Below are 54561 nucleotides of genomic sequence, written 5' to 3' on the forward strand. Positions count from 1 at the left end.
GGCTACCGCTTTTTGGAAGCCTGCCCCACCTACAACGAGGAACGGGGCGAATGGCGGCTGTACATAAAGCTGCGGAGAAAGCGCAGATAGATCGTTTTACCCGCCGCCCGGCGGATAAATAATAAAACCAAATACGAGGTGCATACGATGACAAACCAAGAAAGAATTGCGGCGGCCGTTGCCGCCCAGACCCAAAAACTGAAGCCCGGCAGTCGACTGCACTACATTGCCGAGGATATCCTGCTTTTTGCCGAGGGGCTGCCCGATGCCGCCGCCGGCATTGTGGCGGATGATCTGGAAGCCGGCACCCACACGCTGAAAACCTGCGAAAGGTGCATTGCCGACTATGCCGGCAAGCACAGGGACGGCAATGTGGGCGTATGCCCGCCCAAGGTGGTGCCGGAGCTGTTTCGGGAGCATTTCGGGCTGGGCGAGGTTGCCGACACCCCCGCGCCGATGCCGAAAAAGAAAATCAACATACTGGATATGCTGTAAGGGGGCGGTGGGATGATACCGGAAGAAAAATACCGGGGCATTTTGACCCAACAGCCCCCGGCGGATCTGCAGAGCTTTGCCGCCAGCCGTATGGCGCTGCGGGAATACCTGACCTATAAGTGCATCAGCCGCGCCGATGCCGACGCTTACAGCAATATGGTTTTGCCGCAAAATGATTTCCGCAGCGGGTCCTGCGCCAGAACCGTATACCTGTGGTGCAGCGCCTGCGATGAGGTGGGGCTTGCCGAGTACCTGCCCGCCTTCCCCGACCGCCATCACGGCGCAAGCGGTGTGCGGCTGTGGCGTGAGGGCGAGGTGGCGGAATACCGCGATGATGAAGGCATCACCTGCCCGATGTGCGGCGCCAAGGTGCAGCTTTGCAGCCGGGGCGGTATGCGATACGGGCGCAGTCAGGAGCTGTGGGTCACCGTGCCGAGCCTGCAAAACGGTATGCTGGCGCTGACCGAGTATTTTTGCCGCCGCACCGTTTGGGCGAGTGAAAGCGCGTGGAGCTTCGCCCCGGCGTGGTGCTATGTGGCGGATGGAAGAAAAATCGTAAAAATCAGCCGCTACCGGCGCGGTATGAGCGGGGCGCTGTACTGCTTGGGAGAATGGCAGCAGCAAAAACGTCTGTGCGATACGATGGGGCAGGTCACCCTGTATGACCGCGACCTACCCGACTTGGAGGGAACGAGCCTGGAAAACAGCCGCCTGTGGGAGTATGCCCGCAAGACATCGGCGGATTTTTTGCCGGTGAGTTATATCCGGCTGTACTGGCAGCATCCTAACGCGGAGAACCTGATTGCCAACGGCGCGGCGCGCCTTGTGGGCGAGGGACTGCGCACAGAGGGCAGTGCCGCAAGCTATTATAACGCCACGGCAGTATACACGACGCCCCGCCTTGGCTGGGTGGACTGGCAGCAGAACCGCCCCGCCCAGATGCTGGGGCTGACCAAGGATCAGCTGCGCACCGTGCTGCAGCTGGGCTGGAAGCTACGCGAGCTGAAGCTCTGGCACAGGGCGCGGCAGACGTACACCTTTGGCGAGGTGTGCGAGATGCTGCAGCTGGCAAGCGTCAACGAAATAGATGCCGCCCTTGCCCTGACGGAACACCCCTTGCGCCTGCTGCGGTACTGTAAGGCACAAAAGCGCGATGTGTATTTTTACAAGGATTACTGCCATATGGCGGAAGAAGCGGGCTTTGCGATGGACGATGCCGCGGTGCTTTGGCCCAAGGATCTGCAGACCGCCCACGACCGCGCTATGGCGGCAAGCCGATACGCCAAAACCGCCAAGTATGCCGAGGCGTTTGCCGCTATGACCTGGCGCTGCCGCGGGCTGAACTGGGTGCAGGGAGATATTTGCATCCGCGTTGCCGAAACGCCCGCCGAGCTGGTGGACGAGGGTGCGACCCTGCACCACTGCGTGGGCGGCTACGCCCGAGCGCACGCCGCAGGGAACATAATTTTGTTTATCCGCCACACCCGCCGCCCGGAGCGCAGCTGGTTCACCCTGAATGTGGACGTGAAAGCCAAGAAGATTTTGCAGAATCACGGTTACGGCAACGAGTTTGCCCACGGCAAGGTGCTACATATACCCCAGGCGGTGCAGGATTTTGTGAAGGACTGGAAAAAGCAGGTGCTGGACAACTGGCAGCTGCCGCCCGAAAAGAAACCCAACCCAAAAGCCCCGGCGGGACGTCCGGCGGCATAAAACGGAGGAAACGACCATGACATACGACACTGCGCAACTGACCTTTGTGGGGGCGTGCCGCACGCCCGAGGAAACCGCTGCCCTCTCCCTGCATTATGAGATTATGGCAGCCGCCCAGACTGCTGCCGCCGGGCTGTTGGAACTGGCGCGCAAGATCAAGCGGATGCGCGACACCGGCGGCTACAAGGCGCTGGGCTTTGACACGCTGGAGGCCTACACCGCCGCCACGATGGGTATGAAGCAGCGGCAGGCGTACAACTACATAGCCATTGCCGAAAAGCTGCCCGCCCAGCTGATTGAGCAAAACGCCGCGGCAGGTGTGACCAAGCTGGCACTGCTGGCACAGCTGAGCGGCGCGGAACAGCAGCAGATCACCGCCGAAACCGACCTTGCCGACACCACGGTGGCGGACCTGAAGCAGCAGATCAAGGAGCTGCAGGACAAGAACAGCGGCTATGCCCAGCAGTTGAGCCTTTTGCAGTCAAGTGCAGAGGATGACCGGGATAAGGCGCGCCGGGAGGGACAGGACACCGCCCGCGCCGAGCTGGAACAGGCAGTGAAGCGCCAGAAGCGGGCGGAAAAAGCCGCCGAGTCCGCCCAGGCGGCGCTGAAAACCGCCCGCGAGGAATTGGAAACCGAAAAGCGGCACCGCGCCGATGCCGTGCAGAAGGCAGTGACCGATGCAGAAGCCAAGCTGAAAGCCGAAGCCAAGCAGGCCGCCGAAAAAGAAAACGCCGCCAAGCTGGAAGCGCTGGCAGCCGAACAGGCCGCCGCCGAAAAACGGGCGGAACAGCTTGCCAAGCAGTTGGAGGTGACCGGCGACGAAGGCACCGTGCGGTTCAGTGTGCTGTTTGATGAGCTGCAATACACCGCCGGGCTGCTGGATGAGCTGGTGCGCGGGATGCCGCCCGCCAAGGCGGACAAGTTCCGCGCCGCGCTGCGCAAAGCCCTGCAGGCGCTGGCTGACCAGATGGAGGGCGGAGCATGATCCTGCTGAAAGCGCTGACCGCCGGCATCACGCTGGGGCTTGCCTGCGCCGGGGCGCTGATCGGCGCGTTTTCCATTGCCGTGCTGGTCAGCGCACTGGTCGCCGCGGCAGAGAAAATCGCACACTGGTTTTTGCGTAGAAAGTGAGCCGGCATTATGCCTGCACAAATACCCCGTTTGGCAAAAGGAGGAATGGAAAAATGAGTACGCCCCGCTATGATTGGTGGTCGTATGTGAAGGGTATGATCCGCAGATACCCGGAATTATGCGCCAAACAGACAGAATTGCGGCAGACACCGCTATCCATCGCCATGACCGGAATGCCGCATCAGCGGGGAAAGACCTCTGACCCAGTGGCGGATGCGGTTATGCGGGAATTGCCAAGTGTCAACCGCCGGGAGCTGGAAGCCGTGCAGAAAGCCATTGAGGAAACCCGTGCCTTGAGAAACGGGGCTGAGCGACTGGAGATGGTTCGACTGGTTTTTTGGGCAAGGACGCATACACTGGAAGGGGCGGCAATGAAGCTGCACTGGAGTGAACGAACGGTTGCTTCATGGCACAGAGAATTTATACGATGCGTAGCGAAATATTTTGGCTTTTTTTCGTGACATCGGCGTTGACTTTTCTGAATTGTGAGGTATAATATATTTGCAACTATATTTTAGTTGCAAATATATTATGTAAAGGGCGATTGCACTGGATTATGAGTAAAGTAGAAAATCTAATAGCGAAACTGTGTTCCACTCCTACACCCGCAGATTTTCGCTATTCGGATGTGAAAAAGATTATGGCATACTATGGCTATGTGGAAAGCAATAAAGGTGCCACATCTGGATCGCGAGTAAAATTCTATAGTCCTAAAACCGGTGCAATAATATCGTTGCATAAGCCCCATCCCGGCGACCAAATGGTACGAGGAGCAGTAAGAGATGTTGTGGAATTTCTGAGGAAACAGGGACACATTGAATGACATCACTTGCCGAAACAATGCAATAAAAAGGAGAATATGTTATGGGAAACGGTGTTTTGCGTTACAAAGGTTATTACGCAAAGCCTGCGTATGACCCAGAGGATCAAATCATCTATGGTAAAATCCTTGGAATTGATGATTTGGTTAATTTCTATTCGGAAACTGCCAAGGATGTTGAGGAGGAGTTTCACAAGGCAGTCGATGATTATATAGAATTTTGTAAGGAAATTGGAAAACCACCGCAAAAGGCTTACAGCGGAACATTTAATGTTCGTGTTTCGGAGGAATTGCATCGAGAGGCGTCGCTTTGTGCGCAGACGAAAGGGATGACCTTGAATTCTTATGTTGAGCAAGCCATCAAAATGTCGGTTGAACAAGAAGATATTGTTGACAAGGCATTTAAGACAGCAGCAATTATTGTTTCTGCCAACTTTAGTGGGTGGAACGCTCAGCCTAACGTGTGTTGTCAGAACGAAAATATCGACGTTATGGGTGCAGTAAACAAAGCATGGAAACCGGCTCTAGCAAATGCTGAAAAAGAAGCAAGACAGAGCAATCGGAGGAATTAGTTATGATCAAGGAAAAACTTACCGGTCGGGCAATGACAAATTTACAAAAGGTTGAACTGAACGAAGTTCCTTCTGAAGCTGGAAAACCAATACCGGGTGCGGAATTAAACTATATGGATCAAATCTCATGGGAAGTTTTTGCGAAAAAATTGCGTGTAAAACTGACGCGTACTGTGAAGTTTGAACCAGAAACATTGTTTTCAATTGTAGTGTCCTACTATGTGGATCACGAATTACAGGAAGAAAATTCCTTGGCGAATATTCCGATGGAAGATTTCAAGCAGGAAATATGTAATGATTTATCATATTATCTTTGCGAACAGGATGGTACTATGTCCAGAGTATCGCTAATTATCGCAAACTTGACATCATCCTTTGGTGGGTTACCAGTAGTACTGCCACCGTCTTTGCCAGAGGCAGAACAATTGCATTAAAAAGCCAAAAATCCATGCTATAATACTACCATCAAAAACCGTAAGGAACCAAACGTCCTTACGGTTTTTGTATTTATCCCCCACCCTTTCAGCCCGGAGAAGCTCACACATTTGTTTTTGTTTCTTCCGTCCGCGTGCTGAGGGGGTGGGTTTTATTTTACTGACCAGGGAGGGGTACGCATGAAAAACACCCCTGCCATAAACAATCCCCGCTATGCCAACGGCAATCTGCGCCGCAAACATCGCGCAAGGCTTAAGGCGATGGGCTGCGCGTGCGGTATCTGCCATGGACGCCTTGGTCCCATACACTATGACGAACCCAGCGATGCGGCGCATCCGCTGAGCTTTGTGGTGGATGAGATACGCCCTATCTCCAAATGGCAGCAGTTTGGTTACACGTCGGCGCGGGCAGCGGCTGAGGATTGGGACAACCTGCAGGCGGCGCATTACTACTGCAACGCCCAGAAAGGAAACAAAACCACAGAATTTGCGCTGAATAGCGGCAAAAGGCTGACAAAAGCGCCCAAAATCCACGACGGAAATTGGTGACCGCACCCACCCGGGGAGGTACCCCCACCCACCCGGACAGCGCTCCTGCTGCTGTCCAGCGCCGATTTACACACAGGGGATTTTTATGAAGATGGCAAGAGTGCGGGGCGGCAGGCTGGAGGAGCTGAAAGCCCTGAAGAAAGTGCTGGCGGCAGCCATCGATGGGTGCGATGACCCCAAAAGCCTGCCCCAGCTTGCAAAACAGTATCGGGACACCATCCGGGAAATTGAGGAAATAGAAGGGGCGGCAGACAATGGCGACGAAATCAAGGAAATCATCACGCAGCGAACTGCTGATGGGAAGCCAGGAGCCGTCCGAAAGAATCGTGCCTGATTACCGGACCAGCGATGGTCTGGATGCTGCCAGACTGGTACAGATCGGCGGCACCATGCTGGATCCCTGGCAGGCAGATATACTGGATGACTGGATGGGTCGTACCCCGGCGGGAAAATGGGCGGCACCCACGGCCGGCGGCAGCGTACCGCGACAAAACGGCAAGAGCCTGCTGATCCAGGCGCGCAGCGAGTCGGGTATGCTGATGTTCAACGAACAGGTCATCTACACCGCGCATCTTCAAAAAACGGCAACCGAAACGTTTGAGGAGATGCGCGATTTTTTTGAGGGTCCCAAGCTGCGCCGCCATGTGGCAGAGATCAAGACCGCCATCGGGCGCGAACAAATCATCCTGAAAAGCGGCGCCCGCATTAAGTTTCTGGCACGCACGCGCAACGGCGGACGCGGACAGCATGGGGATCTTTTGATTTTTGATGAGGCACAGGAGCTGGACGCGACCCAACAAGCATCCTTTCTGCCGGCGCTGTCGGCAAGTCTGAACCCGCAGACGCTGTATCTGGGAACGCCCCCGGATGAAAACGCCGTGGGGGTCGTGTTTCGGGGAATCCGCAGCGGTGCTATGGACGGCAAGACCAAGCGCACGGCGTGGTTTGAATTTTCCGTGCCGGAAATCGGTGATATTCATGACCAGACCCGTTGGGTTGCTGCCAATCCGGCCTTGGGACGGCGCATCCAGCTTTCGACCATCGAGGCGGAGGCCGAGCAGCTTCCGCCCGATACCTTTGCCAGAGAACGCTTGGGCTGGTGGAGTCCTGTGGCGACAGAACGAATTGACCTTGCACTGAACCGGCAAGCGTGGGAGCGCTGCGCCAGCGATGCAGAAAAGCCGGAGGGTAAAACTGCCTACGGCATCAAGTTTGCGGCGGATGGGTCGGCTGTCTGCCTGTGCGGGGCGGTTATTCCCAAGGACGGTCCGGCGCGCATCTCGCTGCTGGAGATGCAGCCTACCGGTCGGGGGCTGGGCTGGCTGGCAGATTGGCTGAACGAACGCTACGACCGCGCCGGCTGCGTTGTCATTGACGGGCGCAACGGTGTGGACGTGCTGGTGGAGCGCATCAAGGGAACGTGGAAGGCAAAAAACGCCGTTATTCGCCCGCGGGTAAATGATTTGATTGCCGCCGTAAGCGGGCTGACAGACCGTGTAAACGAGGGTACCCTGACGTGGTACCGACCGCAGGCGGTTTTGAATGAGAGCGCCGTGACCAGCACAAAGCGCCCCTTAGGCGGCGGTTACGGTTTCGGCGGCGAAAACAGCCTGCCCATCGAAGCCTGCGCACTGGCGTTGTGGGGCGCCAAAACCTGCAAGCGTGACCCCACGCGCAGGATGCGCATCGGATAAAGGAGAACCCTATGACACAACTGAATTTCGGCATTGTACCCGGTCTGAGCAAAACCGAGCAGATCTCCCTTTTGGCGCTGAGCGATGTGTTCAACGCCCATCAAAGCGGCAACCGCACAAAGGAGCGCTACTATGAGGGGCATATCACACTGAACGATGTGAATTTGGGCATTGCCCTGCCGCAGGGGTTAAAACGTCTGGAGGTCGGCTGCAGCTGGGGACAAAAAACGGTGGATGTACTGGCGGCAAGAAGTATGTTCGACGGCTTTATGGGGCGGGATAACGAAGCCCTGACCAAGCTGGTGGCGGACAACCGACTGATTGCCGAATATGCCAAGGCGTGCCGGGATGAGCTGAAATACGGCTGTGTGTTCGCCACCCTGTCTGCCGATGATGCCATCGGCTGCCGCATCCGTTTTCACAGCCCTGCTACCGCTGCCGCCCTGTGGAACGGCGACAAGGGGCGCATTGACTGCGGGCTGGCCATCATTGATACGGTGCCGGACGAACAGCTGAAGGATCGTTGGGTGCCGGGGCTTGTGAACCTGTACACCGATGAGGAGGTGGTGGTTCTGCGGCGGGCAGACGGCACATGGACAGCCGAACGGCATACCCACCGTATGGGACGCCCACTGATGGAGCCGATGATTTGGAACGCCACCAGCGACAAACCGTTTGGACGAAGCCGCCTGAAGAAATCCGTCCGCGCCCTGATCGATGATTATATCCGCACTGCTGCCAATGCCGCCGTGGCGTTGGAGTTTGACACGACACCCCAAAAATATCTGCTGGGCGTAACGGATGAGCAGTATGACGCGGTGGTTTCCAGCAAGTTCAAAACCTATATGGGCAGTCTGCTGGCAGCTACCAGCAACCCGGAAACCGGTGAAAACCCGGTTTTTGGGCAGTTGGCACAGGGAAGCCTGACACCCCATGTGGAAAAGATGCGGATGACCGCCACCCAATTTGCGGCAGCCACCGGCTTGACGGTGACCGATGTGGGCGTGGTGAATGACGCCAACCCAACATCGAGCGATGCCATTTTGGCACAGAGCCAGACACTGGTATTGATGGCACAGCAGCTTAATACCGGGAACGGTGATGCACTGCGGACCATCGCCCGGATGGCGCAGGCAGTTGCGCGCAGCGTGACCCTGCAGGAACTGACAGAGCAGGAAAGCGACATTGTGGCGCATTTTAAAAACCCTGCCATGCCGAGCGTGGCCGTGACAGCGGATGCCGCCATAAAAATTGCTTCCGCCAGACCGGAATTTTCCAGCACGGATACCTTTTTGGAGATGATCGGTTTTGATCAGGCGGACATCCTGCGCATCAAGGCGCAGGAACAGCGGGTGCGCGGGCAGCAGGTGCTGTTAGAGGTTGAAAATGAGAATATCGGAGAAAACATGGGAAGCGTACATCAAGCGGCTGGCGGGGCTGAATAAAAAAGCCGGGCAGCAAATGGCAGACTACATCGCTGCCCACGGTACCGATGATACGAAGGCACTGATTGCCTACGCGAACGCATTGGTAACCAAATACGGCGAGGGCAGCGCCGAGCTTGCCTGCCAGATGTATGATGCCATGGCGGAATTGCAGCACGCCGCTGTGCCGGCTGCTGTACCCGCAGAGCCTGCCGGGTACAGCGAGGTGGCACAGATGGTGCAAGCCACAAAGGCAAGCCCGCCGCAGCTGCAGCAGGGCGTGTGCAGGCTGGTGAAACAGGCAGGAGCCGATACGACCCTGCAAAATGCCCGGCGGGATCACGCCGAATTTGCGTGGATACCCCACGGGGACAGCTGCCCGTTTTGCATTATGCTTGCTTCCAACGGCTGGCAGAGAGCCAGTAAAGCGACAGGAAAGGGCGGACACGCCGAACACATTCATGCCAACTGTGACTGTGAGTTTGCGGTGCGGTTCAACAGCAGCGCCGATGTGGCGGGCTACGACCCGGAAAAGTACCTGCGCCGATATCGTGAGGCGGACGGCGACATCAATGCCATGCGCCGCATAGACTACGCCAAGAACCGTGAGCGCATCAACGCCCAGAAACGGGCGGCGTATGCGCTGCGGCAGAAGAACCGCGGAAAGAAAGTTGCCATTACAGACATTGCCATACAGAAAGTGCCGTTGGTTACTCCAAATGGAGTAGATGACCAAACGGCATTTTTTATACAGGAAACCCACAAGGAACTGCTGCAGTTTGCCCAGAAGCAGAACGACAGCAACGAGGTTGCTTGTCTGATCGATTTGACAACCAAAGAAAAACTGGATTTTGTAAAGGGTGACCAGGTTTCTGTCAGTGTAGAGGCAGATGCGGCATCGTACCACTGGTTGCGAAGCAAGCCCAAAAAAAGCATTATGTTGTGCCATAACCACCCGGGACAGAGCTATTTCTCGCTGCAAGACGTTGCAATGTTCTTGACGAACCCTCCAATACGAACAATGTCTATTGTGACAAATCAAGGTAAGGTTTGGACAATCACAAAAAACGAGAGATTCGACTTCGACAAAGCCTTTGCAGAATTGACAAAATATTGCGGTGCAACGGATACAAAATTGGATGGTGCTATTGACAGCTTTTTGAAAAACGGCTATACTTACGGTATAGAAAGGAGCTGATAGAATATGTTGGATGGCGAGGAGCTTTCTAGGGAGGAAGGTTTGGCCTATATCGAAAAAATGTTCGAGGAAGCAAAAAAGAGATATTCTGAATCGGCTCAAAACGATAGTGACAACTAATTAACAGACCCTTTTAACCACGATGCAAACGCACCGTGGTTTTTTTATGCCCACCTTCGGCCGCATGAAGCCGGGGCGGGCAATTTTTATACCCAAAATTTGCCCGGCACGGCGTAAAACTGTACAGCCAGAGCGGATGCGACCCGTGTCAACAAAGCGCAGGCAGAAAGGACTTTTATGAAACGTGAGGATGTAAAAGCAAAGATCCCCGGCATTACCGATGACCAGCTTGACTGGCTGATGGGCGAAAACGGCAGGGACGTCACCGCCGAAAAGACCAAAGCCGCCACGCTGCAGACAAAGGTCACCGAGCTGACCGGTCAGCTGAACACCGCCCAGGAAGGGCTGAAAGCCTTTGAGGGGGTGGATGTTGCGGACCTGAAGGGACAAATCACCCAGCTGCAGAACAAGCTGGCAGTTCAAGCGGATGATTTTGCCTTTGACAGCGCGCTGGATGGTGCCATCCGCGATGCCAAGGGCAGGGATGTACAAGCCATCCGCGGGATGCTGGATGTGCCGGCGCTGAAAGCCAGCAAGGACCGTACCGCCGATATTAAGGCAGCGGTAGAGGGACTTGCGAAGGAAAAGGCATGGGCGTTTGACGCTGCCGCAGCAGGCTATCCCAACGTAAAAGACGGCGGCGAACCCGCCAACAAACCCACCGGCTCCACCCGTGACCTGTTTGCGGCATGGGCGGGGCAGATGTTCCAGTAAAGGAGAGTTTAAGTATGTCTGTTATCGAAATGAATCGTTCCACTTCTATTTCCCTGCCGGGTGCGGTGTCCTCCGAAATCTGGCAGAAAACGCAGGAATCCAGCGCGGTTATGGGGCTGGCAAGAGCCATTCCCCTGCCCGGTCTTGGCGTAACCATCCCGGTGATTCTGGGTGACCCCGAAGCCAACTGGACGGGTGAAACCGCCAAGAGTCCCGTCAAGCGCGCCAAGCTGAGCAAAAAGACGATGATCCCCTACAACCTCAGCGTCATCGTGCCGTTCTCCAACGAGTTCAAGCGCGATCTGCCTACCCTGTACGATGCCATTGTGCAGCGTATGCCCGGCGCTCTGGCAAAAAAGTTTGACCAGACGGTTTTCGGCGGTGCGGAGGCACCCGGTGCCGACTTTGACACCCTGAAAGCCTGCACTGCGCAGGAGATCGGCACCAATGCGTACAGTGGTCTGGTGGCGGCAGACGCCGACGTTGCCGACCACGACGGCATTCTGAACGGATGGGCGCTGTCCCCCAAGGGCAAGGCGGTGCTGCTGAATGCGGTGGATGACACCAAGCGTCCGCTGTTTATCAACTCGGTTGCGGAGGGCGCAATTCCTATGGTTCTGGGGGCGCCGGTGCGCCAGAGCAAGGGCGCCTTTGTGGCAGGCACTCCCAATGTGGTCGGCTTCGGCGGTGACTGGACGCAGGCGGTGTACGGCACCGTGGAGGGTGTCAAGATCAGCCTTTCCGATCAGGCAACGCTGACCGATGGCGACACGACCATCAACCTGTTTGAGCAGGGTATGTTTGCCGTGCGTGCCGAAATTGCGGTGGGATTCCGCTGCGATACCGACAGCTTCAACAAGCTGACGAAAGCGTGAGCGCTATGGTAAAGATGATCCATGCGCTGACCGGGACGGTTATGTATGTGGACGAGAGGCGCTGCGAGGAGTACCTGACGGCAGGGCATCATCTGGCGGAAAAACCTGCGCCCGTGCAGGAAAAGGCAGAAGAACCCACGCCTGCGCAGGAAAAGGCGGAGGAACCCCCGCAGGCGGCACCCTCCCCTGCCGGCAAGCCTGCCCAGCCGGCAAAACCGGCGGCAAGGACTGCCGCAAAAAAGACGGCGCCTGCCAAAAAGCGCTGAGGAGGGCTGACCTATGGGATATGCCACTGTACAGGAGGTGGCAGACGGGTTCCGCCGCCTGAGCGATGAGGAACGGGAACGCTGCGCCGCCATGCTGGAGGAGGCAGCAATCCTGATCGATGCCTGCCGCGCCGATGCTGAAAACGAGCGCAAGCGGCTGGTGTCCTGCCGTATGGTGCGCCGCGTGCTGGGGGACGGTATGGGCGAGAGCGCACCGCTGTACCCCATGGGCGCAACCCAAGGGTCTGCATCGGCGCTGGGGTATAGCCAAAGCTGGACCCTGAGCGGCGGCAGCAGCGGTGAGCTGTATCTTTCCAAGACCGAAAAACGGCTGTTGGGTGCAGGTGATCGCATCGGGGCAGGCAGCTTTCTGGAGGTGCAGCAGTATGATCCGTGGCGTTGAAGTGACCCTGTATGAAAAGCGCAAAGTCGGGCAGGATGCCTTTCATGCCCCTGTATACGAGGAAACGCCGGTCACTGTGCCGGACGTTCTGGTGGGCGAGCCGGACGCAGCGCAGATCGTGACAGAGCTGCAGCTGAACGGCAGACATCTGGTCTATGTTCTGGGAATTCCAAAAGGCGACGACCACAATTGGGACAATGCCGAGGTGGAGTTTTTCGGGCAGCGGTTCCGCACCTATGGCGGGGTGATCCAAGGCATGGAGGCTATGCTGCCGCTGCGTTGGAACAAAAAAGTGATGGTGGAACGATATGAGTAAGATCGTGAAAATCAAGCTGAACCGCGCCGGTGTGCGCAGTCTGCTGAAAAGCGGTGAAATGCAGGAGCTGCTGACAGCGCGCGCCCAAGAAATTGCCGACCGCTGCGGTGCCGGGTACGAAACCGACAGTTATGTAGGTCAGAACCGCGTAAACGCCAGAGTCTGGCCCGAAACGGCTAAGGCGCGGCGGGATAACCACCGCAACAATACACTGGAGAAAGCACTGGGATGATTGAGGATGCCGTACTGGAATTTTTGGACAGCCGCCTGAATGTTGCCACTGCCATGGAAGTGCCGAGCAAACCGCCCGGCACTTTTCTTGTGGTGGAAAAAACAGGCTCCGGCTGCAGCAACTATATCCGAAAAGCCAACATTGCCGTGCAGAGTTACGGCAGCAGCCTGCTGCAGGCTGCCCAACTGAACGAGAAAGTGGTGCAGGCAATGGCTGCTCTGCCGGAATTGGACGGCATAGGTGCCTGCAAATTGCTGCGCGACTACAATTTTACCGATACCGCCGCAAAACGCTACCGCTATCAGGCAGTGTTTGAGGTGACGTATTACTGAAAGCGAGGTTTTTTCTATGGCAGATGCAAAATTGGTTACGGTCAGCAAGCCCAAGGTGGGCGGTGCGGTATACCGTGCGCCGTTGGGTACCGTGCTGCCCACCGATGCTACCGCCGAGCTGAACGAGGCGTTCAAGGCGCTTGGCTATATCAGCGAGGAGGGGCTGACGAACTCTAACTCCCCGGAAAGCGACAAAATCAAGGCGTGGGGCGGTGACACCGTACACAATTATCAGACTGAAAAGGACGATACCTTCCAGTTCGCGCTGATCGAGGCGCTGAATCCCGAGGTGCTGAAAACCGTCTACGGCGATGACAATGTGACCGGCACGCTGGACACCGGCATTACCGTAAAGGCAAACAGCGAGGAGCAGAAGGACTGCGCTTGGATCGTAGAAACGATTCTGAACGGGGATACGGTCAAGCGCGTGGTCATTCCCTGTGCCAAAATCACGGAGATCGAGGACATCGTTTACAAGGACGATGAGGCACTGGGGTACGGCATTACCATCAGCGCAACGGCCGATGCCGCGGGCAACACCCATTATGAGTACATCAAGAAAGGCGGCAAGTGATGCTGACAGGCAAAACAAAAAGCGGGTTTGTTTACTGCATCCCGGAAAGCCGTCTTGACAACATGGAGCTGCTGGATGCGCTGGTGGGCATCGACAAGGGGGACGGAACCCAACTGCCGCGCGCGGTGGACCTGCTGCTGGGCAGTGAGATGAAACAAAAGCTGTATGACCATCTGCGCACGGAACAGGGCAACGTGCCGGTGAAGGAAACAGCTGCCGAATTGCTGGAAATCATGCAGGGCGGGCAGCGGGCAAAAAACTCCTGACCCTCGCCCGGTATGCTGCAAGGGTGCCGGATGCGCTTATATGCGATATGGCGGAAACCTACCATGTGCTGGACTGGCGTGCGCTGGGGTTGCCCTTGGCGGCAACCCTTGCTGCCGGGCTGCGCGATAACAGCCGCGCCGCCATGGCACTGAGCGGAGCTGTGACCACGGTGGACACGATCCTGCGAGGTGCCATGACGGATGCCCTGCAGCTGTTGGTGTGGCTGAAAACCAAGGACAGTCAGTATGGGCGAAACCGCCCGAATTCGGTTTTGCAGACTCTGCTTGGCAATGTACCTGCGCGGCAGACCACGGCCTTTGCGGACGGAGCCGCCTACGAGGCAGCGCGGGCGAGGATTTTGAAGGAGGATACGCTATGAGCAAGGCAGAGCTTGCCGGCGCTTATGTACAAATCATTCCCTCTGCTGAGGGGATAAGCGGGAAAATCAGCGAGGCGCTGGGCGGCGAAGCCACAGCAGCCGGGCATAGCTCCGGACAATCGCTGGGGCGTGCGTTGGTTGGCACGCTGGGCAAGGTCCTTGCGGCTGCCGGTGTCGGCAAGATGCTGCAATCGGCATTTACCGGTGGCAGTGAGTTTGAAACCGCAGTGGCAAAAGTGGGCACCATTGCCGACACGGCAGCCGTGCCGCTGGAAAGCCTGCGCGGTCAGATTTTGGATGTGTCAGGCAGTATGGGCATTGCCGCCGGTGACATCGCCGAGGCTGCCTACCAAGCGATCAGCGCCGGTCAGGACACCGGGAATGCGGTTGCCTTTGCGGGGCAAGCGGCTATGCTGGCACAGGCGGGCTTTACGTCCAGCGCATCGGCGGTTGATATCCTGACCACTGCATTGAATGCCTACGGGCTGGAGGCAGACCAGGCCGACCACATCTCGGATGTACTGCTGACGACCCAGAACTTGGGCAAGACCAGTGTAAACGAGCTGGCGTCCAGTATGGGCAGAGTGATACCGCTGGCGGCAGCCTACAACGTCAGCATGGAAAACCTGTCCGGCGGGCTTGCGGTATTAACAGCCAACGGTATTGCTACCGCAGAAGCAACGACCTACACCAAATCCATGCTGAACGAGCTGGGAAGCACCGGTTCTACCGTCGGCAAAATTCTGCAGGCGCAAACAGGGCAGAGCTTTGCCGAACTGAATGCAAGCGGCAAAAGTCTGGGCGATGTGCTGCAGGTGCTGTACGACAGCGTGGGCGGTGACGCCACACAGTTTGCAGCCCTGTGGTCCAGCGTGGAGGCGGGTACCGGCGCTTTGAGTATTGCAAACTCCGGCGCGGACAAGTTCAATGAAGTGTTGGCGCAGATGCAGGCGGATTCCCACGCAACGCAAACCGCCTACGAAACGATGACAAACACCATGGCGCACAAGATGGAGCTTGTGAAAACCAACGCGCAGAATCTGGGTACAGCACTGTATGAGAGCGTCAGCGACCGTCTGGGGCTGGCAGTGGACAAGGCGGGCGGTTACCTGCAAACCCTGTCTGAAAGCGTACAGAGGGACGGCTTTGCCGGGCTGGCAGAGGGTCTGGGCGCCGTGTTCAAAGATCTATCCTCCCGCGTGGGACCGCAGCTTTTGCAGGCGGGGCTTGCCATGCTGGGACGCCTGGGGGATGGTTTGGTAAAAGGCATTCCTGCTTTACTGGAAAAGGCGCTGCCGCTTGCCTCGGATATTGCTGCAGGTCTGCGTGCAAACGCCGGGCAGCTGGTCGATGCGGGTATTGCGTTTATCCTCCATATGGCGCAGGGACTCGCCGACGGGATGCCCACGGTGATTGCCTATCTGCCGGGGATCGTGTCTGATTTGGCGGGTGTCATCAATGACAACGCACCTAAGCTCTTGAAGGCGGGCGTGCGGCTGATTATCACGCTGGGCAAGGGACTGTGGAACGCGGTTCTGGCTCTGGTATCCAACCTTCCGCAGATCATACAGGCGATTGTGGATGTGTTTACGGCATTCAACTGGCTGGACCTCGGAAAAAACATTATGACCCTGCTGAAGGACGGCATTACCTCTATGATGGGGGCGCTGCGCAACGCGGGACAAAATATCTTTCGCGTCGTGAACGAGGCGGTCAGCCGCCTGCCGCAAACCCTTGCTGATTTGGGAAGCAGCGCGATTCGTATGATGGGCAGTGGCATTTCCGGTATGGCGGGGGCTGTGCGCAGTGCGGGACAAAATATCTTTCGCGTTGTGAACGCGGCGGTCAGCCACCTGCCGCAAACCCTTGCCAATTTGGGAAGCAGCGCGATTCGTATGATGGGCAGCGGCATTTCCGGTATGGCGGGGGCGGTGCGCAGTGCGGCAAGTCAGATCCTTTCCTCCGTTCTGGGTGCATTGGCAGCTCTGCCGGGCAAAATGATTGCCATTGCAAAGAACGCTGTGAGCAATATGGTTCGTGCCTTTGTCAGCGGTGAATGGACGGGCGTTGGCGCAAATATCATAAACGGCATTATCGGGGGCATCGGCTCTGCTATAGGCGGGTTGGTGTCCGCGGCGGCCAATGCCGCCAAAAGCGCGCTGAATGCCGCCAAGCGTACCTTGGGCATCCACTCCCCTTCCCGTTTGTTCCGGGATGAAATCGGCAAGATGATTCCCGCCGGTATGGCGCTTGGCATTACGTCCAATCTGTGGCGCGTAGAGGATGCTGTAAATGCTTTGAGCGGGGCAGCCACAGCGCCGGTACAGATGCAGGTTGCCGGCGTGCTGGACAGCAACCGCCGTATGGCAGCGGCAGATTGGCAGGTAAGCCCCGCTGTGGTGTACCAGCAAAACAATACGTTCAACACACACGACAGCCTGTCGGAATCCGAACTGTGCCGGCAAGCTGAGGATATGGCGCAGCGTATGAAGTGGGGGCTGTATTAAGGAGGTGGACTCATGGCGCGTACTGTGCCGGTATACACGCTGCAGGCAGAAAGCGGGCGCAGCATACGGCTGGCGGCTGACAGCGACTTTTGGCTGACCAATCTTTCCGGGGATGATGGGCTTGCCATTGAGCTTGCTGCGGTGCAGTCCAGCGGACAGATAGGCAAGACACGCACAGGGCAGTCGATCGGGGATCGCAGTATCACCGTAACAGGTGCAATCGTGCGGAATTTTGACAGCAACGAAGCGATTCTGAAGAGGTTGGTTGCGCCGGGGGCGGCGCTGAAATGGTGCAAGACCGTGGGCGGAACAACGTGGTATCTGGATGTTGTGCCTGCCTTTACGCCGGATGTAAGCGGCGGGGAGCATCTGCTGAACTTCCAATGCAGGCTGAACGCAGCCTACCCCTACTGGCGCACCGTGGAAACAGCGCGAACGTTGCTGGGCGGGTTGCAGCCGACGTGGTTTCCTACGACAGTATCTACAGCCGGGCGGTTTGCCATAAGTCGGTACAAAAATGATTTGTATACATCCGTGCGCAACGATGGTAACACCGAAACAGCATTTACGCTGCAACTGCGCGCAGCGGCACGCGTGAAAAATCCCATGCTCTGGAACAGCCAAACACGGACGTTTATCCGCCTGCAAACCGAGATGCGGGCGGGAGAACGGGCAGAAATCTCCACGCTGGACGGCGAGCGCGGATGCCGCTGTTATACGCCGGAAAATTCTGCAAGCAACGGCTTCCGTCTGCTGGATATTGACAGCGACCTCTGGATGACGCTGCTTCCGGGCGACAATATCCTGCGCTTGACAGCAGATGAGGGACGCGAGAACCTGACGGCTGTCATAGTGGCACCCAAGGGGGTGGCAAGCGGTGTGTAACGCGCTTAAACTGATCGTCTATCACAACGCCGAACGGGCAGGCCTTGTTGAAAACATCACAAGTCTGCAATGGAAACCCGCCTTTTGCAATGCGGGCGAGTTTAAACTGGTGTGTGCTGCCACCGCCGAAAACCGCGCCCTTTTGGTGCCGGACGCGCTGCTGTATAACCCGGATACACCGGGACAGGCTGCGTTGGTGCTGGCGGTGGAGGCGGACGGGAACGCCTGCAAGCTGACGGTGCGGGGAAAATTTTCCCTTTGCCGACTGACGGCGCGGGTAGCAAGGGGAACCTATGCCGTGACGGAGGCAGCTTCTGCCTTGCTGAGGATCTGCCGGGAAAATCTTCGCGGTCTGGCGGTGGAGATTCCGCAGGGTGTCGGATTTACGGCACCTTGTTCCGAAACTATCGCATGGCAGGATTGCTGCACCGCCGCTGTACAGCTCGCCAAGGCGGGCGGTTTTGGGGTGCGTATGAGGTTTGATCCTGCATCGGCTACCGAAACATTGGAGCTTACGCAGGGCAAAAATCGCAGTGCGCCGGGTACGGAGTTATATAACGGATACTTTTCTACCCGGATGCAAAATCTGACCGGTGCGGTCTACACAGAGGATACCAGCAACTATGCCAACGTGATTCTCTGCGGCGGGGAACCCCCTGCCGAGGGTGACAGCTTTACCCGCTATTTTTGCGAGGTGGGCGATCTGGCAGCCACCGGAAACGCCCGGCGGGAACTATGGGTGGATGGCAGCAGCGTGACACACAGGCACACCGTGCAAAGCACGGACGGCACCACGGCAGAGGCGGTTTACAGCGAAGCTGAATATCAAACGGTGCTGCAAAACTATGCCCGCGCTGCGTTGACCGCCCATATGAGTACCCGAGAACTGAAATGCACGGCAGCCGATACAACGATGCGCTACGGCGAGGACTACAATTTGGGAGATCGTGTTCCCCTCCGAATCGAAGAACTGGGGCTGGCTGCAACGGCACAGGTGACCGCCGTCTGCCTGATTTATGAAAACGGTGTCCGCACACGAAACCCTGTGCTGGACAATTTTATTTTTTAGGAGGGATGGACCTTGACGGAATTGACCTGCTGGCCGCTTGACAACAAAGAGTACACGGCCGAGGCTCTGGGCGCTGCATATGCGGCGCGCAGCCGGGGACTTTTGCACAGCACCGATTTTGCAGCAACAACCAACGGAGATAACACCCTGACCATCGGTCCGGGGGTGTGCTGCATTCGACCCGGTGACTACTGGGCAGCCTTTGCCTACCGGTTGCAAAATACCGTATTGGAACTCAGCAATGCGGACGGCAGTTTCCCCCGGTGGGATGCGGTATCGCTGGTGTACGATAAGAACGCCAACTCCGTGTCAATGACTGTACGGGACGGTTTGCCCGGCAACAGCCCGGCGCTGCCGGAGCTGCGGCGCAATGAGAACTACGAGGAAGTGTTCCTCTACCGCATCACACGCCCAAAAGGTGCAGACAAGGTCACCGCCGACAACGTGGTGGACCTGCGTATGGATCCGCAATATTGCGGCTTGATGCGCGATACGCTGGATAGCGTGGACACAAGCGTGATGCAGGCTGGATTTGCATCGTTTCTGGAAAAAATCTCGGCGGAGCTGGACACGTTGGAACAGGACAAGCTGCCGGTGATGACAGGTGCCGATCTGGAGGAGGTATTAAGCCTGGTGTAAGGAGAATTCATGGAACACAAAATCGAACTTATCGAGTATGCGGCGCGCACCGAAACACCCTTTTGTCTGGGCACGGCGGAAAGCTACGGCGTGGAACGTCTGCGCTTTGTGCGCGGAATGGGCTGGGAAAATCTGGAGTTGGCCGCAACCTTCCACCCGCCCCGCGGCGCGGATCCGGTGCAGGTGCGCATCGATGCCGAGGATGCCGCCGATGTTCCGCCGGAGGCTACGGCCGTAGGCGGTGTGGGCGAATTGATTGTTATCGGATATCAGGATGGCGTAAGGCGATGCAGTTGCGGAGTGCGCTACCGAGTGGACAACCACGCACCTGTCGGAGGCGACCCGCCTGCCGACCTGACACCCAGTCTGACACAGCAAATTCTGGCCGCCGCAAACAGCGCCGAAAAAACCGCGCAGAGTGTGCGCGATGACGCTGACAGCGGCAAGTTTATCGGCCCGCCCGGACCCAAGGGCGACGCCGGAACTGCAGAAACGTTAAGCAACCTGGAAATCCAGGAAATTATAAACATGCTTTGAGAGGAGAAAACACAATGGCAGTAGACATGAACAAACTCATCGACGGTAACGGCCTCCTGTACGCATTGAAGGGGATGCTGACCAAAATCAACGCCTTGCTCGACAAAAAGGTGGACAAGGTGGAGGGCAAGGGCCTGTCCACCAACGACTACACCGCCGCCGAGAAAACCAAGCTGGCGGGAATTGCGGCGGGTGCGAACAAGTATACCCACCCCACCCACACAGCAAAAACCGCGGGGCTGTATAAGGTGACGGTGGACGCGCAGGGCCACGTTACCGATGCAACCGCCGTCGCAAAGGATGACATCACCGCGCTGGGCATCCCCGGCCAGGATACCAACACCTGGACGCCGTTTAAGGGCGCGACTTCCAGCGCGGCAGGCACGGCGGGTTATGTCCCCGCCCCCGCTGCCGGCGACCAGGAGAAATTCTTCAAGGCCGACGGCACCTTTGCCGTACCCAAGGACACTACCTATAACCCTGCCACCCAGAGCGCCAACGGCCTGATGACAGCTGCCGACAAGAAGAAGCTGGACGGCATCGCGGAAGGCGCCAACAAGTACACCCACCCTGCCTACACGGCAAAAGACGCCGGTCTGTACAAGGTTACGGTGGACGCTACCGGCCATGTTTCTGCTGCAACCGCCGTTGCAAAAGCTGACATTACCGCGTTGGGCATCCCCGGTAAGGACACCACATATAGCCCTGCCACCCAGAGCGCCAACGGTCTGATGGCAGCTGCTGACAAGAAGAAGCTGGACGCTTTCGGCGCTGCATCCACCTACGCCACGACCACATATGTCGGGCAGCAGATCGCAGCAGCCGGCCATATCACCAAGAGCATCGTTACCGCCTTGCCGGAAGCATCCGCCGCCAAGGACAACGTGATTTATATGGTGAAAAAGTCCGACGGCAGTGGCAGCAACCTGTATGATGAGTACATGCTCATCGACGGCAAGCTGGAGCTGGTGGGTGACAGCGCCACCAAAATCGCGACGCTCTCCAACGCCGATATTGAGGAAATTCTCGCCCAAGTGTAAGGAGGTAGCTCATGCCCAATCCCTATGTAGATAAGGGAAATCTGGCAGATTACTCTGCCGGACTGCGCGGCAGGCTGTACCGCACGGTTTCCGCCACCTTTACTGTTGATGGCTGGGCATCGGCAGACGGCAAGTACACGCAGAGCAAAACCGTTGCCAACAGTGGGGCATTCACGATAAAAAACGTGCTGCCGCCGCTGACGACGCAGACCGGAAACGCCGCTACCGATGCCACGAAACGCCGCAATCTTGGCTATATTGCCCGCGCAAAGGCGGAGTTTGTGGTGACTGCAAGCAACATCACGGTAAAAATCACCGCCGACACCAAGCCGGGCTGCGACCTGGACGTGACGTGGTACTTGGAGGTGTAATATGAAAATTTATGATGAAGCATTGGAAACTGAGCTGCAAAACCCTGACCTGACGCGCGGCAAGCTGGAAACCGCGCAGCGCGTGACGGTGCATCACGACGCTGTACCCGCATCCGTGCGGTATGAGGTGATGGCGGATACCATCACCTCCGACTGCCCCGATGGGCTGCGGCAGGAAATCACCACCACGGCGCAGGCAGCCTACGACGAATATGAAGAAGTGCAGCGGTATGTGCCCTACACCGAGGCGGAGCTTGCGGAAATTGCCGCCAAAGCCGAAGCCGAAAAAGCTGCCGCCGAAGCCGAAGCCAAAGCTGCTGAGCAAGCCGCCAAGGAAGAAGCAGCCCGCCGCGATGCCGCCGACAAACTGAACGCGCAGGTGACCTACACGGCGATGATGACCGACACAATGCTGCCGGAGGAGGGCTGATATGTACGAGAAAATCAAGCACTGGCATGAAAAGGGCTGGTGGACGGAGGCCATGGTGGCGCAAGCCGCCGCCAAAGGGCTGATTACCGACGAGCAGTATAAGGAGATTGTGGAGGGGGCAAACAATGAGTAATTTTATGAGTGCTGCGCTTACGGTGGATGATATCTACCCCGTGGGCAGCATTTACATGAGCGTCAACGCCACCGACCCCGCAAGGCTTTTCGGTGGAACGTGGGAGCGCATCAAGGAAAAATTCCTGCTCGGTGCGGGTGACACGCACACGGCAGGCAGCACGGGCGGCGAGTTTGAACACAAGCTGGCTGTTGATGAACTTCCGAGCCATGCACATTATCAACGCATTGGCAATAAAAGCGGAACTTCAAAAGGCAGATATCTGCCTTTTGAAGAGTCGTCCGTTATGTTTAGCTGGCCTGAGATAATACCTTCCATGAAAACTTCCGCCACCGGCGGCGATAAGCCACATAACACCACCCCCCCTATTTGGCAGTGTACATCTGGAAACGTACCGCGTAAGCGCAGACAAAGCGGGGTGGCAGCATGAGTAATTTTATGTACCCCGCGCCGCTGACGGATGCCACGCTAACGCAGGAAGGTTGCCCCGCAGACGCCAAGGCGGTGGGAGAGGCTTTGAACTGCGTGTTCGATATAAGCTCGAAAATAGCCCCCTACGCAAGTGGCATTACAATAAATGATAAATCTGTATATGTTGCGGGAAACGTCGTTTCTGCTTATATGGTGTTGTCTAGCGAGAATCCCTTAAAAAAGGGCTTTATCGTGAAAGGACTACCGAAACCCATTTGGGGATATGCGATTGCAAGTTGTTGCGATGAAGAAGGAAATACCATTGGAAGTGCATGGCTTTACCCAGATGGAACATTGCGAACACCATCAAACTTTGAAAAAAAGGGTTATTTCTTCATTTGCTATATAACAAGAGAATACAACCCAATTATCAAGACGAAATGATGTTTCCTGGTTATCTGTGGCAGCACTGCGCGGAGAAAATCATCTTGCTGTATTATATTATTGAAAGAAAGGAAGTACCTATGAAAATTTTCGGAATTGACACAAGCAAATACCAAGGCACCATCGACTGGGCAAAGGCTAAGGCGGGCGGCGTGAAGTTTGCCATGCTGAAAGCCGTGTCCACCAACCGCACGGGGTTATACATCGACCCGTTCTTTGAAAAAAACTACGCCGAATGCAAGCGGCTGGGAATCCCGGTAGGTGTATATTACTACACCTACGCGAAGGATAAAGTCTACGCCGACAAAGAGCTTGCACTGCTGAAAAAGGCAATCACGGGAAAGAAGTTCGAGTTCCCCGTTGTGGTGGATGTCGAAGATAACCTGCTCAAGCCCCTGAGCAAGGCCGCGCTGACTGATTTGGTGGAGTATGCCGTGAAAACCATCGAGGGCTGGGGCTGCTACGCAATGGTATACACCTACCTGTATTACAGCCGCACCGAGTTGGACATGAACCGCCTTGCAAACTACGACCTCTGGATTGCCCACTATGCCGCCGCTTGCGGGTACAAGGGTACGCACGGCATGTGGCAGTATAGTTCCAGCGGAAGTGTGCCTGGTGTGAGTGGTCGTTGTGATATGAACTACGCCTACAAGGATTACCCCGCCATCATCAAGGGCGCTGGGCTGAATGGTTACGGCAAGGCAAAGCCCGCCACGGCTGCACCCAATACTGCAGACGATAGTCTCTGGGCCGCCGATGGCCCTTTCACCATTGCCCAGGCCACAGGCAAAGATAAGGAAGAGCTGAAGGCTTTGTGTGAGGAAAAACGCCTGCATGTAACAAGAGGATGAAAGGAGTAGCTATGCAAAATCAGAACAACATTTTCCTTCTGGTAAAGGCTGCTATTGCTGCCGTTTGCGGTGCATTTACGGCAGCATTCGGCTGGCTGGGGTGGCTTACAGTGGCTTGGGTCGTCTGCATGGCACTGGACTGGCTGTCTGGCTCGGCTGCTGCCTGCAAACGCGGAAACTGGTCCAGCGCTGTGGCAAGAGGCGGCATCTGGCACAAGTTCGGCATGATCCTGGTGGTGCTGATTGCTGCCTTGACCGATGCCGTTTTGGGTGTAACGGTAGCAAACCTGCCGGGAATTGAATGGCAGGTCAATACCCTGTTGCTGCCCATGGTATTGGTGTGGTATATCTTTACGGAACTTGGATCCATTGCCGAAAACGCTGCTGCGCTTGGCGCCCCGGTGCCCAAACCCCTGCTGGACGCACTGGCTGCCGGACAGAAAATTGTAAATAAGGAATAAGCAAAAGCGGGCTGTCCCATGTCGGACAGCCCGCTTTTTGTGTACGGTGAAAACGGGTGTGTACTAAAAAGTGTACTTACATATAAAAAGTGCGTAGACTCGGACGAATCTACGCGCTTTTTTCTGGTGGAGCTGATGGGAGTCGAACCCATGTCCGAAAGGAAATCGGTTAGAGTATCTCCGGGTGCAGCGTGTTTATTAAATTTCCCTTGGCGCGGGCGAATACGCACGCACTACGCCTTGGTAGCTTCGTAAATACCTGACGGGCTGCCAAGCTCAGGCCCGTGCATGTTCAGTACCTAATCGACGCCTTGACCCTGCACGGTACTAATGCAGGCAAGACGGTCGCGCCTAATTAGGCAGCGACGGCAACAGAATAATCGTTGTCAGTTAATTTTAGTTTGGCGCTTTTAACGTGGTGCACCGCCACGACCCGCTGCTCACGCCTTTCTCCCCCCGTCGAAACCATTACAGCCCCGCATATTCGGCGGGCGCAAACCCGCCGGGAAAGATAACGTAAACGAAATTTTACGATTTATCGCTGCGTTTTCAGTGCGCGGTCAATGTCGCGCTTGGCATCACGCGCCGCAGCCGAGGCGCGCTTGTCGTACAGCTTTTTGCCCTTGCAAAGCCCCAACTCCACCTTGACGCGCCCCTGCTTGAAGTACATCGAAAGCGGTACCAGCGTGTAGCCCTGCAGCTTGATCTGCTGCCCCAGACGGCGAATTTCCGCCTTGTGTGCCAGCAGCTTGCGCGGACGTAGGGGGTCTTTGTTGAAGATGTTCCCCTGCTCATACGGGCTGATGTGAATGCCCTTGGCGATCAGCTCGCCGTCCTCGATGTCCGCCCAGGAATCCTTCAGGTTCACGCCGCCGGCGCGCAGGCTTTTTACCTCGGTGCCGACCAGCGCAATGCCGGTTTCCAGCGCCTCGACCACAAAGTATTCGTGGCGCACTTCGCGGTTTTGGGCAATCAACTTTTTGCCGGATTTTTCCTCAGCCACAAAATGCACCTCCCTTGCAGTATCGCAACTGTTCCCAGATTATAACGCGGCCGTGTGCAAAAGTCAAGGGGTCACAGCTCCCCGCGACCCTGCAGGGCGCGGTACAGCGTGGTCTCGTCGGCAAATTCCAGGCTGGAACCCACCGGCAGGCCGTAGGCAAGGCGCGTGGTCTTGATGCCCAGGGGCTTGATGAGCTTGGCCAGGTACATCGCCGTTGCCTCGCCCTCGACCGTGGGGCTGGTTGCCATAATGACCTCCTTGACGGTGTCGTTCAGGCGAGCCAGCAGCTCTTTTACGCAAAGCTGGTCGGCGGTCACGCCGTCAATGGGAGAGATCAGCCCGTGCAGGACATGGTACAGACCGTTAAATTCGTGCGTGCGCTCGATGGATTTTACATCGCGGGGCTTTTCGACCACGCAGATGACGCTGCGGTCACGCTTTTGCGAGGCGCAAATTTTGCACACTTCCCCGCCGGTGTAATCCTGGCAGATACGGCAGCGGCGCAGCTGGGTCTTGGCGCACTCGATCGCCTTGGCAAGCTCCATGGCCTGGTCGTTGGGCATGGCCATGACCTGATACGCCATGCGCATGGCGCTTTTGCGCCCTACACCGGGAAACCGGGCAAACTGGTCGGCCAGATTTTCCAGCGGATCGGCATTTTGCTGCATAGCGAGGTCTCCTTAGCCCAGGCCGGGGATGTTCAGCCCGCCGGTCAGCTTGGACATTTCTTCCTCGGAGTCCTTGTCCACGGCAGAAACCGCACTGTTGACGGCGGCGGCGATCAGATCCTCCAGCATCTCGATGTCATCGGGGTCAACGGCCTCGGGTTTGATGCTGACAGCCACGACCTCGTGCTTGCCGTTCATCGTCACGCTGACCATCTCGCCGCTGGCGGTGCCGGTGTATTCCTTGGCTTCCAGCTCCTCCTGCTTGGCGCGGATGTTCTCCTGCATTTTCTGGACCTGGCGCATCATGGCGTTGGGGTCGGGACGGCCGAAGCCCTGGGGCATTCTTGCTTTCATAGGTGTTCCTCCTGCTGTCTTTGCGACAGAACGTTATTTATCATCAATTTGAATCGTTACGCCCATGGACTGCATGGTGCGCAGCGTATCCTCTAAATCGGGTGCGCCGTGGGCAGTCTCTGCCTTGGGCGGCTCGTAGGGGCCGATGCCGCACTTGATGTGCGATACCTTATAGATGGCCTCTTTCAGCTTTTTGTTGACCTCTTTGTTGCTGCGGGCGTAATCGCGGAAGGCATCGCTGCACTCAAACAGCACGCGGGTGCCGTCGTAGTACGCCTTGGTGCCGCGCAGGAAAGAAATCAGCATGGCGTCGGTTTCCTCCAACTCCTGCAAGACATTTGTCCATTGCGGGAACGGCTGCAGCGGTCCTGCCTGTTTGGGGGCAGGTCTGCGCGCGGCAGGCTTGGCGGCGGGCGGCGGCGCAGAGGGTGTCGGGGGTGCGGGGCGCAGCTCCGGCTGCAGGAAGGGCGGCTCGTCGTCGTCCAAGGGCGGGGGCAGCTCCTCCCCTGCCGTGGTTTGCAGCGGCGGCGGGGCAGCCTTTACGGCGGGCGCAGCAGGCGCCGCGGGGGCAGAGGCAAACGCCTGCGGTGCGGCAGCAAAGGTCTGGGGCGCTGCGGGCTGCGCGGAGGCAGGCTGGGCGGCGACCACGGGCTGCGTCAGCGAGAAAACCGCCAATTCCAGCTCAATACGCTGGTCGGTGCCGCGGCTCATCTTGTCCAGCGCCGTGCCGAACGCATTGATAGCGCGCACGGCCTCGGTCTGCGGGGTTTCGCTGCGGGCGGCGTAGGCGGCTTCCTCCTCCGGAGAAATGCCCGTGAGCAGTGCCGTGCCGCCCTGCAAAGAGCAGAGCATCAAATTGCGGTAGTGCCCGGCCAGTTCCATGCAGAGCCGACGCATATCCACGCTTTTTTGGCGCAGCTCGGCGATTTTTTCCAGCGCGGCCACGGCGTTCTGCGCGGCGATGGCGTCGCTGATGTCAAACAGATAGCTGCGGTCGGTCACGCCCGCCATGCGGCGCACCAGCGCTTCGTCCACGGTGTTGTCCACACCGGCGCAGGTGTCCAGGATGGAAAGCGCATCGCGCATCGCGCCGTCTGCCAGACGTCCGATGAGCCGGGCAGCGGCGGGGTCAAGGTCGATGTTCTCCTGCCCGGCGACATAGGTCAGGCGGGCGGCGATATCCTCGGCGGTGATGCGGGCAAAATCGTACCGCTGGCAGCGGCTTAAAATGGTGACAGGCACCTTTTGCACATCGGTGGTCGCCAGAATAAAGATGACGTGTTCGGGCGGCTCCTCCATCGTTTTGAGCAGCGCGTTGAACGCCGCTGTGGACAGCATATGAACTTCGTCGATGATATATACTTTATATTTGCAGACCGAGGGCAGATACGCGACTTCATCGCGCAGGTCGCGGATGTCGTCCACACTGTTGTTGGAGGCGGCGTCCATCTCGATAATGTCCATGATGGAGCCGTCCTCAATGCCCTTGCAGACGGCGCATTCGCAGCAGGGGTCGGGGCTGGAGGTGTCCGTGCAGTTGACCGCCTTGGCAAAAATTTTGGCGCAGGTGGTCTTGCCGGTGCCGCGCGTGCCGGTGAACAGGTAGGCGTGACCGATGCGCCCGGCGGCGATCTGGTTTTGCAGCGCGGTGACGATGGGGGTCTGCCCCACCACGTCGGCAAAGCGGCGGGGACGCCATTTGCGGTATAACGCGCGATACATAATGCCATACCTCCCATACAATACAAAAGGCGGGCAGAGCACGCGGCTGCGCTGCTTTGCATACAGATGCAGGTTTGCCGCGGCACCGGGCAAACGCCGCTTAATGCTGCTCGGTTCCCCGCCTGACATGGTTCACGGGCCGCCCGCGCACGGGACCTGCATCTGTATGCGAAACAGCGCAATTCAGCCCTGTCCGCTTTTAGTATTATACAATATGCGCGGGGCAAATGCAAGGGGCAAAATGCGCGCCCCCAAAAATAATTTGAAAAAGTTGCAAAAACCTGTTGACAAATGCCGTGGATCGCGCTATAATAACAAAGTCGCCTGACGAAAGTGACGCGCTCCCATGGGGGATTAGCTCAGCTGGGAGAGCGCTTGCATGGCATGCAAGAGGTCACCGGTTCGATCCCGGTATTCTCCACCACAAAGATCACCGCAATCGCGGTGGTCTTTTTTGTTTTGCAAGAAAATACCAAGAAAAAGCCCCGTCTGCTCAGGCAAACGGGGCTTTTCTCATAGCATATTATCCCAAAAGCTGCTTGGCGACGTCGGCGCTGGCCTTGGCGTCCTTGCAGTAGTAGTCGGCACCGATCATCCTGGCGTAGTCGGGGGTCAGCACCGCGCCGCCCACCATGACCTTGCAGTCCAGCCCGGCGGCGTGCAGGGCCTCGATGGTCGCCTGCATATTGGGTACGGTGGTGGTCATCAGCGCCGAAAGCCCCACCAGCTTGGCACCGGTGCGCTGTACGGCCTCGACCACGCGTTCTGGCGGCACATCACGGCCCAGGTCCAGAACATCGTAGCCGTAGTTTTCCAGAATGACGCGCACAATGTTTTTGCCGATATCATGTACATCGCCCTTGACGGTGGCAATGACGATGCGCCCCTTGCTGCCGGTTGCCTGACCGGAGGCGGCGATTTTGGCCTTGATGGCTTCAAATGCCGCCTGTGCGGCGGTGGCTGCCTGCAGCAGCTGCGGCAGAAAGACACTGCCCTTTTCAAAGCCGTCGCCCACGGCGTCCAGGGCGGGGATCAGCGAGAAGTTGACGACCTCCAGCGGGTCATGCAGCAGCAGGGCGGCATCGGCGGCAATCTTGGCCTCGGCCTTTAAGCCGCGGCGCACGGCCTCGTACAGGGCGTCGCCGCTTTGGGCGCTCCCCTGCTGCGCGGCGGCGGTCTTGAGCGTCTGGGTAGTTTGCAGCTGCACGTCAGCGTAGGCGGCTACATAGTCGGCGCTCTGCGGGTCCTGGCAGGTCAGCACGCGGTAGGCGCGCACGGCGGCCATCATTTCGGGGGTGTTGGGGTTCATGATGGCCAGATCCAGCCCGGCGGACATTGCCATCGTCAGGAACGCCGTGTTCAGATACCCGCGGCAGGGCAAGCCGAAGCTGATGTTGGACACACCCAGCACCGTGCGCACGCCCAGTTCCCGCTTGCAGCGGGCAAGGGCTGCCAGCGTCTGGGCGGCACCCTCCTGTTGGGCGCTGGCGGTCAGGGTCAGGCAGTCGATGTAGATATCCTCGTTGGGGATGCCTGCCGCGTTGGCGGCGGCGGTGATTTTTTGGGCAATGGCAAAGCGTCCCTCGGCTGTCGGGGGGATGCCTTTTTCATCCAAAGTCAGGCCGACGACGGCGGCACCGTACTTTTTGCACAGCGGCAAAATGGCGTCCAGCACCTTTTGCTCGCCGTTGACCGAGTTGACGATGGGCTTGCCGTTGTAGATGCGCAGCGCCCGCGCAAGGGCGGCGGGGTCGGTGGAATCCAGCTGCAGGGGCAGGTCGGTGACGGCTTGCAGTTCCTGGACAAGATGCTCCAGCGTGGCAGCTTCGTCAATGCCGGGCAGACCCGCGTTGACGTCCAGCACCTGAGCGCCCGCCTCGGCCTGGGCGACCGCCTGTGCGCAGGGGTAGGCGCTGTCGCCGTCGCGCAGGGCCTGCTGCAGCCGTTTTTTGCCGGTGGGGTTGATGCGCTCGCCCACCACGGTGATGCCCTGCACGTCCACAAAACGCACGGGGGTACACAGGCTGCTGCGGCGCAGCGGAATCTTATCGGCGGGGGTCTGCGCGGCAAAGGCGTCGCGCAGCGCCGCAATAAAGGCGGGGGTCGTGCCGCAGCAGCCGCCCAGCATCGAGATACCCGTGGCGGCGTACTCCTGCATTTCGGCGGCAAATTCGGCAGCGTTCAGGTTGTAGCTGCCGTCCGGGTTGGGCAGCCCCGCGTTGGGCTTGACAAACACCGGCACCCCGGCGGGGACGCTGCGGCACAGCCGCTTGGCAAAGGGCAGAATTTCCTTGGGACCCAGCGAGCAGTTGATGCCCACGGCGTCCGCCCCCAGCCCCACGGCGGTGACGGCGTAGCTTTCCACGGTGCAGCCCGTAAAGGTGCGCCCGCGCGCTTCAAAGCTCATCGAGGTGAACACCGGTAGGGTGCAGTTTTCCTTGGCAGCAAGGATGGCGGCCTTCAATTCGTACAGGTCGGTCATGGTTTCCAAAAACACCAGGTCTGCCCCCGCTTCGGCACCCAGCCGAATGACCTCGGCAAAGCGGTCATAGGCGTCGGCAAAGGCAAGCGTCCCAGCGGGGGCAAGCAGCTCGCCCAAGGGGCCGATATCCAGGCCTACAAGGGCGCCGGTTTCCTTGGCAGCGGTGCGGGCGCAGGCAAGGGATGCCTGTATGACCTGCTGCAGGGTATAGCCGCAGCCCGCCAGCTTTTTGGCGTTGGCACCAAAGGTGTTGGCCAGCAGGATATCCGCCCCGGCGGCGGCATAGTCGCGGTGGATGGCGGTCAGGGTGTCGGGCATGGTCAGGGCGGCCAGTTCCGGCTTTTCGCCGGGCTGCAGCCCGCGGCTTTGCAGCTGCGTACCCATACCGCCGTCCAGCAGCACAAAGCGGCGGCGGTCAAAAACTTCACGAATCTGCACAGGTGATCCCCCTCTTGCGGTAAGCACATTTTTTTTGCAGGTGGCAGGTGGCACAACCCGCGCGATACCCCGTTACGGGGTGATCGGCGGCACCTAAAATGGCTGTGGTGCTTTTGCGCGGCGAAAGCAAATGCTGCTCGGTGACGGCCAGCCCGCACCCGCGCACGGTGTCGATGGCAAGGCAGAGTTCATCGTTCAGCGCAAGCGGGCAGTCGCCGTAGCCGGGGGCATAGCGCCCGGTCAGGTACAGCCCGCGCTGCTGCAGAAAATACGTCCGCTGTTCTGCTTCCAGCGCATCGCAGACCTGCTCCAGCAGCACCGAGGCCATAGCGTCAGCGGCGGTGGCCAGCGCAATGTCCGAAAGCTCCAGCCGGCGCAGCAGCTTGTCCAGCTCGCCGCCTAAGGTGGCGGCCATCAGCAGCAGATGGCTGCAGCCCTCGAGATGACGGCGCAGGTCGTTCCCCTGCCCTTCTGTCGGCAGGGCGCTGCGGGGCAGAAGCCGCAGCGCGGCGCGGGGCGTGGCGGCATCCAGCACCAGTGCCTCCGCCTTGTCCAAAAGGGCGGTGGCGGCGGCATCGGGCTGCCAGCCCGCCGCACCCATATAGCGCAGGGCGGTGGCGCGGTCAATGACCGCAGGTTTCGGGCGCTGCATTACAGCAGGTCCTTGATGCCGTCGTAAATCTTTTCTGCCACGGCGGCATCGTTCATAGCGTACAGGTGCACACCGTCGGCGCCGCCCTCAATGAGGTCGCGCAGCTGGCGCACGGCGTAGTCGATGCCCGCATCGTACAGGGCGGCGGGGTCGTCCTGCCAGCGGGAGATCATACGGGTAAACTCCGACGGCAGGCTGGCGGAGGAAAGCGCCACCGTGCGCTCGATCTGATTGCGCTTGACGATGGGCATCACCCCGGCGGAGATCGGCAGGGTGACCCCGGCGCGGCGCGCCAGATTCAGGAAACGGTAAAAGCAGGTATTGTCAAAGAACAGCTGGGTCAAAAGATGCTCGGCTCCGGCGCGCTGCTTGATGCAAAGATTTTCCACGTCCTTGCGCAGGGTTTCGCTTTCGGGGTGGCCCTCGGGGTAGCAGGCACCGTGAACCGAAAAATGCGGCTTCTTGTATTTGATGAAATGCGCAAGGTCGCTGGCGTGGGCAAAATCCGGGCTTTCGGGGCGGGCGGGGGTGCGGTCGCCGCGCAGCGCCAGCACGTCCCGCACACCGATGGCGTCCAGCTGGTTCAGCACCGCGGCGGCGGAGGCTTCGTCATTGCCCATGCAGATCAGGTGCGCCAAGGCGGGAATGTGCAGCTCGTTCTGGATGAAATCCGCCACCTCCACGGTGGAGACACCGCCCGCCGAGCCGCCCGCGCCGAAGGTGACGCTGATAAAATCAGGGTGCAGATTTTGCATGGCGGTCAAGGTGGCTTTCATCTTGTCCATCTGGGTGGTCTGCTTCGGGGGGAAGCACTCGATGGAAAAAACACAGCGCTTGGTTTGAAACATCTCGGTAATGGTCATAGCGTCCTCCCCGCACTCAGGCGGCTTCTTGTACGGAACTTGCCGTTGCAACGTCCAAAATCCCGTTGTCATAGGTAAACATCAGTGTGCCGGACTCGTCGGTGCGCCAAACCTCGGCACCGACGGCGGCAAAGCTTTGCAGGGCTTCGCGATGGGGATGGCCGTAGTCGTTGTCAAGCCCGCAGCTGACCGCCACGGCACAGGGGCGGACAAGCTGCAAAAAGGAAAGTGTGTTGGAGGTGGCCGAGCCGTGATGCCCGGCCTTGAACAAATCGGCCCGCAGGGCGGGGCCGTAGGTGTCGGCCAAAAGCTGCTCGACCTCTTTTTCGGCGTCGCCGGTGTCCAAAAAACGGAAATCTCCGACGGCAAACATCGTGCAGAGCGAGGCATTGTTGACGTTGGCAGTCAGCTCCGGCGCACTTTCGTCGGGCAGCAGCCCGCCGTGCAAAACGGTCAGGCTGCCGCTGCCCAGCGGGTAGCTTTGTTCGTTCACGGCGGTGGTGACGGCTGTCCCCTGCCCTTCGGCGGCTTGCAGAATGCTGCGCGGCCAGCCGGGCAGGTAAACGTCCGGCGCGGCGGGGATTTCCTCCGGCTGCCAGTAGGGCAGCAGCAGGGTTTCCACGGGCAGGGTGTCCAGCACGGCGCGCGCCCCGCCGGTGTGGTCGGCGTGGGGGTGGGTCAGCACAAGATAGCGCAGACTTTCAACGCCCAGCTCGTCCAAATCGGCCAGCAGTATGTCGGCGGAATCGGCCGTGCCGGTGTCTATCAGGCAGGCCTCACCGTCTTGCAGCAGCAGTACGGCATCCCCCTGCCCTACGTCCAGCACCAGCACCGCTGTGCTGCCCTGCGGCGGCTGCGGCAGGGTGTCGCCTGTCAGGCCGGTCAAACGGTAAAGCGCATCCCAGCTGTGGGTCGCCTCTATAAAATAGGTAGCGACCAGCAGCACCGCCGCCAGCAGCAGCGGACGCCAACGGCGGCGCAGCCGGTCAAAAACCGATGCGCGGTCAGGCTTCATCATAGTTTGCATTGAGCTTTCGCTCCTGCCACTGGGCGCGGGTCACCAGCACGGCGCGGGGCTTGGCACCCTCGTAGGGGCCGATGACCTTTTCCTGCTCCATCTGGTCCATGATGCGGGCGGCACGGGCATAGCCCAGCTTGCAGCGGCGCTGCAGCAGACTGGTGGACGCCTGCCCGGCCTCAATAACGCACTCGACGGCCTGTTCAAACATCGGGTCCAGCGCGCCGCCGGTATCGCCGTCGTCATCGCTGCCGCGCTTGCTGCCCTTTTCGGCAACGGCGCGGCGCTCCATCTCGGCAATCATTTCCTCATCGTACTGGGCGGAGGAGGTGGACTTGATAAAGCTCAGTACAGCGCCGATTTCTTCATCCGTGACAAAGGTGCCCTGCACACGCACGGGCTTGGAGGCGCCCACAGGCAGGAACAGCATATCGCCGTAGCCCAGCAGCTTTTCGGCGCCGCCGGAGTCCAGAATGGTGCGGCTGTCGATCTGGCTGGAAACGGCAAAGGCAATGCGGCTGGGAATGTTGGCCTTGATAAGACCCGTGATAACGTCCACGCTGGGGCGCTGGGTGGCAACGATCAGGTGGATGCCGGCGGCGCGGGCCTTCTGCGCAATGCGGCAGATATAATCCTCGACCTCCTTGCCCGCGACCATCATCAAATCGGCCAGCTCGTCGATGATGATGGCAATGTAGGGCAGGTGCTCCATGCCGGTGCGGGCGGCCAGCTTGTTGTAGGCCTTGATCTCACGCACGTTGTTTTCGGCAAACAGCTTGTAACGGCGCTCCATCTCGGCCACGCTGGCACCCAAAGCACCGGCGGCCTTGCGCGGCTCGGTGACGACGGGCATCAAAAGGTGCGGGATACCGTTGTATTCCGCAAGTTCCACGACCTTGGGATCGATCAGAATGAGCTTGACGTCCTCAGGGCCGGAACGGAACAAAAAGCTGATGATGATGGAGTTTACGCAGACGGATTTACCGCTGCCGGTGGAGCCTGCGATCAACAGGTGGGGCATCTTGCACAGGTCGGCGACCTGGGCTGTGCCCGCAATATCCTTGCCCAGCGCCATCGTCAGCGGGCTGCGCATGTTGATGTAGTTCTGGCTTTCAAATACCGTGCGGATATTGACGGTGGAGCGAATTTTGTTGGGCACCTCAATGCCGACGGCGGGCTTGCCGGGAATGGGTGCCTCAATGCGGACACCCGCGGTGGCCAGGTTCAGGGCGATGTCGTCGGCCAGGCTGGTGATGCGGCTGACCTTGATACCGGCCTGGGGCTGCAGTTCATAACGGGTGACAGAGGGACCGCGGCAGATGTCCAGCATGGTGGTTTTTACGCCGAAGCTGTCCAGCGTGTTTACCAGAATGTCGGCGTTTTTCTTCATCTCGCGGGCGGCCCCGGCCTCGTCCTCGGCCTTGGTGGCGTTGAAAAGATTCAGCGAAGGATAGCAGTAAGGCTCAGGCGGCTGCTCGTCGGAGGTGGGCAGACGCATGGATTCGGGGGCCGCCTTGGCGGCGGACGGCGGGGTGTGCACGGGGGCCGAGGCCGAGTTGCCCACAGCGGTGCTGACGCGCAGCTCGGCGGCTTCACCGCCTTGGGGAATGTAGAAACTGTCCTCGGTGCCGCTGCGCACGGGCTGCGCGGCGGGGGCGGCGTTGGCGGTGTAATCGCCCAGAATGTCGCTCAGCGGGCGGCCGGACTGCCAGGCGTCCTTGACGGCGAGGTTGGCGTCCGCAAAGCTGCCGCCCAAAGACGGAATGGCGGGTGCCGCCGCGGCAGCGCGCAGCGCATCGGGAGAGATGACCGTCGTGTCCCCCGGCACACGGCCCGTCATGTCGGGCTGGGCAATCTGCACAGGTTCGGCGGGCACAGGCTGCAGGGGTGTGTCAAACTCGTCGGTCGGGGTCGATTCGGCCGGCAGGTCGATGCCGACCTCCTGCGGGGCATAGTAGGGTGCATGGCCGCTGACGGCACGGTTGATCAGCGCGTCCAGCTCATCGGCAGGTTCGGGCTGCGGCTCCGGTTCGGGTTGAAGTTTCAACTCAAAATCCTCCTGCGGGGCGGGCTGTGCAGGGGCGGGAGTCGGCTGGGAAACAGCGTAGCTGCGTGTATTGCTGACGGCAGGCATCGACAGCGGGTCCATGCCGAAGGTGCCGCCGGGGCCGATGTTGACGGGCTGCAGCGGGTCGTGCGCAACGGCGTTTTGCAGGGTTTTGTCGGTTGGCTGGGGGCCGAGGTCTACGTCAAAATCCGGGCGGCGGGCAGCAGGCTGCATCGGCGCGGCGGGCTGCATCGGTGCGGCAGGCTGTACGGGGTCAGCCGCGCGGGACTTATGCAGGTCGGCCATGACGTCGTAGGCCGGGTAGTGCGGCTTGTCGGGAACCATGGTCTGGGTCAGGTTCTCGACGGTCTCCGCATCATTTTCAGGCTGAAACAGCGGGGTGTCGTAAGCAGTTTCGCGGGCGGCGCGCTCGGCGCGGTAGTCCTGGTATTTGGCGTACTGTGCCAGGATAAACTCGACGACATCCACAGGGGAAACGGCAAAAAAGAACATAAGGCCGAGCAGAAAAATGAGAATGACCAGCACGTTGGACGCGGGCCGCCCAAACAGCGCCAGCAGTACGGCACCCACGGGGGCACCCAGGACGCCGCCCTCCCAGAAATAGGTGGAGGCGCGGGTGAATAGGAGCTTAACGGCCTCCCATGCGGTGACGTTGGCCAGGTTCAGCCGCGAAAATACGACCGGCACCGCCGAGCACAGAACGCCCATCAGCGATACCTTGGCGGCAAACACGCCGACGCGGTAGCCGCTGGCCAACAGATAGGCTAAATATAAAAGGAAAGGCCCGACCAGATAGCTCATGATGCCGAACAGGCCAAAGTAGGCCTCGCGGAAGGTTTTCCAGAAATTTTGCCCGGGAACCAGCACAAAGGCAACGCAAAGCAGCCCCAGCCCTGCCAGCAGAATACTGGGCATAAAGTTGGGGTTTTCGGCCCGACGCTGGGCGCGGCGGGACGGCTGCTGTGTGCGCGCAGCGCTGCTGCGGCTTTTGGAGGCGGCGGCAGAACGCGAACGGGAAGCGGAGGAACTGCTTCGTTTTTTACTGCTTGACGTGGATTTTTTGGAACGAGATTGTGCCATAGTGATGTGATACCCCTCTAAACGATACTAAAAAATAAGGCCATGCGGCTTTATGCAATATTCCTAATTATTTTATCACGGATGCGGGGGGATGTAAAGTGTTTTCCTTGTGGGGCGGACAAATGGGAGTTTAGAGTGGAGAGTTGAGAGTTTAGAGTTTAGATAAGGTGCGCCCGCGCGGCGGGCGCATCGGACTGTCGAAAAACTCTTGTAGGGGCGAGCATTGCTCGCCCGTGCCCGTTTGCCTTGTAAGAAAACCGTCCCGGAAAACGCGATGCTGCGCCAAGTTGACGGGCGACCAATGGTCGCCCCTACACATTCTTGGACTATTGAATGTGGTTTTTTGACACGTTGGTGTGCCCGCGTTGCGGGCACAGCAAAAAACGAGGGGTTTATTTCTCCCCTCTCCCCTGCTCGATCTCGCGGTACAAAAAGCGCAGGGCGTCGGCCAGACCGCCCAGCTCATCGATCAGGCCCTCTTTCACGGCGGCGGGGCCGTCCAGCACGGTGCCCATGTCCATGACCAGTTCCCCCGTGTTGTGCATCAACTCGGTAAAGCGTTTGGCGCTGATGCCCGAATGTCCCGCAACAAACCCGGCGATGCGCTCCTGCATCTGCTCAAAATAGCGCAGGGTCTGCGGCACACCCAGCACCATGCCGGAGTGCCGCACAGGGTGCACCGTCATGGTGGCGGTGGGCACAATAAAGCTGCGCCGCGCCGCCACGGCCAGCGGGATGCCGATGGAATGTCCCCCGCCCAGAACCAGCGTGGCGCTGGGCTTGGCGGAGCTGGCAATCAATTCGGCCAGCGCAAGACCTGTCTCGACATCGCCGCCTACTGTATTTAATATGACCAATAGCCCCTCGATTTCGGGGTCCTCCTCAATATCGACCAGCTGCGGAATGACGTGCTCGTACTTGGTGGTTTTCTGCGCCTCGGAGGCAAGGGTATGCCCCTCAATGGTGCCGATGACGGTCAGGCAGTGGATGGCATGCCGCCCCTTGGTGGCGGGCACGATGCCGTCCTCGGTGATAAGGTCGTGCTCCAGCCGCTTGAGGGCGGCGGTCTCGGTGGGGTTGTGTGCGGGCTTTTTTGTGCTTTTTTTGGCGTTGGGCTGCATAAAATCCTCTCCTTGTATACAAAATGCCGCTTGTAGTATGGGGCGAAAGATTTCTGACTATGCAGCGGCAAAAACAGGAGAATTTTACAAAAAGAAGAAAAAACTTAGACAAAAAATTGACAAACGGCAAGAAGCATTTTATAATAAACATAGAATTTATCATGATCAGTGCGGCTGCCACTTGGCCGCAAAGAGGTGTAATATGGCTGTACAAAACAAGGTTTCGCTGCCTGTTATCAAGCGTCTGCCGAAATACTATCGGTATCTGACCAACCTTTCTGTCGATGGCAAAGAGAAAATTTCCTCCAGTGAGCTGGCCCGCATGATGGGTACCACCGCCAGTCAGGTGCGGCAGGATTTCAACTGCTTCGGCGGTTTTGGGCAACAGGGCATCGGCTACAAGGTGGATGTGCTGCGCGCCGAGATTGGCAAGCTGCTGTTCGGTGACGGCGAGCGTCTGCCCACCATTTTGATCGGTGCGGGCCATCTCGGCTCGGCCGTGTCCAGCTTTATCAGCCGTGATACCAACGGCTACAAGCTGCTGGGCGTGTTTGATATCAATCCGGACCTCGTCGGCAAGGAAATGTGCGGTGTGCCCATCTACCCGCTGGAGCAGCTGGAGACGTTCTGCAGCACCCACCACCCGGTCGTGGCGGTGCTGTGTGTGCCCCGCCAGAGCGCGGTCGATCTTTCGGGCGAGCTGGTTCGGCTGGGGATTCAGGGCTTTTGGAACTTCAGCCACTATGATCTGTCGGTCGAGTATCCGCAGGTCACGGTGGAGAACGTTCACCTGGGCGACAGCCTGATGAGCCTGGGCTACCGCCTGCGCAATACCGCCGAGGAGTAAAAGGAGCTTTTTTCGATGGCTAAATTGTATTTCCGCTACGGTGCCATGAACAGCGGCAAGACCACCGCCCTGATGCAGGTCGCCTACAACTATAAAGAGCGCGGTATGCGGGTGCTGATCTTGAAGCCCTCGGTGGACACGAAGGGGCAGGATTCCATCGTTTCGCGGCTGGGTATCAGCTGTAAAGTGGATATGCTTGTCACGCCGGACATGGATATCGTCGAGCTGGTGCGGCAGGACATGGCCGCCCACGGCGCACCCGCCTGCGTGCTGTGCGACGAAAGCCAGTTTTTTACCCCCGAACAGGCCGAGCAGCTGTTCCGCGTGACGGTGGATCTGAGCATCCCTGTTATCTGCTACGGGCTGCGGGCGGATTTTATGATGCGGGGGTTCCCCGGCTCGACCCGCCTGTTGGAGCTGGCCCATACCATCGAGGAGCTGAAAACCATCTGCGCCTGCGGCCGCAAGGCCATCTGCAACGGGCGCAAGGTCAACGGCGAGTATGTGTTTGAGGGTGCGCAGGTCGCCATCGACACGGTGGACGATGTGCAATACCAAAGCCTTTGCCCGCAGTGTTGGTACCGTGAATACCGCGCCTTTCTGGCACGGCATAAGCAGGCCGAGTGAGAAACACGTCAGAGCAATATATGCCGCATTGTGTGCAGATTTGCACCGATGCGGCATTTTTTGCGCTCAAAAAGAACAAGAAAAGCATTTCTTGCGCACAATTTTTGCAGAAACAGCGGAAAATGCGCAAAAACGGCACTTTTTGAACAAAGTGCCGCTAATATGTACCGACTATCGAGAGAAAATCCACGACCTTGGCGGGACCGCCAAAGCGAGGACGTAAGGGCGGCAGAAACGATATTGGTCATATTGCACAGATACAACCAGCTCAGTTCAGTCAAATTGACGACGGTGACAAAATGATTACAAGCACAAAAGCAATAAATGCGCGTTTTCCGCGAGAAGAAACTAAATCGGCTATTTTTTTTATGTTTGTATTTTGTTATCATATAGACAAGCGAAAGGCCTACACCGCGGCGGGAATCCCGCGCACGGAACGCCAATAAACAATCGCACTTTTTAGGAGGAAAAACGTATGAAGAAGGCAATCTCTCTTGCTGTTGCCACTGCCATGACCGCCGGCCTGCTGGCCGGCTGCGGCACCGCAGCATCCAGCAGCTCCGCAGCTGCCGCCGACTCCACCCCCGCTGCTTCCAGCACCGAGGCTGTTGCTGCCGAGGGTCATGAGGTCAACACCACCGATCCCATCGAGCTGAGCATCAGCTGGTGGGGCGGCGACTCCCGCCACGAGGCTTACCAGAAGGCTCTGGAAGCTTTCCAGCAGAAGTACCCCAACATTACCGTTACCACCAACTACGGCGCATGGTCCGGCTGGGAAGAAGCCCAGTCCACCGCACTGGCTGCTAATCAGGGTTCTGACGTGATGCAGGTCAACTGGAACTGGCTGTACCAGTACAGCCCCACGGCCGAGAAGTTCGTTGACCTGCGCGACTACAGCGATGTCATCGACCTGACCCAGTGGAGCGACGCCGCCAAGAACGCCTGCATCGTGGGCGACGCCCTGCAGGCTGTGCCTATCTCCATGACCGGCCGTATCTTCTACTGGAACATGAACACCTTCAAGGCCGCCGGCATTGAGAATGTTCCCACCAGCTATGACGACCTGCTCGCCGCCGGCAAGGCTTTCAAAGAGAAGCTGGGCAACGACTACTATCCTCTGGCTATCGGTCAGTACGACCGTATGATCCTGATGACCTACTACCTCGAATCCAACTACGGCAAGGCCTGGGTTGAGAACAACGAGTGCCAGTACACCGAGGAAGAGATCGTTGACGGTCTGAACTTCATCCAGTCCCTGGAGGACAACCACGTTATCCCCAGCCGTGAGACCATGATCGCCGCCGGCTTCGATTCCATCGATAAGTCCGAGCAGTGGATCGGCGGCAAGTACGCCGGCATCTTCGAGTGGGACTCCGCCGCCAACAAGTACTACGGCGCTCTGGAGGATAACTCCGGCTTCACCGTCGGTGAGGAGATCAAGTTCGGCGACAAGGCCAACGGCGGCTTCTCCAAGGTTTCCATGGGCATGGCCATCACCACCTCCTGCCAGCATCCCGTTGAGGCTGCTGCCCTGATCGACTTCCTGTGGAACGGCGAGGGCGCTGCCATCATGGGTTCCGAGTGCGGCATCCCCGCTTCCGCTGCCGGTCTGGCTGCTGCTCAGGCTGCCGACGCCGTGAAGCCCCTGGTTCTCGAGGCCAACACCAAGGTTCTGGCTTTCGTGGACTTCCCCCTGGACCCCTACTTCGAGTCCAGCAAGCTGAAGGACACCACCGAGGGTGTTTACACCGACGTGTTCGACGGCTTCAGCTACGGCGAGTACAGCGCTGAGGAAGCTGCTGGGATTCTGCTGGATGGCGTCACCAACGTTCTGAACGCTGCCTGATTTGCCCTTATAGTTTCGTAACGAAAGTCGGCCCAGCCCCGTTACCGGCGGGGCCGACTTCCTTTGTTTGCACACACACGCTGCCGAAAAGGAGGTTTTTGGATGAGCACTACCGCCGCCAAAACAGTGAGCCGCACCCCGTTCAAGAAATGGTGCGACGAAAACACCGGCCTGTTTTTCCTGATTCCGTGGATTCTCGGTTTCCTGATTTTCAAGGCATACCCGTTTGCCAGTTCGCTGGTATACAGCTTTACTGACCTGAACTTCTTCAAGGGCATCCATCAGTACGGCATCATGAACTATGTAGAGATTTTCACCACCCGTAAGACCGTTTCGGTGCTGCTGACCACCGTCAAGTACGCCTTTATCACGGTCCCCCTCAAGCTGATCTTTGCTTTGTTCATCGCTTACATCCTGAACTTCAAGATCAAGTTCGTCAACCTGTTCCGCACGGTGTACTACATCCCCTCCATTCTGGGCGGCTCTGTGGCCATTGCGGTTCTGTGGCGTGCCCTGTTTAAGGACACCGGCATCATCAACACCATTTTGGCCATCTTCGGTGTGGCCGGTCCCAACTGGCTGGCCGACAAGCAGTGGGCGCTGTTCGTCATCTGCCTGCTGCGTGTGTGGCAGTTCGGCTCCGCCATGGTGCTGTTCCTCGCCGCGCTGAAAGGCGTGCCTGCCGATCTGTACGAGGCTGCCACCATCGACGGTGCCTCCAAGACCAAGCAGTTCTTCTCCATCACCGTGCCGATGATCACCCCCGTTATCTTCTACAACCTGGTCACCCAGATCGCTCAGGCTTTCCAGGAATTCAACGGCCCCTACATCATCACCCAGGGCGGTCCCCGCAATGCAACCACGCTGGTTTCGCTGCTGATCTACAACTACGCCTTCAGGTCCAACGAAATGGGTATGGCGTGTGCTTTGGCATGGGTCATGTTCATCGCCGTTGCCCTGCTGACGGTTATTGCCTTCAGCAGCCAGAAACACTGGGTCTACTACGCTGATTAAGGAGGAAGCATACGATGAAACTGTCTACCGCACATAAAGTCGGCAAGTTTTTTCAGTATTTTGTGCTGATCCTTGTCGGTGTCATTATGATCTACCCGCTGGTCTGGATGATCGGCGCCACCTTTAAGAGCAACGCTGAAATCTTCTCCGGCATTGGCTTTGTGACCGCCAACCCCACCCTGCAGGGTTACGTTGATGCCGTTACCTCCAACTACGGCGGCGACATCGATATCTGGCGCGCCTTCCTGAACACCTACAGCTACGTTCTGCCCAAGGTCGTGTTCACGGTAATTTCCTCCGTGGTGGCCGCCTACGGTTTCAGCCGCTTCCAGTTCCGCGGCAAGAACCTGCTGTTCGGCATTATGATTTCCACCCTGTTCCTGCCGCAGGTCGTTCTGAACGTTCCCCAGTACCTGATGTACAACACCTTCGGCTGGATCAACAGCAAGTGGTATCTGCCCCTGTGGGTGCCCACCCTGTTCGCCACCGAAACCTACTTTGTCTACCAGCTGGTGCAGTTTATGCGCAGCATCCCCCACGACCTCGACGAAGCGGCCGCCATCGACGGCTGCGGCCCGGTCAAGATCCTGTACAAGATCATCTGCCCCATGCTGAGCCCCTCTCTGGTAGCGTGTGCGCTGTTCCAGTTTATGTGGAGCTGCAACGACTTTATGGGTCCCCTGCTTTACGTCCAGACCCCCAGCAAATACCCCATGTCCATCTTTGTCAAAATGTCCATGGACGCCGACAACGGCTTCAACTGGAACCGTATCCTGGCATTGTCCCTGATTTCCATCATCCCGCAGTTGGTTGTTTTCTTCTGCGCACAGGATGCCTTCATCGACGGTATTTCCGCCGGTGCCGTTAAGGGCTAAGCGGTATTGCCCGATCCCCCGCAAACACGGCTGCCCCGCACCACAAAACTGCGGTGCGGGGCAGCCCTTCTTTTGAAAACCCTCTCCCCTGCCCTATCGCACGGGAGTTTATATAAAACAAAAAGCCCCCGCCCGCAACGGGCGAAGGCAAAAACAAAACTTACTTATTCACGCGCTTATAATACTGCCGGTACTGCTGGGGCGAAAGCCCAGTGGCGTCCTTGAACACACGGCGGAAATGCGCGGTTGTCATAAAGCCGGTTTTTTCGGCAACCTCGGAAACACTCTCGTTGGATTTTTCGATCAGGTTCTGTGCCGCCTTGATGCGCACGCCGTTGATGTACTCGATCAGGCTCAGGTTGATCGCCCGCTTGAACAGGCGGCTGAGATAGTAGGGGCTGATGTAGAACTGGCTGGCAATGCCGGTCAGGGTCAGCTTTTCGGCGTAATGCTCGGCAATGTAGCCTTGGATCTGATCCACGATCTGGTTGCTGACGCGCCCGTTCTCGCCGCCCTGCTCCTGCTGGATGCGGCACAGGGCTTTCAGCGTCAGCAAAAGGGTCGCCAGCATCATCTTGCGCATGGCGTCGCTTTCGGGTGTGACTTCCTCCTGCAGCAAAATCAACTGCTGCATCACGCTTTGAATCTGGTTCTGCTGCTTGACCGAAAGGTTGCACAGCAGGTGGTTGTGTTCCTCGTTCAAAAAGGAGAAAAAGTCCACATCGGGGAAAATGTCGGCCAGACTGTCCAGATATTCGCCGCTGAAATTCATCACGATACGGCTGGACGGGGTGTCCCCCACCGAAGCGGTCTTGTGGATCTGGTTTTCACCGATCAGCACCACACTGCCCGCATTGACAATGTAGGCGGCATCCTCGATAAAATAGCGGCGGGTACCCTCTATTTCATAGTAAATTTCGTACTTGTGGTGGATGTGGAAACTGGGCATCTCATACCCGTTGTCGCGGTCAACGCGGTCGATAAAAAAGTCGACATGGGGCGAATAAGTGTATTCCGAAACCATACGGCACCTCGTTTTTACCTGCTGCATAAGCGGGTGTGAATCTTGTCATATACTTTAGAATAGCACAATTTTTGCTGCATTTCAATTCTTTTTTTATATAGGGAGATTTTATTATGAAAATTACGCTTGTTCGTGCTATGACACGCAGCGCCGTGTTTGAGTTGCTCAACGACAGCTGCTACCGCGCTCCCGCGCCCTACACGGTACAGCTGAACGGTGAGACGATTCTTGACGGCGACACGAATGTGTTTTCGCTGTTTTCTCTGCAGCCGGGCACTGAATATACGCTGACGGTGTCCGACGGCAGCGAGTCGGCGGAACTGACGTTTGCCACCGCGCCGGAGAGCTTTTTTGTGGATGCCGCCCGCTATGGACTGGTCGCTGACGGTGAGACCGACAATACCGCCAAATTGCAGGCGGCGCTTTCCACCTGCCCCAAGGGCGGCACGGTCTATGTGCCCGCCGGTGTTTACCGCACCCAGAGCCTTTTCCTGCACAGCGATACAACGCTCTATCTGGAAAAAGGCTGCACCCTGCTGGGCGGAACCCGCCGCGAGGATTACCCCATCCTGCCCGGTGTGCTGCGCGACGCCAAGGAAGAAAAGGAGTGCTATCTTGGCCTGTGGGAGGGTAACCCCCTGGACAGCTTTGCCGGGCTGATCAACATTATCAACGAAGCCAACGTCACCATCACCGGTGAGGGCACGCTGGACGGCAACGCCCAGAACGGCGACTGGTACCAAAACCCCAAGGTGCGCCGCATGGCGTGGCGCCCGCGTATGTTCTTTACCAGCCACGCCCAAAACGTGGTGCTGCACGGCGTCAAGGTGTGCAACAGCTATTCCTGGACCATTCACCCCACCTACACCGAGAACGTGGATATTCTGGATATCCGCATCCGCAACAGCTCCACCAGCCCCAACACCGACGGCATCGACCCCGAAAGCTGTAAGGATGTCAACATCATCGGGGATCACGTCCATGTGGGCGACGACTGCATTGCGCTGAAATCCGGCAAGGTGTTTATGGGTATGAACTGCCATGTCCCCTGCGAGAACGTGACCATCCGCAACTGCTGCCTCAGCCGCGGCCACGGCGGGCTGGTGATCGGCAGCGAGATGAGCGGCGGCGTCAAAAACGTCACCGTGACCCAGTGCCTGATGGACCACACTGACCGCGGTCTGCGCGTTAAGACCCGCCGCGGACGCGGCAAGTACGCCGTGATCGACGGGCTGGTGTTCCGCAATGTCATTATGGACGGCGTGCTGACCCCGTTTGTCATCAATATGTTCTATTTCTGCGACCCCGACGGGCGCAGCGACTATGTGCAGAGCCACGAGCCGCAGCCCGTGGACGAGATGACCCCCACCCTGGGCAGCCTGGAGATGGAGGACGTGACCGCCGCCGACGCCCAGTATGCGGGCTGCTGGTTCAGCGGATTGCCGGAGCAGCCTATCGAGCGTGTCAGTATGCACAATGTCACCATTGACTTTGCCAAGGACGCCCGCCCCGGTCAGGCAGCCATGATGTGCGGCGCCGACGCCAGCTGCAAGCTGGGTGTCTGGGCGGAAAACGTGCGCACGGTCGAACTGCACAATGTGAAAATCGAGGGCTATGAGGGCGAGCGCCTTCAGCTGACCCATGTAGAAAACTTTGAGGAGGATTGACCCCATGACCCACGAAGAAATTCTGACCACGCTGGGACAGTATGTAGACTATCTGATTGCCGGCAGCACCGCCGAGGCCCCCCTTTGGAACATTGAAAAGGTGCGCAGCGGCAAGCCCAACAAGTGGAACTACATTGACGGCTGTATGATCACCGCCTGCCTGAGCCTGTACAAAACCACCGGGGACGAGAAATTTTTGACCTTCAGCAAGGATTTTCTGGATTATTTCGTCAAGGACGGCGGCGTGATCAACACCTACGACGTGGAGGAGTACAACCTCGACAACGTCAATCAGGGCAAAAACCTGTTTGCCCTGTACGATCTGACGGGCGAACAGCGCTACCGCGATGCCATTGAAACGGTGCGCAGCCAGCTGGAAACCCAGCCCCGCACCAAGGAAGGCAATTTCTGGCATAAAAAAATCTACCCGTGGCAGGTCTGGCTGGACGGCACCTATATGGCGCAGCCCTTCTATATGGAGTACGAGACCCGCTGCAACGGGATGCACGGCTGCATTGACAGCTACAAGCAGTTCATGAACATCAAAAAGTACATGAAGGACCCCGTCACCGGCCTGTACTACCACGGCTATGACGAGAGCCGCCGGATGTACTGGGCAAACCCCGAAACCGGCTGCAGCGCGAACTTCTGGCTGCGCGCGATGGGCTGGTTCCTGGTGGCGATGGTGGACGTGCTGGAGCGCATGGACGAGCAGCTGTACTATGAGTACCGCGCCATTATGGCGATGCTGAAGGATGCTGTGGACGCGATGCTTGCCTGGCAGGATGCCGACAGCGGCATGTTCTGGCAGGTCATTGACAAGCCGGGCGTGCCGGGCAACTATCTGGAAACCTCCGGCAGCGCGCTGTTTGCCTACGCGGTGCTCAAGGGCGTGCGGCTGGGCTACCTGCCCAAGCGCTATGCCGCCTACGGCGAAAAGGCGTTCTACGGCACCTGCGACAAGCACCTCGGCAAGGGCGCGGACGGCACCTTGCAGCTGGGCGGTATCTGCCTGGTGGCAGGGCTTGGCGGTGCGACCCGCCGCGACGGCAGCTTGGCGTACTATTTCAGCGAGCCGATTGTCGAGAACGACGCCAAGGGCGTAGGCCCCCTGCTGTTGGCCTACACCGAAATTCTGGCCGCAAAGGCGTAAGGAGGAAACGGTATGCCGCAATTTATAGTCGGCGCGCGCCTGCACGATTACGGGCAGGGCGCCGTGGACGAGCAGTTTGCCAAAGTGGCGGCGGATGGGTTTTCTGCCGTGCAGCTTGCCTATAAAAAGGTCGTGCCTACGGTAAAAAGCTATGCGGATGTCACCGATGCGCTGGCGCAGCAGACTTGGGAAGCCGAGCAGGCGCACGGTGTGCAGGTGGCGGTGCTGGGTACCTATGTGGAGCTGGCGCTGAACACCGAGGCGCGGCTGAAAAACGTGGCGGACTTCAAGAGCCAGCTGCGCATTGCCAAAAAAATCGGTGCGGGGTGCATCGGCACCGAAACCACCAAGATGGCGCTGCAGCCTGTCGGTACTACCCGCGAACAGGCGCAGACGCTTTTGTGCCGCAGCTTGGCCGAACTGTTGCTCGCCGCCGAGGAATTGGGTGTTTTTATCGGCATCGAGGCGGTGACCTACCACAGTATGAACGACCCCGCCGCCGTGCGCCGCGTGCTGGACACGATGCGCAGCCCCAACCTGAAAGTCATTTTTGATATGGCGAATATGGTCAACGCCGATAACACCGACTGTCAGGAAAAAATCTGGCAGCAGGTCGGCGAATGGTACGGCGACAAAATTGCCGCCGTGCATTTTAAGGGGCAAGCCATCTGCCCCGACGGCAGCCTGATGAGTACCCCGCTGGAGGAATCCGGCGTGGACTACGCGGGGGCGTTTGCCATGCTGCGGCAGCTGCCGCAAAAAACGCTGCCCGTCCTGCGGGAGGAAGCCGTACCCGCCAAGGCCGCATCGGACATTGCGTATATGAGAAGTTTCTTTTGAAATATGAGGGCAGGAGGTGCCGCTTTTGCGGTGTCCCCTGCCCTTTTTGGCTTGCTTATTTTGTTATATGGTGCTATAATAAAATTTCACGGCTTTGTGAAATAAGCAAAAGATAAAGGAGCGTTTGGCAAAACAAATGTCGATGCAGCGTACTACAAATCTGACCGAAGGCAGCGTGTCCAAGGGGATGCTGCTGTTTGCCCTACCGATCTTCATCAGCAACCTGTTTCAGCAGCTGTACAATGCCGCCGACTCGCTGATCGTGGGCAATTTTCTGGGCGGCGAGGCGCTGGCGGCGGTCGGCTCCTCCGGCAGCCTGATTTTTCTGCTGACGGGCTTTGTCAACGGCGTGTCGCTGGGCGCGGGCGTTGTGGTGGCGCGGTATTTCGGCGCCAAGGACTGGAAGCGTCTGCGCAGCACGATCCACACCACGGTGGCGCTGGGGCTTGCGGCGGGCGCGGTGCTGACGGTGGTGGGCGTGCTGCTGACCCCGCAGATTTTGCGCTGGATGGGTACGCCCGAAAACGTCTTGGTCAACTCGGTGGCGTATTTCCGCACCTACTTTTTCGGCTCCATCGCGGTGGTCATGTACAATGTGGGCGCCAGCATTTTGCAGTCGGTCGGCGACAGCCGAAGCCCTATGCGGTATCTGATTACGGCGTCTATTATCAATATCGTGCTGGATATTATTTTGGTCGGTGGTATGCGGATGGGCGTCGGCGCGGCGGCCTTTGCGACCATTGCCAGCCAGTCGGTCAGCGCGGTGCTGGCTTTTGCCAAGCTGATGCGCTCGCAGGAGGAATGGGCTGTTCACTGGAAGGAAGTCCGCTTTGACGGGCCTTCCCTGCAGGCGGTCATCAAGCAGGGGCTGCCGTCCGGCGTGCAGAACTCGGTCATCTCGCTGGCCAACGTCATTGTGCAGTCCAACATCAACTCCTTCGGCGCCAACGCCATGGCAGGCTGCGGCGCGTATGCCAAGGTGGAGGGCTTTGCCTTTTTGCCGGTGACCTGCTTCTCGATGGCGCTGGCGACCTTTGTCAGCCAGAACGTCGGCGCGGGCAAGCCCGACCGCGTGAGCAAAGGTATGAAATTCGGCATACTTTGCTCTATCCTGCTGGCGGAGGTTGTGGGCGTGGGCATCTACCTGCTGTGTCCGCAGCTGGTGGGCGCGTTCAGCAGCGAGGCGGAGGTCATCGCCTTCGGTGTGCGGCAGGCGCGCACGGCGTCGCTGTTCTTCTGCCTGCTGGCATTCAGCCACTGCTGCGCGGGCATCCTGCGCGGACTGGGCCGTCCCCTTGTGCCGATGACGATCATGCTGGCGGTCTGGTGCGCGCTGCGCATTGCCTACCTGACGGTCACGCTGCATTTTATACGGGATATCGGCGTCATTTTCTGGGCCTATCCCCTGACGTGGAGCATCTCCTCGGCGCTGTTTGCGTGGTACATCCTGCACTGCCCCATCCCCGTGGTGGGCGGCGGCGCACCCCAATACCGATAACAAAAATGCCGCCCGTTCGGGCGGCGTTTTTCGTTTATTGCAGGGTCCCGGCGGCGGGGTCGCAGATTTCCACTCCGGCGATGGCTGCCTGCAGGGCGGCGGTCAGGCTTTGCACAATGGCGGGCAGCGGCATACAGGGCGTCAGGGCGTCCTTGCCGGCAACCTGGGCGGGAAGATACGGGACATGCACAAAGCCCGCACGCAGCCCCGGAAAGCGCGTGGCGGCAAGGTACAGCGCGTTGTACATCGCAGCATTGCACACATAGGTGCCCGCCGTGTAGGAAACGCTGCAGGGCAGCCCGGCAGCGCGCACCGCCTGCACCATGGCGCGCACCGGCAGTGTGGAAAAATACGCGGCGTCACCGTCAGCGCGCAGCGGCTCGTCCAGCGGCTGGGCACCGTCATTGTCGGGGATGCGGGCGTCTGCCAGATTGATGGCCACCCGTTCCACCCGCACGGCGGGGGTGCCGCCCGCCTGCCCCACGCACAGCACGATATCGGGCTGCAGCTCGGTCAAATATTCTTCCAGTGCGGCGGCGCTGCGGGCAAAGGCGGTGGGCAGCTCGCGTTTGTAGATTTGCGCACCGTCCAACGTGTCCGGCAGCGCCTTTACGGCTTCGTAGGCGGGGTTCACGCGCTCCCCGCCAAAGGGGTCAAACCCCGTGACAAGTACCTTCATAGCGGCTCCTTACTGCGCCAGATGCGCTTCGATCTTTGCCTTGTCCAGCCCCTGCCCGATGACGATCAGCACCTGCTGCCCCTGCGGCACGCGCTGTGCGGTCATACTGGCAGGGGTGGCGTTGATCTCCAGCCAGCCGTCGGCGGACGGCACAAAGCCTTTCAGGCGCAGGATATGCCCGCAGGCGGGGTCGGCAAACAGCTGCGGCACGGCGGCGCGCAGGGCGCTTTCGGTCAGCGGCAGTTCCAGGAAATACAGCGAGGAAAAGGCATTATGCTCGTCAAAAGGCAGCTTGACGTAGTCCGCCTGCCGCCAGCCGCTGTGATCCAGCGCGGCGAAGTCGGCGTCGGTCAAGGTGGCCCAGTCTTTATACAGGATATCCTGCGGGGTAAACCGACGGGGGCAGCGGCAGCTTGCCAGCGCGGCGTTTAGGCGGTCAAGCAGGGTACCGCAATCTGCTGCGCCCGGAAGCTGCACACGGCTGGCCAGAATCCGCCCTGCCTTGGCGGCCTCACTGGCAAGCAGATATTCCTCCTCCCGCGAAAGCTGCGGCGGCAGCACGGCGTCCGCCACGGCAAACACATTGCCCAAGGTGTACCAGCGGTCAAGCGGGTCATCCCGCAGGATGTCAAAAAACTCGTCCACATCAAAGATGCCGCTGGGTTCCACGACCACGCGGTCATACCCCTGCATGGCCAGCGAGATCAGCTTGGTGCGCATACGGCGCTGGTGGGTGTCGCAGTCGCACCCGCCGGAGATGCTCTCGATATTGCAGCGGCTGCCGAGGACATCCTGCAGCAGCAGAACATCCACGTTGACTGCGCCGAAGTCGTTTTCCAGAATGCAGACGTTATGCCCCTGCGCCGTCAGGTATTGCACCCAATGTCGCAGAAAGGTGGTTTTGCCGGAACCGAGAAAGCCGGTGATCAAATCGACCTGTACCAAAGATGACCCCTCCCCTGTTGTGTCGGTAAAAAGATAGGTTGGATTTTTTGCGGTGCGCCGCCCTGTTCAAATCCTCTTCCCCGCAAGACCAAAGAAAAAGCTGTAAGCCTAGGTTGGATTTTTCGGGGTGCGGATGAAGGGTTTTTCCCGCGGGCTAACCAAAGCTCCACTGGGGCTTTGGCTGCGCACTGCGGTGCGCCGCCCTGTTCAAATCCTCTTCCCCGCAAGACCAAAGAAAAAGCTCCAAGCCTAAGCTTGGAGCTTTTCTTTGGTGCGGATGAAGGGATTTGAACCCACACTCTTTTAAGGGAACTAGAACCTGAATCTAGCGCGTCTGCCAGTTCCGCCACATCCGCATATTGGCTTGCCGCAAGGGGCTTGCCCTGACGACGTTTGTTATTATAGCATGGGTAACTATAAATGTCAAGCGGTTTTGCGGAAAAATATCGGATTTTTTGGAGTGCGGATGAAGGGATTTTCCCGCGGGCTAACCAAAGCCCCACCGGGGCTTTGGCTGCGCACTGCGGTGCGCCGCCCTGTTCAAATCCTCTTCCCCGCAAAACCAAAGAAAAAGCTCCAAGCCTGAGCTTGGAGCTTTTCTTTGGTGCGAGTAGTGATACAGCATTTTTTGAAAACCATCGTAGTACAATTTGTTTTTGAGGTCATCGGATAGCAACTTGCTTGTGTCGCACCCCGATGGGCGGCTGTATTGAAAAAACAGTTGCCTTTTATATACCACACAACCTAAAAATTATCAAGTACGCGCAGCGTTCACTTCTCCCATCACCGGGAGCAAATGAACGCTGCTTTTTTTGTTTACAACGAAAGGAGGCATCCGTGAAATGGCAGTTTTTCGGGTAGAAAAGAACAGCGGCTACACGGTCATGTCAAACCACCACCTGCGGAACCGGGCCTTGTCCCTGAAAGCCAAGGGCTTACTCTCCCAAATGCTCTCCCTGCCGGAAGATTGGGACTACACCCTGCAAGGGCTGGCCCGTATCAACCGGGAAAGCATTGACGCGATACGGCAGGCCATCCGGGAACTGGAACAGGCAGGCTACATCCAGCGTTCCAGAGAACGGGACGAGAAAGGGCGGCTGCGCGGTGCAGACTATGTGATCTTCGAGCTGCCGCAGCCTGTTCCTGCATCGGTTTCACCTACATTGGAAAATCCAACGTTGGAGAATCCCACGCAGGAAAACCCTACGTTGGAAAATCCAATGCAATTAAATAAAGATAAACTAATTACAGAAAAACAAAAGAAAGAGGGATTAAATACCGATTCCATTCCTATCCATTCCCCAAACCCCTTGCCTTTGGACGAGGACGAGACAGCGGCATCGCTGCCGGAACGGACAGGAAGCCGAAAGGAAGCGGCCTATCAAATCTACCGGGACCTGATTTTGGAGAACATCGAGTATGACACCCTCACCCAGAATCCCCGGATAGACCGGGAGCAGCTGGACGAGATCGTGGACATCCTGCTGGAAACGGTCTGCACTTCCCGCAAGTCCATCCGGGTGGCCGGGGACGATTACCCGGCAGAGCTGGTCAAGGCGAAATTCTTGAAGCTGGACAGCCATCACATCGAGTTCGTCATGGACTGCCTGCGGGACAACACCACCAAAGTCCGCAACATCAAGCAATACCTGCGGGCCATGCTGTTCAACGCCCCCAGCACCATCAACAGCTACTATGCGTCCCTTGTGGCGCACGATATGGCGCAGCCCGATTGGGGCCGCCCGCCCAACACCTGACCGAAAGGAGCGTCTACCCATGAGAACCCTTTACCTGCGGCGGCTGGTGGTTCCGCCCTAGCTGCTACCCTGAATTTTCTGCAACAAGGAGGGATTCATATTGCAGGAAGAAGTCACCCAGAAAACCATTGCTTTGTCCATGAAAACGGGCAAGCTCACCGCCCAAGCGTTGCAAGCTGCGCTGAAAAAATACTTGCAGCACCGGGCCAAGGGGCCAAAGCTGCATCACGGCAAGCAAAGCCTGAAACAGCTGAAAGCCCACGGCGCGGCCCTGACCAACATTGAAGTCACGGAAGCGAACATCGGGGCGTTCAAGCCCTGCGCCAAGAAGTACGGCGTGGACTTCACCTTGCGCAAGGACAAGACCACCCAGCCGCCCCACTATATCGTGATCTTCAAGGCCAAGGATGCGGATAATCTGGAACAGGCGTTCCGGGAGTTCACGGCTAAAACGCTCTCCAAGGAGCAGCGGCCCTCCATCCGCAAGGTGCTGACCGCAGCCAAGCAGAAAGCGGCCCAGCAGCCGAAACGCGCCAAAGAAAAAATCAAGCAAAGGGGGCTGGAACGATGAAGCCTGAACTGAAAAAGCTGCTGGTGCTGAATCTGCCGTATCTGCTGTTCGTGTACCTGTTCGCCAAATGCGGGCAGGCGTACCGTCTGGCTGCGGGCGCGGATGCTTCGGCCAAGCTGCTCCACCTGACGGGCGGCATCTCTGCCGCCTTTGCAAACCCGTTGCCCAGCCTGCATCCGTTTGACCTGTGCGTGGGTGTTGTTGGTGCGGTGGCTGTCCGGCTCATCGTGTACAGCAAGGGCAAGAACGCCAAGAAGTACCGCAAGGGCGAGGAATACGGTTCTGCCCGGTGGGGCACCGCCAAAGACATTGCCCCGTACATCGACCCCAAGTTTGAAAACAACATCCTGCTGACCCAGACCGAACGCCTGACCATGACCGGGCGGCCCAAAGACCCCAAGACGGCCCGGAACAAGAATGTACTGGTGATCGGCGGCTCCGGCAGCGGCAAGACGCGGTTTTACGTCAAGCCCAACCTCATGCAATGCTTTCCCACTTCTGACTATCCCACGTCCTTTGTGGTCACAGACCCGAAAGGCACACTGGTTCTGGAAACAGGCCAAATGTTCCAGCGGGCAGGCTACCGGGTAAAAATCCTGAACACGATAAACTTTTCCAAGTCCATGAAGTACAACCCGTTTGTCTACATCCACTCGGAAAAGGACGTGCTGAAGCTGGTGAATACCCTGATCGCCAACACCAAGGGCGAGGGTGAAAAGTCAGCGGAAGATTTTTGGGTGAAGTCGGAACGGCTGTTCTACACGGCCCTGATTGGCTACATCTGGTACGAGGCTCCGGCAGAGGAAATGAACTTCACCACCCTGCTGGAAATGATAAATGCCAGTGAAGCCCGCGAGGACGACCCGGAGTTTCAAAGCCCGGTGGACCTCATGTTTGAACGGCTGGAACAGAAAGACCCGGACCACTTCGCCGTCCGGCAGTACAAAAAGTTTTTGCTGTCGGCGGGCAAGACCCGTTCCTCCATCCTGATAAGCTGTGGTGCCCGTTTAGCCCCATTTGACATCCGGGAGGTGCGGGAACTGATGGAGGACGATGAAATGGAGCTGGACACCATCGGGGATGAAAAGACGGTGCTGTTTTTGATTATGAGCGACACGGACACCACCTTCAACTTCATTCTCGCCATGCTCCAAAGCCAGCTTATCAACCTGCTGTGTGACCGTGCGGATGATAAATACGGCGGTCGGCTGCCTGTCCATGTACGGCTGATTCTGGACGAGTTCGCCAACATCGGGCAGATTCCCAACTTCGACAAGCTGATCGCCACCATCCGCAGCCGGGAAATCTCGGCATCCATCATTTTGCAGAGCCAGTCGCAGCTAAAAGCCATCTACAAGGATGCGGCCGAAATCATTTCGGACAACTGCGATTCTGTTCTCTTTTTGAGTGGGCGGGGCAAGAATGCCAAAGAGATCTCCGATGCGCTGGGGAAAGAG

63 protein-coding genes, 2 tRNA genes and 2 other RNA genes (2 of these 67 cut by a window edge) are annotated in these 54561 nt (G+C 58.3%); 51 read left to right on the forward strand and 16 right to left on the reverse strand.

Annotation, left to right across the window (positions count from 1 at the left end; translation table 11 throughout):
* From Q0I19_RS05645 to Q0I19_RS05825, 37 genes are all read left to right on the forward strand, one after another.
* Window positions 1–90 carry the end of a hypothetical protein gene (locus tag Q0I19_RS05645; RefSeq protein ID WP_294759247.1) on the forward strand. Its footprint begins 744 nt before the window's first position, so only the last 90 of its 834 coding nucleotides appear in the window; its start codon lies off the left edge, out of view; the stop codon is at window positions 88–90.
* A 57-nt stretch (window positions 91–147) separates the two neighbouring features.
* Window positions 148–495 carry a hypothetical protein gene (locus Q0I19_RS05650; protein WP_294759248.1) on the forward strand — a complete coding sequence of 116 codons (348 nt, stop codon included), beginning with the start codon at window positions 148–150 and terminating at the stop codon, window positions 493–495.
* A 12-nt stretch (window positions 496–507) separates the two neighbouring features.
* Entirely contained in the window at window positions 508–2208 is a 1701-nt protein-coding gene (locus tag Q0I19_RS05655; protein ID WP_294759250.1) for a PcfJ domain-containing protein, read from the forward strand.
* A 16-nt stretch (window positions 2209–2224) separates the two neighbouring features.
* Window positions 2225–3196 (forward strand): hypothetical protein, encoded by a 972-nt coding sequence (locus Q0I19_RS05660; protein ID WP_294759251.1) that lies wholly within the window; start codon window positions 2225–2227, stop codon window positions 3194–3196.
* Window positions 3193–3342, forward strand: a complete 150-nt coding sequence (locus Q0I19_RS05665) for a hypothetical protein (RefSeq protein ID WP_294759252.1) — start codon at window positions 3193–3195, stop codon at window positions 3340–3342. Before Q0I19_RS05660 ends, Q0I19_RS05665 begins: the two co-directional genes overlap by 4 nt.
* 53 nt (window positions 3343–3395) lie before the next feature.
* Window positions 3396–3803 (forward strand): hypothetical protein, encoded by a 408-nt coding sequence (locus Q0I19_RS05670; RefSeq protein ID WP_294759254.1) that lies wholly within the window; start codon window positions 3396–3398, stop codon window positions 3801–3803.
* Between the two features lie 95 nt (window positions 3804–3898).
* Window positions 3899–4165, forward strand: coding sequence for a type II toxin-antitoxin system HicA family toxin (locus Q0I19_RS05675; RefSeq protein ID WP_294759256.1), 267 nt, complete (start codon window positions 3899–3901; stop codon window positions 4163–4165).
* 41 nt (window positions 4166–4206) lie between these two features.
* Window positions 4207–4734, forward strand: a complete 528-nt coding sequence (locus Q0I19_RS05680; RefSeq protein WP_294759258.1) for a type II toxin-antitoxin system HicB family antitoxin — start codon at window positions 4207–4209, stop codon at window positions 4732–4734.
* A gap of 2 nt (window positions 4735–4736) precedes the next feature.
* Window positions 4737–5168 (forward strand): hypothetical protein, encoded by a 432-nt coding sequence (locus tag Q0I19_RS05685; protein WP_294759260.1) that lies wholly within the window; start codon window positions 4737–4739, stop codon window positions 5166–5168.
* Window positions 5169–5348: 180 nt separating this feature from the next.
* Window positions 5349–5717, forward strand: coding sequence for an HNH endonuclease signature motif containing protein (locus tag Q0I19_RS05690; RefSeq protein ID WP_294759261.1), 369 nt, complete (start codon window positions 5349–5351; stop codon window positions 5715–5717).
* Window positions 5718–5802: 85 nt separating this feature from the next.
* On the forward strand, window positions 5803–6051 hold the full coding sequence (locus Q0I19_RS05695; RefSeq protein WP_294759263.1) for a hypothetical protein: 249 nt from the start codon (window positions 5803–5805) through the stop codon (window positions 6049–6051).
* On the forward strand, window positions 6044–7411 hold the full coding sequence (locus tag Q0I19_RS05700; RefSeq protein WP_294759265.1) for a terminase family protein: 1368 nt from the start codon (window positions 6044–6046) through the stop codon (window positions 7409–7411). Before Q0I19_RS05695 ends, Q0I19_RS05700 begins: the two co-directional genes overlap by 8 nt.
* Before the next feature lie 11 nt (window positions 7412–7422).
* Window positions 7423–8856 (forward strand): phage portal protein, encoded by a 1434-nt coding sequence (locus Q0I19_RS05705; RefSeq protein ID WP_294759266.1) that lies wholly within the window; start codon window positions 7423–7425, stop codon window positions 8854–8856.
* Complete coding sequence (locus tag Q0I19_RS05710; RefSeq protein ID WP_294759268.1) at window positions 8798–10033, forward strand: hypothetical protein; 1236 nt, start codon at window positions 8798–8800, stop codon at window positions 10031–10033. Before Q0I19_RS05705 ends, Q0I19_RS05710 begins: the two co-directional genes overlap by 59 nt.
* Before the next feature lie 297 nt (window positions 10034–10330).
* Entirely contained in the window at window positions 10331–10867 is a 537-nt protein-coding gene (locus tag Q0I19_RS05715; RefSeq protein ID WP_294759270.1) for a phage scaffolding protein, read from the forward strand.
* A gap of 14 nt (window positions 10868–10881) precedes the next feature.
* A complete protein-coding gene (locus Q0I19_RS05720) occupies window positions 10882–11742 on the forward strand; it encodes a phage major capsid protein (protein WP_294759272.1) in 861 nt (286 codons plus the stop codon).
* 5 nt (window positions 11743–11747) lie between these two features.
* The gene (locus tag Q0I19_RS05725; RefSeq protein ID WP_294759274.1) at window positions 11748–12008 is read left to right on the forward strand and encodes a hypothetical protein; all 261 of its coding nucleotides are present in this window, start codon (window positions 11748–11750) and stop codon (window positions 12006–12008) included.
* A 13-nt stretch (window positions 12009–12021) separates the two neighbouring features.
* The gene (locus Q0I19_RS05730; RefSeq protein ID WP_294759276.1) at window positions 12022–12411 is read left to right on the forward strand and encodes a hypothetical protein; all 390 of its coding nucleotides are present in this window, start codon (window positions 12022–12024) and stop codon (window positions 12409–12411) included.
* Entirely contained in the window at window positions 12395–12727 is a 333-nt protein-coding gene (locus Q0I19_RS05735) for a hypothetical protein (protein WP_294759277.1), read from the forward strand. Before Q0I19_RS05730 ends, Q0I19_RS05735 begins: the two co-directional genes overlap by 17 nt.
* On the forward strand, window positions 12720–12959 hold the full coding sequence (locus Q0I19_RS05740) for a hypothetical protein (RefSeq protein WP_294759278.1): 240 nt from the start codon (window positions 12720–12722) through the stop codon (window positions 12957–12959). The genes Q0I19_RS05735 and Q0I19_RS05740 overlap by 8 nt, the downstream gene beginning before the upstream one ends.
* The gene (locus Q0I19_RS05745) at window positions 12956–13291 is read left to right on the forward strand and encodes a hypothetical protein (protein WP_294759280.1); all 336 of its coding nucleotides are present in this window, start codon (window positions 12956–12958) and stop codon (window positions 13289–13291) included. Before Q0I19_RS05740 ends, Q0I19_RS05745 begins: the two co-directional genes overlap by 4 nt.
* Window positions 13292–13307: 16 nt before the next feature.
* Window positions 13308–13865, forward strand: a complete 558-nt coding sequence (locus Q0I19_RS05750) for a phage tail protein (protein WP_294759281.1) — start codon at window positions 13308–13310, stop codon at window positions 13863–13865.
* The gene (locus tag Q0I19_RS05755) at window positions 13865–14131 is read left to right on the forward strand and encodes a hypothetical protein (RefSeq protein ID WP_294759283.1); all 267 of its coding nucleotides are present in this window, start codon (window positions 13865–13867) and stop codon (window positions 14129–14131) included. Before Q0I19_RS05750 ends, Q0I19_RS05755 begins: the two co-directional genes overlap by 1 nt.
* 47 nt (window positions 14132–14178) lie before the next feature.
* Window positions 14179–14511 carry a DUF5361 domain-containing protein gene (locus tag Q0I19_RS05760; RefSeq protein WP_294759285.1) on the forward strand — a complete coding sequence of 111 codons (333 nt, stop codon included), beginning with the start codon at window positions 14179–14181 and terminating at the stop codon, window positions 14509–14511.
* Entirely contained in the window at window positions 14508–17018 is a 2511-nt protein-coding gene (locus tag Q0I19_RS05765; RefSeq protein WP_294759287.1) for a phage tail tape measure protein, read from the forward strand. The genes Q0I19_RS05760 and Q0I19_RS05765 overlap by 4 nt, the downstream gene beginning before the upstream one ends.
* Window positions 17019–17030: 12 nt before the next feature.
* Window positions 17031–17903 carry a phage tail domain-containing protein gene (locus Q0I19_RS05770; protein ID WP_294759289.1) on the forward strand — a complete coding sequence of 291 codons (873 nt, stop codon included), beginning with the start codon at window positions 17031–17033 and terminating at the stop codon, window positions 17901–17903.
* Window positions 17896–18972, forward strand: a complete 1077-nt coding sequence (locus Q0I19_RS05775; RefSeq protein WP_294759291.1) for a hypothetical protein — start codon at window positions 17896–17898, stop codon at window positions 18970–18972. The genes Q0I19_RS05770 and Q0I19_RS05775 overlap by 8 nt, the downstream gene beginning before the upstream one ends.
* A gap of 12 nt (window positions 18973–18984) precedes the next feature.
* Window positions 18985–19611 (forward strand): hypothetical protein, encoded by a 627-nt coding sequence (locus Q0I19_RS05780; RefSeq protein ID WP_294759293.1) that lies wholly within the window; start codon window positions 18985–18987, stop codon window positions 19609–19611.
* 9 nt (window positions 19612–19620) lie between these two features.
* Window positions 19621–20148 carry a hypothetical protein gene (locus Q0I19_RS05785; RefSeq protein ID WP_294759294.1) on the forward strand — a complete coding sequence of 176 codons (528 nt, stop codon included), beginning with the start codon at window positions 19621–19623 and terminating at the stop codon, window positions 20146–20148.
* A 14-nt stretch (window positions 20149–20162) separates the two neighbouring features.
* Entirely contained in the window at window positions 20163–21188 is a 1026-nt protein-coding gene (locus Q0I19_RS05790; protein ID WP_294759295.1) for a hypothetical protein, read from the forward strand.
* 11 nt (window positions 21189–21199) lie between these two features.
* Window positions 21200–21559 carry a hypothetical protein gene (locus tag Q0I19_RS05795; protein WP_294759296.1) on the forward strand — a complete coding sequence of 120 codons (360 nt, stop codon included), beginning with the start codon at window positions 21200–21202 and terminating at the stop codon, window positions 21557–21559.
* 1 nt (window position 21560) lies between these two features.
* Window positions 21561–21989 carry a hypothetical protein gene (locus tag Q0I19_RS05800; RefSeq protein ID WP_294759298.1) on the forward strand — a complete coding sequence of 143 codons (429 nt, stop codon included), beginning with the start codon at window positions 21561–21563 and terminating at the stop codon, window positions 21987–21989.
* Window position 21990: 1 nt separating this feature from the next.
* Window positions 21991–22122 carry an XkdX family protein gene (locus Q0I19_RS05805; protein WP_294759300.1) on the forward strand — a complete coding sequence of 44 codons (132 nt, stop codon included), beginning with the start codon at window positions 21991–21993 and terminating at the stop codon, window positions 22120–22122.
* Window positions 22115–22552, forward strand: coding sequence for a hypothetical protein (locus Q0I19_RS05810; protein ID WP_294759302.1), 438 nt, complete (start codon window positions 22115–22117; stop codon window positions 22550–22552). The genes Q0I19_RS05805 and Q0I19_RS05810 overlap by 8 nt, the downstream gene beginning before the upstream one ends.
* On the forward strand, window positions 22549–22977 hold the full coding sequence (locus tag Q0I19_RS05815; RefSeq protein WP_294759304.1) for a hypothetical protein: 429 nt from the start codon (window positions 22549–22551) through the stop codon (window positions 22975–22977). The genes Q0I19_RS05810 and Q0I19_RS05815 overlap by 4 nt, the downstream gene beginning before the upstream one ends.
* Before the next feature lie 80 nt (window positions 22978–23057).
* Window positions 23058–23831 carry a GH25 family lysozyme gene (locus Q0I19_RS05820; protein WP_294759307.1) on the forward strand — a complete coding sequence of 258 codons (774 nt, stop codon included), beginning with the start codon at window positions 23058–23060 and terminating at the stop codon, window positions 23829–23831.
* 11 nt (window positions 23832–23842) lie between these two features.
* The gene (locus Q0I19_RS05825) at window positions 23843–24292 is read left to right on the forward strand and encodes a phage holin family protein (RefSeq protein WP_294759309.1); all 450 of its coding nucleotides are present in this window, start codon (window positions 23843–23845) and stop codon (window positions 24290–24292) included.
* 124 nt (window positions 24293–24416) lie between these two features.
* Here Q0I19_RS05825 and ssrA read toward each other — a convergent pair.
* The 6 genes from ssrA to ffs all read right to left on the reverse strand — a co-directional run bounded on the left by ssrA (window position 24417) and on the right by ffs (window position 28201).
* Window positions 24417–24770: a transfer-messenger RNA gene (ssrA, locus tag Q0I19_RS05830) on the reverse strand.
* 57 nt (window positions 24771–24827) lie between these two features.
* Window positions 24828–25295 carry an SsrA-binding protein SmpB gene (gene smpB / locus Q0I19_RS05835; protein ID WP_294759311.1) on the reverse strand — a complete coding sequence of 156 codons (468 nt, stop codon included), beginning with the start codon at window positions 25293–25295 and terminating at the stop codon, window positions 24828–24830.
* Between the two features lie 71 nt (window positions 25296–25366).
* A complete protein-coding gene (gene recR / locus Q0I19_RS05840; protein ID WP_294759313.1) occupies window positions 25367–25963 on the reverse strand; it encodes a recombination mediator RecR in 597 nt (198 codons plus the stop codon).
* Between the two features lie 12 nt (window positions 25964–25975).
* On the reverse strand, window positions 25976–26317 hold the full coding sequence (locus Q0I19_RS05845; RefSeq protein ID WP_294759314.1) for a YbaB/EbfC family nucleoid-associated protein: 342 nt from the start codon (window positions 26315–26317) through the stop codon (window positions 25976–25978).
* 33 nt (window positions 26318–26350) lie between these two features.
* Window positions 26351–28039, reverse strand: a complete 1689-nt coding sequence (dnaX, locus tag Q0I19_RS05850; protein ID WP_294759315.1) for a DNA polymerase III subunit gamma/tau — start codon at window positions 28037–28039, stop codon at window positions 26351–26353.
* A gap of 63 nt (window positions 28040–28102) precedes the next feature.
* Window positions 28103–28201, reverse strand: an RNA gene (ffs, locus tag Q0I19_RS05855) — signal recognition particle sRNA small type.
* Between the two features lie 186 nt (window positions 28202–28387).
* Between ffs and Q0I19_RS05860 the strand changes: the two genes are divergently transcribed.
* Window positions 28388–28463 (forward strand) — tRNA-Ala (locus tag Q0I19_RS05860).
* A 99-nt stretch (window positions 28464–28562) separates the two neighbouring features.
* Here the strand turns inward: Q0I19_RS05860 and Q0I19_RS05865 are convergent.
* The 6 genes from Q0I19_RS05865 to Q0I19_RS05890 form a co-directional block, all read right to left on the reverse strand.
* Window positions 28563–30959, reverse strand: a complete 2397-nt coding sequence (locus Q0I19_RS05865) for a homocysteine S-methyltransferase family protein (protein ID WP_294759317.1) — start codon at window positions 30957–30959, stop codon at window positions 28563–28565.
* Entirely contained in the window at window positions 30946–31611 is a 666-nt protein-coding gene (locus tag Q0I19_RS05870; protein ID WP_294759319.1) for a methionine synthase, read from the reverse strand. The genes Q0I19_RS05865 and Q0I19_RS05870 overlap by 14 nt, the downstream gene beginning before the upstream one ends.
* Entirely contained in the window at window positions 31611–32474 is an 864-nt protein-coding gene (locus tag Q0I19_RS05875; RefSeq protein WP_294759321.1) for a methylenetetrahydrofolate reductase, read from the reverse strand. The genes Q0I19_RS05870 and Q0I19_RS05875 overlap by 1 nt, the downstream gene beginning before the upstream one ends.
* Window positions 32475–32490: 16 nt before the next feature.
* Window positions 32491–33501: a ComEC/Rec2 family competence protein gene (locus Q0I19_RS05880; protein WP_294759322.1), complete on the reverse strand. Its 1011-nt coding sequence runs from the start codon at window positions 33499–33501 to the stop codon at window positions 32491–32493.
* A complete protein-coding gene (locus Q0I19_RS05885; RefSeq protein WP_294759324.1) occupies window positions 33479–36640 on the reverse strand; it encodes a DNA translocase FtsK in 3162 nt (1053 codons plus the stop codon). The genes Q0I19_RS05880 and Q0I19_RS05885 overlap by 23 nt, the downstream gene beginning before the upstream one ends.
* A gap of 392 nt (window positions 36641–37032) precedes the next feature.
* Entirely contained in the window at window positions 37033–37761 is a 729-nt protein-coding gene (locus Q0I19_RS05890; RefSeq protein ID WP_294759326.1) for an ATP-dependent Clp protease proteolytic subunit, read from the reverse strand.
* Between the two features lie 202 nt (window positions 37762–37963).
* Between Q0I19_RS05890 and Q0I19_RS05895 the strand changes: the two genes are divergently transcribed.
* The 5 genes from Q0I19_RS05895 (at window position 37964) to Q0I19_RS05915 (ending at window position 42970) form a co-directional block, all read left to right on the forward strand.
* Window positions 37964–38608: a redox-sensing transcriptional repressor Rex gene (locus Q0I19_RS05895; protein WP_294759327.1), complete on the forward strand. Its 645-nt coding sequence runs from the start codon at window positions 37964–37966 to the stop codon at window positions 38606–38608.
* Window positions 38609–38623: 15 nt separating this feature from the next.
* Window positions 38624–39235 (forward strand): thymidine kinase, encoded by a 612-nt coding sequence (locus Q0I19_RS05900; protein ID WP_294759329.1) that lies wholly within the window; start codon window positions 38624–38626, stop codon window positions 39233–39235.
* A 475-nt stretch (window positions 39236–39710) separates the two neighbouring features.
* Entirely contained in the window at window positions 39711–41081 is a 1371-nt protein-coding gene (locus tag Q0I19_RS05905; protein ID WP_294759330.1) for an extracellular solute-binding protein, read from the forward strand.
* A gap of 102 nt (window positions 41082–41183) precedes the next feature.
* Window positions 41184–42095, forward strand: coding sequence for a sugar ABC transporter permease (locus Q0I19_RS05910; RefSeq protein ID WP_294759331.1), 912 nt, complete (start codon window positions 41184–41186; stop codon window positions 42093–42095).
* Between the two features lie 14 nt (window positions 42096–42109).
* Window positions 42110–42970 carry a carbohydrate ABC transporter permease gene (locus tag Q0I19_RS05915; RefSeq protein WP_294759333.1) on the forward strand — a complete coding sequence of 287 codons (861 nt, stop codon included), beginning with the start codon at window positions 42110–42112 and terminating at the stop codon, window positions 42968–42970.
* 160 nt (window positions 42971–43130) lie between these two features.
* Here Q0I19_RS05915 and Q0I19_RS05920 read toward each other — a convergent pair whose 3' ends face one another.
* Window positions 43131–43994, reverse strand: coding sequence for an AraC family transcriptional regulator (locus Q0I19_RS05920; protein ID WP_294759334.1), 864 nt, complete (start codon window positions 43992–43994; stop codon window positions 43131–43133).
* Window positions 43995–44107: 113 nt separating this feature from the next.
* On the opposite strand from Q0I19_RS05920, the gene Q0I19_RS05925 reads away from it, so the two are divergent.
* The 4 genes from Q0I19_RS05925 to Q0I19_RS05940 all read left to right on the forward strand — a co-directional run bounded on the left by Q0I19_RS05925 (window position 44108) and on the right by Q0I19_RS05940 (window position 49152).
* A complete protein-coding gene (locus Q0I19_RS05925) occupies window positions 44108–45661 on the forward strand; it encodes a glycoside hydrolase family 28 protein (protein ID WP_294759337.1) in 1554 nt (517 codons plus the stop codon).
* Between the two features lie 4 nt (window positions 45662–45665).
* Window positions 45666–46814: a glycoside hydrolase family 88 protein gene (locus Q0I19_RS05930; protein ID WP_294759339.1), complete on the forward strand. Its 1149-nt coding sequence runs from the start codon at window positions 45666–45668 to the stop codon at window positions 46812–46814.
* Between the two features lie 12 nt (window positions 46815–46826).
* Complete coding sequence (locus tag Q0I19_RS05935; RefSeq protein ID WP_294759341.1) at window positions 46827–47654, forward strand: TIM barrel protein; 828 nt, start codon at window positions 46827–46829, stop codon at window positions 47652–47654.
* A 124-nt stretch (window positions 47655–47778) separates the two neighbouring features.
* Window positions 47779–49152 carry an MATE family efflux transporter gene (locus tag Q0I19_RS05940; protein ID WP_366012500.1) on the forward strand — a complete coding sequence of 458 codons (1374 nt, stop codon included), beginning with the start codon at window positions 47779–47781 and terminating at the stop codon, window positions 49150–49152.
* Window positions 49153–49186: 34 nt separating this feature from the next.
* Here the strand turns inward: Q0I19_RS05940 and pcp are convergent, their stop codons facing one another.
* The 3 genes from pcp to Q0I19_RS05955 all read right to left on the reverse strand — a co-directional run bounded on the left by pcp (window position 49187) and on the right by Q0I19_RS05955 (window position 51132).
* Window positions 49187–49831 carry a pyroglutamyl-peptidase I gene (pcp, locus tag Q0I19_RS05945; protein ID WP_294759342.1) on the reverse strand — a complete coding sequence of 215 codons (645 nt, stop codon included), beginning with the start codon at window positions 49829–49831 and terminating at the stop codon, window positions 49187–49189.
* A 9-nt stretch (window positions 49832–49840) separates the two neighbouring features.
* Window positions 49841–50776: a GTP-binding protein gene (locus Q0I19_RS05950; RefSeq protein ID WP_294759343.1), complete on the reverse strand. Its 936-nt coding sequence runs from the start codon at window positions 50774–50776 to the stop codon at window positions 49841–49843.
* A gap of 269 nt (window positions 50777–51045) precedes the next feature.
* Window positions 51046–51132, reverse strand: a tRNA-Leu gene (locus Q0I19_RS05955).
* 64 nt (window positions 51133–51196) lie between these two features.
* Between Q0I19_RS05955 and Q0I19_RS05960 the strand changes: the two genes are divergently transcribed.
* From Q0I19_RS05960 to Q0I19_RS05975, 4 genes are all read left to right on the forward strand, one after another.
* A complete protein-coding gene (locus tag Q0I19_RS05960; RefSeq protein ID WP_294759344.1) occupies window positions 51197–51436 on the forward strand; it encodes a hypothetical protein in 240 nt (79 codons plus the stop codon).
* Between the two features lie 182 nt (window positions 51437–51618).
* Window positions 51619–52533, forward strand: coding sequence for a DUF6017 domain-containing protein (locus Q0I19_RS05965; RefSeq protein WP_117504254.1), 915 nt, complete (start codon window positions 51619–51621; stop codon window positions 52531–52533).
* Window positions 52534–52633: 100 nt separating this feature from the next.
* Window positions 52634–53104, forward strand: a complete 471-nt coding sequence (locus Q0I19_RS05970) for a PcfB family protein (protein WP_294759347.1) — start codon at window positions 52634–52636, stop codon at window positions 53102–53104.
* On the forward strand, window positions 53101–54561 hold the 5' portion of the coding sequence (locus Q0I19_RS05975) for a VirD4-like conjugal transfer protein, CD1115 family (protein WP_296023403.1). Its footprint extends 348 nt past the window's final position; only the first 1461 of its 1809 coding nucleotides appear in the window; the start codon lies at window positions 53101–53103; its stop codon lies beyond the right edge, outside the window. The genes Q0I19_RS05970 and Q0I19_RS05975 overlap by 4 nt, the downstream gene beginning before the upstream one ends.

This window comes from uncultured Gemmiger sp., from assembly GCF_934561205.1.
Taxonomy (GTDB): Bacteria; Bacillota; Clostridia; order Oscillospirales; family Ruminococcaceae; genus Gemmiger.

Excerpts from the sequence above, each read along its gene's own strand:
- Q0I19_RS05650 (WP_294759248.1), top strand. The coding sequence starts at position 148 with ATGACAAACCAAGAAAGAATTGCGGCGGCCGTTGCCGCCCAGACCCAA.
- Q0I19_RS05655 (WP_294759250.1), top strand. The coding sequence starts at position 508 with ATGATACCGGAAGAAAAATACCGGGGCATTTTGACCCAACAGCCCCCG.
- Q0I19_RS05660 (WP_294759251.1), top strand. The coding sequence starts at position 2,225 with ATGACATACGACACTGCGCAACTGACCTTTGTGGGGGCGTGCCGCACG.
- Q0I19_RS05665 (WP_294759252.1), top strand. The coding sequence starts at position 3,193 with ATGATCCTGCTGAAAGCGCTGACCGCCGGCATCACGCTGGGGCTTGCC.
- Q0I19_RS05670 (WP_294759254.1), top strand. The coding sequence starts at position 3,396 with ATGAGTACGCCCCGCTATGATTGGTGGTCGTATGTGAAGGGTATGATC.
- Q0I19_RS05675 (WP_294759256.1), top strand. The coding sequence starts at position 3,899 with ATGAGTAAAGTAGAAAATCTAATAGCGAAACTGTGTTCCACTCCTACA.
- Q0I19_RS05680 (WP_294759258.1), top strand. The coding sequence starts at position 4,207 with ATGGGAAACGGTGTTTTGCGTTACAAAGGTTATTACGCAAAGCCTGCG.
- Q0I19_RS05685 (WP_294759260.1), top strand. The coding sequence starts at position 4,737 with ATGATCAAGGAAAAACTTACCGGTCGGGCAATGACAAATTTACAAAAG.
- Q0I19_RS05690 (WP_294759261.1), top strand. The coding sequence starts at position 5,349 with ATGAAAAACACCCCTGCCATAAACAATCCCCGCTATGCCAACGGCAAT.
- Q0I19_RS05695 (WP_294759263.1), top strand. The coding sequence starts at position 5,803 with ATGAAGATGGCAAGAGTGCGGGGCGGCAGGCTGGAGGAGCTGAAAGCC.
- Q0I19_RS05705 (WP_294759266.1), top strand. The coding sequence starts at position 7,423 with ATGACACAACTGAATTTCGGCATTGTACCCGGTCTGAGCAAAACCGAG.
- Q0I19_RS05710 (WP_294759268.1), top strand. The coding sequence starts at position 8,798 with ATGAGAATATCGGAGAAAACATGGGAAGCGTACATCAAGCGGCTGGCG.
- Q0I19_RS05715 (WP_294759270.1), top strand. The coding sequence starts at position 10,331 with ATGAAACGTGAGGATGTAAAAGCAAAGATCCCCGGCATTACCGATGAC.
- Q0I19_RS05720 (WP_294759272.1), top strand. The coding sequence starts at position 10,882 with ATGTCTGTTATCGAAATGAATCGTTCCACTTCTATTTCCCTGCCGGGT.
- Q0I19_RS05725 (WP_294759274.1), top strand. The coding sequence starts at position 11,748 with ATGGTAAAGATGATCCATGCGCTGACCGGGACGGTTATGTATGTGGAC.
- Q0I19_RS05730 (WP_294759276.1), top strand. The coding sequence starts at position 12,022 with ATGGGATATGCCACTGTACAGGAGGTGGCAGACGGGTTCCGCCGCCTG.
- Q0I19_RS05735 (WP_294759277.1), top strand. The coding sequence starts at position 12,395 with ATGATCCGTGGCGTTGAAGTGACCCTGTATGAAAAGCGCAAAGTCGGG.
- Q0I19_RS05740 (WP_294759278.1), top strand. The coding sequence starts at position 12,720 with ATGAGTAAGATCGTGAAAATCAAGCTGAACCGCGCCGGTGTGCGCAGT.
- Q0I19_RS05745 (WP_294759280.1), top strand. The coding sequence starts at position 12,956 with ATGATTGAGGATGCCGTACTGGAATTTTTGGACAGCCGCCTGAATGTT.
- Q0I19_RS05750 (WP_294759281.1), top strand. The coding sequence starts at position 13,308 with ATGGCAGATGCAAAATTGGTTACGGTCAGCAAGCCCAAGGTGGGCGGT.
- Q0I19_RS05755 (WP_294759283.1), top strand. The coding sequence starts at position 13,865 with ATGCTGACAGGCAAAACAAAAAGCGGGTTTGTTTACTGCATCCCGGAA.
- Q0I19_RS05760 (WP_294759285.1), top strand. The coding sequence starts at position 14,179 with ATGGCGGAAACCTACCATGTGCTGGACTGGCGTGCGCTGGGGTTGCCC.
- Q0I19_RS05765 (WP_294759287.1), top strand. The coding sequence starts at position 14,508 with ATGAGCAAGGCAGAGCTTGCCGGCGCTTATGTACAAATCATTCCCTCT.
- Q0I19_RS05770 (WP_294759289.1), top strand. The coding sequence starts at position 17,031 with ATGGCGCGTACTGTGCCGGTATACACGCTGCAGGCAGAAAGCGGGCGC.
- Q0I19_RS05785 (WP_294759294.1), top strand. The coding sequence starts at position 19,621 with ATGGAACACAAAATCGAACTTATCGAGTATGCGGCGCGCACCGAAACA.
- Q0I19_RS05790 (WP_294759295.1), top strand. The coding sequence starts at position 20,163 with ATGGCAGTAGACATGAACAAACTCATCGACGGTAACGGCCTCCTGTAC.
- Q0I19_RS05795 (WP_294759296.1), top strand. The coding sequence starts at position 21,200 with ATGCCCAATCCCTATGTAGATAAGGGAAATCTGGCAGATTACTCTGCC.
- Q0I19_RS05800 (WP_294759298.1), top strand. The coding sequence starts at position 21,561 with ATGAAAATTTATGATGAAGCATTGGAAACTGAGCTGCAAAACCCTGAC.
- Q0I19_RS05805 (WP_294759300.1), top strand. The coding sequence starts at position 21,991 with ATGTACGAGAAAATCAAGCACTGGCATGAAAAGGGCTGGTGGACGGAG.
- Q0I19_RS05810 (WP_294759302.1), top strand. The coding sequence starts at position 22,115 with ATGAGTAATTTTATGAGTGCTGCGCTTACGGTGGATGATATCTACCCC.
- Q0I19_RS05815 (WP_294759304.1), top strand. The coding sequence starts at position 22,549 with ATGAGTAATTTTATGTACCCCGCGCCGCTGACGGATGCCACGCTAACG.
- Q0I19_RS05820 (WP_294759307.1), top strand. The coding sequence starts at position 23,058 with ATGAAAATTTTCGGAATTGACACAAGCAAATACCAAGGCACCATCGAC.
- Q0I19_RS05825 (WP_294759309.1), top strand. The coding sequence starts at position 23,843 with ATGCAAAATCAGAACAACATTTTCCTTCTGGTAAAGGCTGCTATTGCT.
- recR (WP_294759313.1), bottom strand. The coding sequence starts at position 25,963 with ATGCAGCAAAATGCCGATCCGCTGGAAAATCTGGCCGACCAGTTTGCC.
- Q0I19_RS05845 (WP_294759314.1), bottom strand. The coding sequence starts at position 26,317 with ATGAAAGCAAGAATGCCCCAGGGCTTCGGCCGTCCCGACCCCAACGCC.
- dnaX (WP_294759315.1), bottom strand. The coding sequence starts at position 28,039 with ATGTATCGCGCGTTATACCGCAAATGGCGTCCCCGCCGCTTTGCCGAC.
- Q0I19_RS05870 (WP_294759319.1), bottom strand. The coding sequence starts at position 31,611 with ATGCAGCGCCCGAAACCTGCGGTCATTGACCGCGCCACCGCCCTGCGC.
- Q0I19_RS05875 (WP_294759321.1), bottom strand. The coding sequence starts at position 32,474 with ATGACCATTACCGAGATGTTTCAAACCAAGCGCTGTGTTTTTTCCATC.
- Q0I19_RS05880 (WP_294759322.1), bottom strand. The coding sequence starts at position 33,501 with ATGCAAACTATGATGAAGCCTGACCGCGCATCGGTTTTTGACCGGCTG.
- Q0I19_RS05885 (WP_294759324.1), bottom strand. The coding sequence starts at position 36,640 with ATGGCACAATCTCGTTCCAAAAAATCCACGTCAAGCAGTAAAAAACGA.
- Q0I19_RS05890 (WP_294759326.1), bottom strand. The coding sequence starts at position 37,761 with ATGCAGCCCAACGCCAAAAAAAGCACAAAAAAGCCCGCACACAACCCC.
- Q0I19_RS05895 (WP_294759327.1), top strand. The coding sequence starts at position 37,964 with ATGGCTGTACAAAACAAGGTTTCGCTGCCTGTTATCAAGCGTCTGCCG.
- Q0I19_RS05900 (WP_294759329.1), top strand. The coding sequence starts at position 38,624 with ATGGCTAAATTGTATTTCCGCTACGGTGCCATGAACAGCGGCAAGACC.
- Q0I19_RS05905 (WP_294759330.1), top strand. The coding sequence starts at position 39,711 with ATGAAGAAGGCAATCTCTCTTGCTGTTGCCACTGCCATGACCGCCGGC.
- Q0I19_RS05910 (WP_294759331.1), top strand. The coding sequence starts at position 41,184 with ATGAGCACTACCGCCGCCAAAACAGTGAGCCGCACCCCGTTCAAGAAA.
- Q0I19_RS05915 (WP_294759333.1), top strand. The coding sequence starts at position 42,110 with ATGAAACTGTCTACCGCACATAAAGTCGGCAAGTTTTTTCAGTATTTT.
- Q0I19_RS05920 (WP_294759334.1), bottom strand. The coding sequence starts at position 43,994 with ATGGTTTCGGAATACACTTATTCGCCCCATGTCGACTTTTTTATCGAC.
- Q0I19_RS05925 (WP_294759337.1), top strand. The coding sequence starts at position 44,108 with ATGAAAATTACGCTTGTTCGTGCTATGACACGCAGCGCCGTGTTTGAG.
- Q0I19_RS05930 (WP_294759339.1), top strand. The coding sequence starts at position 45,666 with ATGACCCACGAAGAAATTCTGACCACGCTGGGACAGTATGTAGACTAT.
- Q0I19_RS05935 (WP_294759341.1), top strand. The coding sequence starts at position 46,827 with ATGCCGCAATTTATAGTCGGCGCGCGCCTGCACGATTACGGGCAGGGC.
- pcp (WP_294759342.1), bottom strand. The coding sequence starts at position 49,831 with ATGAAGGTACTTGTCACGGGGTTTGACCCCTTTGGCGGGGAGCGCGTG.
- Q0I19_RS05960 (WP_294759344.1), top strand. The coding sequence starts at position 51,197 with ATGTCAAGCGGTTTTGCGGAAAAATATCGGATTTTTTGGAGTGCGGAT.
- Q0I19_RS05965 (WP_117504254.1), top strand. The coding sequence starts at position 51,619 with ATGGCAGTTTTTCGGGTAGAAAAGAACAGCGGCTACACGGTCATGTCA.